We start from the raw sequence: 52,625 nt of genomic DNA, 5'->3' as shown, positions 1-52,625 counted from the left end.
GACGACACCCGCCCCCGCCTCCTGCTGCGCCCCGCGCACGACTTCCGTTGGATTCCCGCTCAGCGCGTCCGGGAAGACGAGCAGCGCACGGCGGCGCCCCGGCCGCATGGGAGGCAGCTTCTCGATGGCCCGCGCCACCGCGTCACGTCCGGCCGCTCGGGGGTCCTTGCTCACGGGCCCACCCATCCCCGTTCCGACTTGCAAGTCCATCCCGCCGAACAGCGCGACCACCAGCCCCTGGTGCAGCAGCTCGGCTCCAGCGAAAACACCCGCCGCGCAGCATCCGGCCCAGGGGAGGTCCCGGAGCTCCCGCCGGAGCGCCGACGCCAGGTCATCCGCGTCATATTGGTCCGTGCAGAGGACCAAGGCGAAGGTGGGCGCGTCCGCGCCTCGCAGCGCCTCAGCGCCCGCCTCCCGGGCGGCGACTTCGCAATCGGGCGAGCAGCTCTTTCCAATCTGCATCCGCATCCCACTGGAATCGATATTCACGCGCGTACTGGCGTGCAGGTGGCGCTGGCTTCGTTTGGCCGAAGCATGCGCCTTTCGGGCCTGCCTCGGTTGACACCTCCCACGTGCGCTCGGTTGTATCTCCGTGCTCATCGAGTGAGCGCAGCGTGCGCTCGAAAGGGGGACTTTGTGAGACGCGGAACCATTCTCTTCGTCCTGGCCGTCGTGACTTCCGTGGGGTGTGGCGATGCCTCGGACCCGGACCCGGGCGGGTGTCCCGAGACAGGCACGGGGACGTTGGAGTTGGCCATCGAGGGACTTCCTGCCTCCGCCAACCCTCACGTCATCATCCGCCGGGGCAGTGAGTCCCGGGAGGTGCGCGCGGGCGGCCGGCTGGCGGGGCTCGCGGCGGGCATGTGGACGCTCTCCCCCGAGCCGGTGGCGGGGAGCGGCGGACGGGTTCGCGCCGCCTATGATGCGCCGGCCCGTCAGGTCTGCGTCCTGGATGGCGAAGCAGCAGCGGCGGCCATCCAATACGCGCTCATCCCCAGCAGCCAGCGGCTGTGGCTGTCCACCAGCAACGGGGCGGCCGAAGTGGAGGCCTTCGCCACCGAGGAACTGGAGGTCACGGGCGCGCCGCCGGCCACGGTTCGGCTCGGTTCGAGCCCGGGCATTCCCCGGGCTTCAGGGCTCGCGTTCGACAGGCGTGGCAACCTCTGGGTGGCGCTGGGGTCGGGGGAGCTGCGGCGCTACCCCGAAGGTGACCTGGGCGCCTCTGGAGTGAAGAGCCCCGACGTCATCATGAGCGGCGGCGTGTTGAGCGCCGGGAGCCCGGGCCCCATCGCCATCGCATTCGATGCCGCTGGCGACCTGTGGACCTCCATCGGGTTCAGCAACACCGTCATCCGGTTTGGCGCGGCCCAGCTTGTCTCCGGCACTGCTCCGGCGCCGCAGGTCGTGTTGAGCGGGCTGGGAGACCCCTCCACGCTCGCGTTCGACGCCATGGGCAACCTCTGGGTGGGAGACGTGACGGCCGGGGCCTCCCGCGTCCACAAGGTGGCCGCATCGAGCCTCCAGGCGTCCGGCGCGGTGACGCCTGTCACGAGCATCGAGGTGCTGGAAGCCGCTCCGGGTAGGAGCTTCGCGGGCCCCGCGGGGCTCGCCTTCGACGGGGAGCGAAGCCTGTGGGTTTCCTATGGCGCGAGCGGCGTCGTCGTGCGGCTCACGCCCGAAGACCAGGGCGGCTCCGGCGCGGTGAGCGTCGTCCCGGGTATCCAGATTGACGCGGGCGGTCCCAAGGAGCTCGCCTTCGACGAAGGCGGAGGGCTCTGGATGGCCTACAACTCCGGGAGCATTTCCCGGCTGAGCCCGAGCCAGCTCAGCGTCTCTGGCGCGCCCACGCCCGACGTCGTCATCTCCAGTCCCGACCTCGGGGCCACACATGGCGTCGCGGTGTATCCCGCCCCCGCGAACCTGCCGCTGTTCCACCGGCTGCCGTGACACGGACCGGTGGGCGCGGGGCGCTGGCCGCTCGACACTTCCAGCGTGCAACGAACCGTTGAATGGCCGGGCGGGGGACTTCCGTCCCCCGTTGCCGAGACAGTAGCGTTGCTCGCATGGCATCGGGCACCGGCTTGCTGCGACTCGGCGTGTTGGGAGGGCTGCTCGCGGGTTCCGCCTCGCTGGCGGCGGACACGGCGGATGTGCCCCGGGCGGAAGCTGCTCCGGTGGTCCCGGAGTCCTCGTCCGTGCAGTGGCAGCTCCTGGCGGGCGGCCTCGCCTCGCTCGATGGCTACGCCTCAACGGGTTACCAGGGATGGTTGCTCGGGGCCGGCTGGGAGTTCCCCCGGCTGCGCTTCCGCTTCCAGTTCCTGGCGGGCCTCCCTTCGAGCATGGTGGAGACCCGCACCGAGGTGAAGCTGGAGCAGTACGTCTTCGGCTTCTGGCTGGACACGCCCGTGCTCCGCTCGGGTGCGTGGCGTTGGAGCGTGGGCGCGGGCGCGGGCTTCCTCCTCTTCGGCCGGACCGTTTTTGCGCGCGTGGGCGGACTGGACACCGCGGGCCCCCGCTTCGTCCCCGCGCTCCTCACCGGGCCGGATACCTCCCTGCGCTGGCGCTTCTCGAAGTACTTCGCCGTGGAGGGCTCGCTGGCGATGGACGTCGTCTTCGGCCGCCCCCTCATCGGCTTCCAGAGCGCGCAGGGGTTCGAACCGCTCCATGAGGGCTGGGCCGTCCGGCCGCGACTGAGCGTCGCGATGATGGTCTTCCCGTGAAAGGTGGCCGCCCGATGAACCGCACTGACTTCGCATCGCACGCGCCTCGCGGGACGTTCCGGCACCTGCTCGTCCTGGCACTGCTGGCCTGGAGCGGAGGTTGCGCCGTGGAGGACCCCATCGCGCGGCTGCGTGTCGCGGACGGTGGGACGGGCACCTTCTCCACCGATGACGACGAGGCCCTGCTCCTCGGTGAGGAGGGCCTGGAGCTGGCGCTTCCGGATTGCGCGGAGGTCGAGCCGGATGCCGGCTCGGGCGTGGCTTGCGAGGACGCGGGGACGCCGGACGTCCCGTAGTCGCCTGGTGGCAGGCGTGGGTGGACATCCCACGCGGTGGGACCCGGCGGTGAATCGCACGTCCCGAGGCTCCAGGAACTGGCGCCGCCGGAGTCTCGTGTCCATGTTGCACGCGTCCATCCGGTGAACAGGAAGGTGCGCGTGTTCCAGCCAGCTCCTCGCGATGCGCGAGCCCATGATGGGAGCTGGCCCGTGTTGCTGTGGGAGCCTGCTGCCACGCGGCCTCGCGGTGGAGCGTCCCGGTCATTGGAGAGGGCATCGACGCCCTGCGCCATGGCGCCCGTGGTGCTGGAGGTGCGCCCACGGTTCCGCACGGCGGACGCCGAGGTGACGGTGGGCAGCGGCGCCGAGTGCGACATCGTCCTCGCCGAGCCCACGGTGTCCCGTCTGCATGCGCGCCTTCGTCGTGAGCCGCACACCGGGCTGTGGTGCGTGACGGACCTGGAGAGCGAGCGGGGGACGTACCAGGATGGGGTGCTCATCCTGCCGGGCCGGCCCGCGCCGCTGCTGTGCCGCTGCCGGCTCACGCTGGGGAACGTGGAGCTCCTGTTCCTCCAGACGTATGCCTTCGAGCAGTCCGTGCGCGTGTCCTCGCTGACGCCCCCGGTGAGCTTGACCCGCCGGAGGTGACCTCCTACAAAGGGCGCGCCCTTGGGTGCCCATGTCGGGCTTTCAAGAGGGAAGCCGGTGAGAGTCCGGCGCGGTCCCGCCACTGTGAACGGGCAGCCCTGAGGTCAGGGCCGGGGGCTTCGGTTTGTCGCCACTCCATCCGCGGCCGAGCGCCGTTCTGGGGGAAGGCGGAAGTCCTCTTCTGGCATGACGCAGCGTGCGTCCGTCGCCAGAGCCCGTCAGCCAGGAGACCTGCCCAGGGGTGCGGCCGAGCCTTTCGCGGGCCCGGGCGGTTGGCCTTCTCTCTTCGTCGGAGGGAGCGGAAGGCGGAGCATGCGGTGGACCTTCCTCGCTGGGCCTGCCGTGTGCCTGGTGCTCAGCCTTCCATGTCCCGTCAGGGCGCAGCCTTCCGAGGCCGAGCCCGCCCCCGCGCGCACCACGGTGGTTCGCGGTAGGACACCCCCTCCGCCTGAGTCTCCGGAGCGGAGGGACCCGACGGGCGCCATCACCGTCATTGATGCGCGAGAGCGAGCGGGCGAGGCGCGCGACACAGCGGAGCTGCTCGTGGGCTCGGTGGGGCTCGCGGTGCAGGACTCCGGCGGCTACGGACAGAGCAAGAGCCTGGTGGTGCGGGGCGCGTCGTCCAACGGCGTGCTCGTGTTCCTGGATGGCATTCCGCTCAACGGCGCGGGCGGCCTGTCGGACCTGTCACTCATTCCCGCCGCGCTGGTCGAGCGCTTCGAGGTGCTGCGAGGTGGCGCGGGCGCGCGCTATGGCTCCGGCGGCCTGGGCGGCGCCATCAACATCATCACCCGCGCACCAGGGCCGAACCTGCGCACGAGTGGTGAGGTGACTTACGGGAGCTGGAACACGGCGCTGGGCCACGTCGCCGCCACGGGGCCGATGCTGGGCGGGCAGGCGCTGCTGCTGGTGCATGCGGGCCGCTCGGACGGTGACTTCGCCTACGACGTGGACGAACTCCCGGCCGTGGACGGCAATCCCCAGGTCTCCGAGCGGCGCGCCCGCAACAACGCGCAGGGTGGTGGCGCGCTCCTGCGCTACCGGCGACGGCTCGTGGGGGGCTCGCGGCTGGATGCGCTCGCGGAGCTGTCCCTGGAGAACCGCGCCATTCCGGGCACCGTGCAGAATCCCCAGTCCACCGGAGACCAGGAGCTGGGGCGGCTGGCGCTGGGCCTCCGCTGGTCGGGTGTGCTCGGCGGGTTGGGGCAGGGGAGCGCGCGAGGCTTCTTCCGGCGTGATGGGCTGGAGGTGACGGGGCACATTCCCGGCGCGGGCGGCGCGCAGCGGCACTCGGTGGGCGGCGTGGAGCTGGAGGGCCGCAGGCCGCTGGGAGAGCGCCAGTCGCTGACGGTCACGGTGGCGACCTCGGGTGAGACGGTGACGCAGGAGGAGGGCGCACAGGCTTCCTCGTGGTGGCGCGCCAGCGTCATGGCCATGGATGAGGTGCGGCTCTTCGGAGGCACGCTGGACGTGGTGCCTTCGATGCGACTGGAGCGGGTGGGGCCGTACTGGCTGCTGTCGCCGAAGCTGGGTGCATCCGTCGAACTGGGAAGCGGCTTCGGGCTGCGCGCCAACGCCGGGCAGTCCCACCGCGCGCCGTCCTTCCTGGAGCTGTACATCCGGCAGGGGACGCTGTTGCCCAACCCCGGGCTGAAGCCTGAGCGCGCCTTGTACGCGGACGCGGCGGTGATGTGGCGCTCCGGTCCGGAAGACTCCGAGGACGCGGCGCCACGCTGGGGCCTCACGCTGGGCGGCTTCGCGGCGCTGTACGAGAACCTCATCGCCTATGAGCTGTACCCGCCACTGATGGCGCGCCCGTACAACTTCGACACCGCGCGCGTGTGGGGCCTGGAGCTGGAGGGCGAGGCGCGGCCCTTCTCCTGGCTCCTGGCCAGCACGGGCTACACGTACCTGCGCACGGAGAACCGCTATGGGGACCCGCGCTTCTTCGGCAAGGACCTGCCGTACCGTCCCAGGCACAAGTGGGTGGGGCGGGTGCGCGCGGGGCCGGATTGGCTCAACGCCCGTGCGGAGGTGCTCTACCAGTCCGCGCAGCTCATCAACCGCACCGGCTCGCTGGACCTGCCCTCACGCACGTTGGTGAGCGCGGGCGCGTCCAGCACCTTCCTCCATGGCCCGAACCTCACCCTGTCCGTCGAGCTGAAGAACCTCCTCGACGTCCGGACCTTCGACTTCACGGGCTTCCCGCTGCCGGGACGCGCCGTCTACGTGACGCTCGCGGTGGCGCTCGAGCCCGGCGCGTCACCGTCATCCTCATCCACTCGGGAGCCCCATGACTCGCCCGCGTCCCCTGTTCCCTGAGCCGTTCCTTCCGACCTTGTTGCTGGCGGCCGTGGCGGCGCTGCTCCTCACCGGGTGCCCCGAAGAGGGCGCGGTGTGCACCTCCGGTCTGTCCGTCTGCGGTGACGCCTGCGTGGACCTGAGCGGCGACGTCGCGAACTGCGGCGCCTGTGGCAACGCGTGCGGCGATGGGCAGACGTGTCAGGCCGGCGTCTGTGGCTGTCGCCCGGGGACGGAGTCCTGCGGTGGCGCGTGCGTGGCCACGGCGAGCGATGTCGCGAACTGCGGCGCCTGTGGCAACGCGTGCGCCGCCGGGCTCGTGTGTGAATCCGGCGTGTGCCGCGAAGGCTGCTCCGAAGGCAGCTTGCGGTGCGGAGACTCGTGCGTGGACGTTCGCGCGGACGTGCTCAACTGCGGCGCCTGCGGCAACGTGTGTCCGGACGTGCAGACGTGTCACGAGGGGCGCTGCGGCTACGACGTGGTGGCGGCCTGCTACACCCACGGGCAGCTCGTGGGCATCCAGGCGGGGACGGATCAGCTCGGACCGCGGCGTCAGTTCGGCTCAGGCGTGCAGACGCTCGCGTCCTGGGACGGCCATGTGCTGGCCGCGGACGCCACGGCTTCGAAGCTGCTCCAGGCGGCGGGTGGCGCGCTGGGGACGGTGGTGGAGGAGGACTCGCTGGGCGGGGTGGCGGGCTCGCCCAACGACATCCTGGTGGACCCGCCTTATGTCTACGTCGTGGACTCGGTGAACAACACCTTGCAGGTGCTCAAGCGGGAGGGCCCTTCCCAGGGGGCGGGGCTGGGCCTGCGCACCGTGACGCAGGTGAACCTGGGGGCCAACACCAGCCCGCAGGCGCTGGCGAAGTGGGGCACCACGCTGTACGTCCCCTTGTTCGGCACGGGCGGCTCCATGTTCCAGTTCGGCAATGCCGTCGCGCGCGTGGACATCTCCAACCCCGAGCAGCCGCGCAAGGTGGACACGATTTCGCTCACCGGGCTGGACCTGAAGCCCTTCGACGGTGGCACGGTGCTGCCGCTGCCTTACTCCGTCGCGGCGACGGAGTCGGGTGTGTACGTGAGCCTCACCAACCTGAATCCCTACAACGGCTACAAGCCCAATGGCCCGGGCATGCTCGCGAAAATCGACCCCGCGAGCGGCAGCGTGAGCGCCATCGACCTGGGCGCGGCGGATTGCCTCAACGCGGGCTACGTGGAGGCGGTGGGTGACCAGCTCGTGGTGGCCTGCCTGGGCGAGGCCGAGTACGACGAGGCCAACGGGCACAGCGCCAGCGCCGTGCGCGCCTCCGGGCTGGTGCTGGTGAAGAACGACGCGCCCGTGGCGGCGTACGCGCTCAAGGCGGGGTGTGAGCCCGGAACGCCGGGCTGCAACCTCTCCGTGGCCAGCCGCTTCGCGGTGGCGGAGGGCGCGGTGTACCTGGCGGACACGAACGCGGGCCGCGTCTTCGTGGTGGCGGTGGAGGACGGGCGGTTGGTGGAGCGCCGCGGCTTCTCTTCACCCCAGGCGCTGGGGCCCGCGCTGGAGGCGTGTCCCACGGACCCGCGCCGGCCTGTGTCCAATGCCATTGACGTCACCGCCCTGCACTGAGGAAGCGCACGCCATGCCGATGAACACGACTTCCACTTCGCGTCTCTGCTCGGGCATGTCCGTCCTGCTCGCCACGGTGCTGTGCCTGCTCGCCGGTACGGTGAGCGCGGCGGAGAGCTCGAGCCTGAGGACGCTGGGACCGCCAGCGCCTTCCAAGGTGCGGCGCGTGGTGACGCTGGCGCCCTCGCTGTCGGAGATGGTGCTGTCCCTGGGCGCGGGGAGCACGCTGGTGGGGGTGTCCCGCTTCGACGAGGCGAAGGAGGTGGCGAAACTGCCGCGTGTGGGCGGCTTCACGGACCCTTCCGTGGAGGCGGTGATTGCGCTCAAGCCAGACCTGCTCCTGGTACAGCCCGGGCCGGGCAACCAGCGTCCGGTGGAGAAGATGGCGGAGCTGGGCGTGCCCGTGCTGCTGCTGCCGCTGCACTCCGTGGCGGACGTGCTCGCGGCCATGCGCGCGGTGGGGAAGGCGCTCGGACGGGAGAAGGAGGCGGAGGCGGTGGTGGTGAGCATCGAGGCCACGCGCACGCGCATCCGGGAGGCGGCGAAGAAGCTGCCCGCGCCGCGGGTGCTGTTCGTCTATGGCTTCGAGCCGCTCGTGGTGGCGGGGCCCGGCTCCTTCGCGGACGAGCTGCTCCGGGACGCGGGCGGCATCAACGTGGCGGCGGACGCGAGCTCCGCGTACCCGGTGTACTCGGTGGAGCGCGTGGTGCGTGCCCGGGCCACCGTGGTGGTGGATGCCGCGGACGTGGACGTGGGCAAGGACAAGTTGCGGGCCCTGCCCGGTCTGTCCAGCGCGCGCTGGGTGGACCTGCCCTCCATGTCGCTGTTGCAGCCGGGACCTTCGCTGGGGCGGGGACTGGAGGAACTCTTCCGTTTGCTGCATCCGAAGGGAACAGGTAAGGCCGCGCCGTGAGCGAGCCGGCGACATCCCAGCGTGCACATGGCGGAGCGGGCGGTTTTCGCGCCTCGCGCGCGGTGATGTTGTTCGGGGGCTTTCTCGTGTTGGCGGTGGGCTGCCTGGCCGTGGCGGTGCGCTTCGGTGAGCAGTCCATCTCCCTCACCGCCGCGCTGACGGAGCCCACGTCCACGGACGCCGTCATCTTCTGGTCGCTGCGGCTGCCGCGCGCGCTGCTGGGGGCCATCGTGGGCGCGGGGCTGGCGGCCTCGGGCGCCACGCTCCAGGGGCTCTTGCGCAATCCGCTGGCGGATCCGTTCGTGCTCGGTGTGTCCGGCGGGGCGGCGATGGGGGCGACGCTGGCGCTCGCGGTGGGGCTCGCCACCGTGGGGGACGTGGCACCGGGCCTGGGCGGCGCCATGGCGCGCCTGTCCGCGCCCGCGCTCTTCTCCTTCCTGGGCGCGGGGGCCGCCATCCTCTTCGTCCTCTCCGCCAGCCGGGGCTCCGCGTCGCGCGCGCCCTATGCCGCGCTGCTCACCGGCGTGGTGTTCAACGCGTTCGCCTCCGCGGCCATCACCCTGGTGAAGACACTGTCCGCCCCTGACCGGCTGGGGGAAATCCTCTACTGGCTCGCCGGAGCGCTGGGGTACGAGCGTGGCGGCACGCTGCTGCTCTCCGCGCTGCTTCAGGCCGGCGCGATTGGCGTCATGTGGGTGCTCTCCGCACGGTTGAACCTGTTGTCGCTGGGTGACGATGACGCGGCGTCCCTGGGGGTTCCTGTGGCGGCGACGCGCCGCTGGTTGCTGCTGGCCGCCAGCGCGAGCGTCGCGGGCGCGGTGGCGCTCACGGGGTTGATTGGCTTCGTGGGCCTCATCGTGCCGCACCTGCTGCGGCTGGCCTTCGGGCCGGACCAGCGGCTGCTGGTGCCACTGTCGGCGCTGGGAGGCGCGGCCTTCCTCGTCCTGTCGGATTTGCTGGCGCGGCTGGCCTTCCCCTTGTTCGGGGCCGAGCCCCCCGTGGGCGTCGTCACCGCGCTGCTGGGAGGCCCGTTGTTCCTCGCGCTGCTGCGGCGGCGGGTGCGCCTGGGGACCAGTCATTGACAATGGCTTGCACCCGCCATATCCCCGCCCGCGTCCTCGGTGTCGCCGTGGAGCCACGGTGACTCAAGGGAACCCGGTGTGAATCCGGGACTGCCCCGCAGCGGTGAGCAGGAACGAACGCCGTCACGTGAAGCACTGGCCCGAAGCGGGCTGGGAAGCGACGGCAAGTAGGTGGGTGCTCCGTGCACCCGCGCCTGCGAGTCCGAAAACCTGCCGAAGACCCGTGCCCTTGGCACGGACATCACCGAGGCCTCCGAGGGGAGGCGGCGGGGGCGGTGCTGTCCGGCGCGAAAGGTCCGCCGGGGCTTTGCCTTCGGCCGTGTCCTCCTGGAAGCCCATTCGCCCGTGGGGGCGGAAGAGGGAGCGAGGACACCGATGAAGTACGCCGATGTGAAACGCGCAGGAGCCCGCACGAAGTCCCTGATGTTCGCCACGGCCAGTCTGGTGCTGGCGGTTGCCACCACGGGCTGTGGCTCCGAATGCGTGGATGTCTACGACTGCCGCAACGAGAACGGCCCCGCTCCCGCGGGCCAGGAGTGGACGTGCGCCTCGGAGAAGTGTGAGACGCGGCCCATCCAGCAGCTCCCCGGGGAAGACGCGGGCACCGACCCGGAGACCGATGCTGGCACCCATCCGGAGCCGGACGCGGGCACGGAGCCCGACGCGGGCACGGAGCCGGACGCGGGCACGGAGACGGATGCGGGCACGGAGTACACGTGTGAGACGGCGCCGTACGACCCGGTGCTCGGCACGCTTCAGCTCCAGGCGGGCTTCGAGACCGCGGGCTCCGCGCCCATGCCGGACGACGTGCTGGCGGTGGCCGTCACGCCGGGCCCCACGTACGCGGTCTATGCCGTGCAGGGGGATACGAGCGCGGACGTCCATTCGCTGGGAATCTGGCCGGACCTGACGCCTTCCGCGTCGCCGCTGTTCAACGTCCTGGCGCCCGAGGACCGTGGGGCCACGTCGGGCATCTTCCCCAACCGCTTCCTCGTGCATGGCGCCGAGCGGCTGCTGGCCGGCTACACGAAGTCGGGTGGCGCGGGCACGGTCTCGCTCTATGACATTGTCACCCCTGACAACTCGAGCTACGTCAACTCGCCGGGCAACATGAGCGCCGCCGCGTTCACGTCGGGCACGACGTCCGCCTTCCTCATCAACAGCATGGGGCTGTCCGCCATCGACGGCTTCGGAATCTATGCGCTGGTGACCTCCGCGGAGCCCATGGCCTCCGTGAAGGTGGCCGACTTCCCGCAGACCGCAGGCGGAAATGGCTTCAGCGCCGTGGCGACCAACGGCGTCTCCGTGCTCGGGTTCGTCGTTCCGCCGGACTACGCCAACGTGGTCTACGCGGTGGCGCCCTCCGTCGTGAGCGCGGCGCTCTCCTCCACCACGCCGTTCGCATTGGATGCGCAGCCCCAGATTGACGTGGGCAGCGACTTCAACGCGGCCTCCGCTTTCGGTGACGGCGTCGTCGTCAAGCGGGGTGCCTACGATGACACCTGGCAGTTCATCACCACCGACGTGTCCCGCTACAGCCTGTCCGCGGACGCGACCCCGGGTGAGGTCGTCATTGGCGAGCGCACGCCGGTGCTGACGCTCGTGGACCAGTGCACCCAGGTGACGCAGCTGACCCACCTGGGCTCGGACCTGCTGGTGGGTGTCGAGGACGTGAACGGTGAGCGGCTGGTCCGCATCCGGGCCGTGCCATGAGCCATTACCGCCTCCACCACTTCGTCTGGGGCACGGCGCTCGCCGTGCTCCTGGGCACCGCCGCATGTGGTGACGATTCCTCCGGCGTCAGCGAAGACGCCGGAACCGACCCCGTGCGGGACGACGCGGGACAGCCGGATGGCTCCACACCGCTGGAGCCCGATGCCGGACTTCCGCCCGAGAATCCATACGCGGACGAAGTCGTCCTCTTCGAGCCCGGCGACTTCGCGGGCTTCGGGCAGGACCGCTTCCCGGGCGTCGTGCTCGGGCCTCCGTCGGGGCTGGGGCCGGACAACGGCTCGCTGGACGTGCTCTCGCTGGGCCGGGGCGGCAAAATCGAGCTGCGTTTCACCGACATCGCCGTGGTGGATGGGCCGGGCGTGGACCTGCTCGTGTTCGAGAACGCCTTCCTCGTCGCGGGAGGAGCGGCCACGCACTCCGAGCGGGGCATCGTCTCCGTCAGTGACGACGGTGTCACCTGGTACGAATTCCCCTGTGCCACCACGGACGCCGAGGGCGGCTACCCGGGATGCGCGGGCGTCGCCACCGTCCAGGCCAATCCGGCCAACGGCGTCAGCGCCACGGACCCCGCGGTTGCGGGTGGAGACGGGTTCGACCTGGCGACGGTGGGCCTGAGCCGCGCGCGGTATGTGCGCATCGTCGACGCAGGCAACAACCGCTACGGAGGCACCTCCGGAGGCTTCGACCTGGATGCCGTCGCGGTGGTGAACGGTGTGTCGCTTCGGAGCGGCACCCCGTGAAGCGGCTCCCGCCACGGCCATGTCCCCTGTCCATGAAGGGGGAGGTGGACCGCCGCGCCGCGCTCGGCACGCTGCTCAAGGGCACCTGTGCCCTGGCGGCGTTCGGGGCGGGGTGTGGTGACGGGTGGCGGGAAGCCGTGGTGCTCGACCCTCCCGATGCGGGAGGGCCGGGCCCGTCTTGTGCGCCGCCGGTGCCGTCGGGCCCGCCCGGCGAGGACTGGGTGGAGGTCTCCCTGGCGGAGCATCCCGCGCTGGAAGTCCCCGGCGGCGCCGCGGAGGTCCGCATTCCCCAGGCGCTGCTGGACGTGGTGGTCGTCCACACCTCACCTGGCTGTTACGCGGCGCTCTGGCGCATCTGCACGCACGGTGATTGCGCCGTGGACTGGGTGCCGGCCGACGGCGTCATGGAATGCCCCTGTCATGGCTCCCGCTTCACCCAGGAGGGGCAGGTGCTGAATGGCCCGGCGACTCGACCGCTCGCGGCCTTCCCCGTGGTGAGACAGGGCGCGTCCCTGTTCATCCACCGGCCCCGCTGAGCAATCGTTCGGACATTCGCACCACAGGTGAAATGACGCGGTGCGGAGAGACGGGTCGTGGCGCCGGGTTACGGGATACCCGCACTGAGTCCGAGTCTCCTTCTCTCAACAGGCGGGAGAGTCGTGTAATGTCGGGCATTCGATGTGGCAGATCATCATCAACGGGCCCGGCTACTTCGACACGTCGTACGATCTGCCTGAGGGCGTGACGAGCCTCGGCCGCGCGGACGAGAACGATATCGTCCTGGGCGGCGATCTCGTCTCACGCCGGCATGCGCGGCTGTACGTCGACGGTGACGTGCTGCGAATCGAAGATTTGGGCAGTCGCAACGGCAGCCGCATCAACGGCGCGCCCTTGCAGGGCTCTCGGCAGCTCGTCGCCGGAGACTCGGTGGCGCTGGGCGAGAACGTCCTCTCCGTGCGCCAGCCCAACACCGTGGAGAACGCGGCCACGGAGATGGTGGACCTGGGCGCGGGCGGCGTCGTGCGCTTCGGCCACGGCCAGGACGTGGGCCCCTCCGTCCTGCTGGCGAAGAACGTGCGCGACGCGGACGTGCTGCGGCTCCTGGACAACGTGGGCCCGGTCTCCTTCGACGACAGCTTCTCCGCGTCCGCGCCGCTGCCCGCCGCGAGCCCGCGCGTGGGGCAGGAGACGCTGGTGCTGTTGTTCCGCACCGCGGAGGCGCTCTCGTCGGCCAGCACGCTGTCGTCGTTCCTGGACAGCACCATGGACCGGCTGCTGGAGGTCACGGACGCGACCACGGCGGTGGTGCTGCTCAAGCACACCACGGGCGCCCTGGTGCCCGCCGCCGTGCGCCACCGCGGCCGGCTGGCCAAGGGCGAGGTGCCCGTCTCGGATGCCATCGTGGAGGAGGCCCTGCGTCAGGGCCGCGCGCTCGCCGTGGGCGACGTGCGCGATGACCGCCGCTTCGCGGGCCGGGAGAGCGTCATCCTCTACGGCGTGGACCGGGTGCTGTGCATCCCCATCGGCACCGAGCCGCCCTATGCGGGGGTGCTCTACGTCAACCTGTCGGCCAAGGGTGACGCCAGCGTGGAGTCGATGCTGGATACCTGCACCGCGGTGGCGCATCTGGTGGCCACCGGCGTGCAGAAGTTCTCCCCGCGCGAGGGCAGTCCCGCGGCGGACAGGCTGCGGCGCGACCTGGAGCGCTTCCACCCGCCGGAGGTGGCCGAGCGCCGCGCCGCCGAGGCCCAGAAGCAGGGCGGCAAGCTGCCCGGCCTGGAGGAGCGCAACCTCACCATCCTGCACGCGGAGCTCGTGGGCTTCTCCGTGTTGTGCATGCGCATCGGCGCCGCGCGCGCCACGCAGATGCTCAACGACTTTCACGCGCGGATGAGCGGCATCGTCTTCAGCTTCGAGGCCACCGTGGAGGGCTTCCGGGGCGAATCCCTGCGCGCCCTCTTCGGCGTCCCCTACGTGAAGGGCGAGGACTCGATCCGGGCCGTCCGGGCCGCCCTGGCGCTGCGCTCCGAGTGGGAGCGGTCCATGTCTCGCAGGCCCCTGGACGAGCGCTGCGAGCTGCGAATCGCCCTGCACAGCACCCGGGCCCTGGTGGGGATGATCGGCACCGAGGTGCGCCCGGACTACACCGTGGTGGGGGATGGCGTCGGGATTGCGGGGTGGCTCGCCGGTACCGCCAGCCCGGGCCAGGTGCTCATTACCGGCAAGGTCCTGGCCACCGTGGGGGCACGCTTCGACGTCCAGCCGCTGGGCGAGCGCCTCATCCGCCCCCCGAAGGACAAGGTAGCGGCCTTCGAGGTGCTGGAAGAGGATGTAGGCCAGTTGACCAATCCCGGCTTCCGCTGAGGGGGCCGCGTCCGGTTGACGGGTTGCTGGGACGTACCGGGAAAGGGTTCAATGCGGACCCCGTCGTGGTGAACCCCCGCACCGCATGAACTCGTCAACCCAACCCGCCCGGTTGAGACCCTTCCGGCCCCAGCCCTTTGGCCGGTACACGCTCCTGTCCCAACTGGCGACGGGGGGCATGGGAGAGATCTACCTCGCGCGGTTGGAGGGGGCGCAGGGGTTCGAGAAGCTCTGCGTCATCAAGAAAATCCTCCCGCAGCTGGCCGCGGACTCGGACTTCGTCGAGCGCTTCGTGGGCGAGGCCCGCACCCTGGTCCGCCTGAGCCACGGCTCCATTGCCCAGGTGCTGGACATGGGCCTCCACGAGGACGAGGCCTACATGGCGCTCGAGCACGTGGACGGCAAGGACCTGCGCAAGGTGGCCGCGCGCGTGCGGGACCGGCAGATGCCGCTGCCGGTCACGTTCATCCTCTACACCATGGGCCGGGTGCTGGACGCGCTGGCCTATGCGCACCGCAAGAAGGACGACGACGGGGAGGACCTGAAGCTCGTCCACCGGGACATCTCGCCGCAGAACATCCTCATCTCCTACGAAGGGGAGGTGAAGGTCATCGACTTCGGGCTCGCCAAGAGCCGGCTGTCGGCCGCGAAGACGAACCCCAGCATCATCCTGGGCAAGTTCCTCTACATGTCGCCGGAGCAGGCGCGGCACCAGCCGGTGGACCGCCGCAGCGACCTTTATGCGGTGGGGCTCTGCCTCTACGAGCTCATCTGCGGGAAGAACCCGTTCGACGGGGTCCACCCGGGCGAGCTCATGTCCCTGGTGGCGAACCCGCGAATCGCGCCGCTGGACCAGGTGGAGCCGCTCACGCCGCCCGCGGTGACGGCGCTGGTGGCCAAGGCGCTGGCGGTGGACCCGTCGCAGCGCTTCCAGACGGCGGAGGAGTTCCGCGGGCGGCTCCAGGCCTGCCTGATGGAGATTGACGCGAGCGCGGGCCCGGAGAGCGTCAGCCGCTTCATGCGCGAGCTGTTCTCGGCGGACTTCCAGTCCGAGCGGCGTCTCCTGGCGAGCCTCAAGGAGGTGCCGCGCCTGTCCACGGCAGAGGTCCGTGCGCTGGCCTCGATGCCGGATGATCCGCTGGCGCCGAAGACGGCGCACGCGATGCTGCCGGCGAAGACCATCCGCCTGGACGGCCCGGTGGAGCCGCTGTCGTTCTTCCCCACGCCCCGCAGCCGCGAGGGAGGTGGTCCGGTGACGGACGGTGAGACGCGCCCGGGTATCCCGATGGACGAGTCCACCCGGCCCGCGTTCCCCATCGAGGCGCTGGAGGAAGAGGCTCGGGCGCGGGGCGTGCGCCAGGACACGGCGCCCTCGGTGGAGGTGGGCCCCGAGGCCTTCGTTCGCGGTGGCGGGGTGAGTCCTTCGTCTGCGCCGATTCCTCGCGCGCCCGCGCTGACGCGCGAAGTCCAGATGACATCGATGCCGCCCGAGGCGGTGCCGCCGGGTGTGGCCGCCGCGCGTGCGCTGCTTCCGACGCACATGCGGCCGACCGAGCTGGCGATGCCGAGCCTGGGTGGGCCGCCTTCTCCCGAGGAGGCGTCCGTTCAGGTGGAGTCGACGGCCGCGAAGGCCGAGTCGCTTCGGGGCAGGGCGTTCGAGGCGAGCCCGAGCGTGATTGCCTCGGTGGGCGCGCCCACGCCCGCGGTGCCGCCGCGTGGGTCGCAGGGCACGGTGAACTCGCGACCTCCGCCGCCAGGGGCAGAGCCGCGTGCGCCCGGAGCTGTGCTGCCACGCAGTGGCGTGGTGGTGATGCCCGCGGTCAACGTGACTGCTCCCGCGCCGTTGCCTCGCACGTCGGCGCTGGAGTCGATGCCGGCCGTTGAGGTCTCGGAGGGGGCTGCCGGAGACGAAGACGCCGCCTCGGAACGCGAGGGCGCGTTTGGGAGTGCGACGCCGGACGAGGCGGCATTCAGCGAGCCGCATCCTTCTGCCCCGATGCCTCGAACGGCGTCGATGGTGATGGCGGCCGTCCAGCCGCCTCCGCCGGGCTCGACGCCGTCTCGCGCGACGTCCGCGGTGGGCTCGCCGGATGAGGTCGCGGCTCCACGCTCCATGTCGTCGGCGGGCATGTCCGCGGTGGGCTCGCTGGATGAGGCCGCGGCTTCACGCTCCATGTCGTCGGCGGGCATGCGCGCTGTGGGCGCGCAGGCGGGGGTTTCGACTCGCGCCATCTCCTCTGTGGAAGTCGCTGCGTTGGATGCGCGGGACGAGGCCACTTCGGACCCGGTGTCCTCCGTGGACAGGTCCACGGAGGACGGGACGCCACCGCGCAGGGTGTCCTCGGCGGGGATGGCCGCGGTGTCGCCAGCCCAGGCTGGCATGACGCCCTCGCGGGGCATGTCTTCGCTGGCGGCACCCCCACCTCCGAAGGGGGCAACGCCCTCGCGAGCCATCCCCAGCGCACCTGCATCGGGAGCGACGGCTTCCCGCTCCGCGCCCGTGGTGGACGAGCCCGTCGTGGACGCCACACCCGCTGATGGCGGGCAGGCCCTCTCTCCGGAGGACGAAGCGGAGTCCGCGCACGAGTCCGAGGCGGGCGTGTCCGAGGACGAAGCCGGCTTTTCTTCGGCCGACGCGCAGTCACAGGAAGGCGCCTCGTCGGAGCTGCCCGTGCTCTCCACCGAGGATGTGGGGCACGAGGAAGCCGCGCCGAGCATCGCCGACGTCGACACGCATCCGCGCATCCACCGCCCGTCGCGAACCGAGCGCCACGACGACACCCAGCCCCGCGTCGCACATAACGCCGACACGGACCCTCGCGTCACCCGTCCTGACGACACGCATCCGCGCGTGGTGCTGGATGCGGGCCTCTTCAAGGATGTGGATGGCTCCGAGGACGAGGAGCGGTCCGGCGTCTCCCGGCCCAGGTCTCGGCGGGCCCGGTCGTCTTCGCCGGGGATGGCACTGGCCAGCACCGCGCGCAGGACAGGTTCCGTCTCCGCCGTGCGTCCCACCGCGCCCGCCCCCATCGTGACGGATGAAGAGGAGGACGAGAGCGACGACGATGTCCGCGTCTCCCTCACGCCCAACGAGGAGACACGGCGCACGACGATGCCCGTCCGCCCGGAGACGCGCTCGGCCGAGCGAATCGCGAAGGAGGACACCCGCCGCACGACGATGCCCGAGCGCCCCGAGCGCCCCGAGCGTCGCCGCAAGGGTCCGCTGGTGCTCGTGCTGGTGTTGCTGTTCTTCATCCTGGCCGTGGTCGGAGCCTTCTTCCTGGGTCCCCCGGCGCTCCGCGCCCAGGTGCTGAGCCAGTTCATGCCGGAGAAAACCGAAGGGCCGCCGCCCGCGCAGCCCCTGCGTCCCTCCGCTCCTGACGAAGCGCAGGCGGGCAAGGCCGCCAACGAGAATGGCCCGCCTCCCGAGGGGAACGCGGCGCAGGCTCCGGGAACCCCCGCGTCCGACGTCTCGCCGCCAACCGGTGCCACGCCGGGAACCCCCACGCCCAACGCCGCGCCGCCCGCCGGTGCCACGGAAGGCCGAGGCTCGCTCGACGACTCCTTCCTCGCGCCGCTGGACGCGCAGCAGAAGAACACCGAGGTTCCCGAGAAGCGCTCGGCGCCGGTCCGCAAGATTCGCTCCGCGCGCTCCCGTCAGCTCACCGTGCTGGAGAGGGAGTGGCGTGAGACGAACGCGCTCTTCAACCAGCTCAACGCGGAGCACTCGTGCGTGGTGCTCGGCCTCTGGTGCACGCGGTACGCCGAGGTGAAGAGCGAGGTGGAGGCCGCGGGCAGCAGCGACAACCCGGAAGCGCTGCGCAAGGTCCGGGCGATGAAGCGCTACCTGCTGCAGAAGCAGAAGGAGCTGTACTAGTCCCGTGGAGCCTCTGCTCGTCACCCGGGCGCTGGTCGCGGGCTACGGTCCTCGTCCCATCTTGCATGGGGTGGCGTGCGAGGTCCGGCCCGGTGAGCTGTGGGCGGTGCTCGGCCCCAATGGGACGGGCAAGAGCACGCTGCTGCGCGCGGTGCTGGGCCTGGGGCTCTGGACGCGCGGAGAAGTCCGCCTGCTGGGGCGCGAGCGCGCCGCCTGGGAGCCGCGAGCGCTCGCCCGCAAGGTGGCGTGGGTGCCGCAGACCATCGAATCCACGGAGGGCTTCAGCGGCCTGGAGCTGGTGTTGATGGGCCGCAGCCCGCACCTGGGCCTCTGGGGCCTGCCTTCCGCGGGAGACGTGGCGCTGGCGCAGGAGGTGATGACGGAGCTCGGCATCGCGCACCTGTCCGAGCGGCCCGCGGAGGCCCTCTCTGGAGGCGAGCGCCGGATGTTGATGCTGGCGCGAGGACTGGTGCAGCAGCCCGAGTTGTTGCTGCTGGATGAGCCCACCGCCTTCCTGGACGTGGCCCATCAAGTGGGCTCGCTCGACCGCGTGCGCGCGCGCGTGGACGCGGGGCTGGGCGCGGTGGCGGTGCTGCATGACGTGAACCTCGCCGCCGCCTTCGCCACCCATGTGCTGCTCCTCCGGGATGGCCAGGTGCTCGCGCAGGGGCCGGCGAACGAGGTGCTGGAGCGCGGCTCCCTGGAAACGCTCTACGGGCTGCCCATGGAAACCGCGCTGGCTCCGTCCGGCGCCCGGCTCTTCGCGCCCCGAGCTCCCTCGCGCTGAACCTTCTTCGTCCCTCGGGCGCCGGACAGTTGACCGGACGTGCCGGGCGGGAAAGCCTGGACCGCCAACATGTCCCGCTACGCCATCGCCATCTTCGCCAGTGCGTTCCTCTTGTTTGGCGTGCAACCCCTGGTGGGGCGCTATTCGCTGCCGTGGTACGGCGGAACGCCCGGCGTGTGGACGGCGTGCATGTTGTTCTTCCAGGCGGTGCTGCTGGGGGGCTACGCGTACGCGCACGGACTCGCCTCGCGGCTGGCGCCTCGCACGCAAGCCCGCGTCCACCTGGGACTGCTGACGGTGGCGGTGCTGCTGCTGGGCGCTCGCGCGTTGCTTGCGGGCTCGCCGGTGGCGCCCGGGCCTGAATGGCGTCCGGAGGGCACCGCGCTGGCCGTGCCCCGGCTGCTGGCGATGCTGGCGGTCACCATCGGCCTGCCATTCTTCGTGCTGAGCACCACCGGTCCGCTGCTCCAGTCGTGGTTCGCCCGCGCGCGGCCGGGTCGCTCGCCCTATCCGCTGTATGCGCTGTCCAACGCGGGCTCGCTGCTGGCGCTGCTCGGCTATCCCTTCCTGGTGGAGCCGTGGGTGGGGCGCGGCGCCCAGGCGTGGGGCTGGGGCGTGGGCTTCGTCTTCTTCGCCGTGGCCTGCGCGGTGTGCGCGCTGGACGTGATGAAGCAGCCGGACTCGGCACCCATCGCCACGGCCGCGCCCGTGACGGCCACGCCGCTGACGGAGGGCGCCGGGGGAGAGGCCGGCGCCGAGGTGGCACGCCCCACGGTGCGCGCCACGATGAAGTGGCTGGGGCTGAGCACCTGCGCGTCGGTGCTGCTGCTGGCGACGACGAATCAGCTCTCCCAGGACGTGGCGGCCGGCCCCTTCCTCTGGGTGCTGCCCCTGGCCGTCTACCTGCTGACCTTCATCCTCGCCTTCTCCCGCGAGTCCTTCTACTCGCGGACCGTCTACGCGGTGCTGCTCATCGCCTCGGGCGCGGGCGTGGCGCACGCGCAGACGCAGGGGCCGCAGTCGTCGCTCGCGCTCCAACTCGTCGCGTACTCCGTGGCCCTCTTCGCTGGCAGCATGGTGTGCCACGGCGAGCTGTACCGGCTGCGTCCACCGCCGCGCCACCTCAGCGCCTTCTACCTGTGGGTGTCCGCGGGCGGCGTGCTGGGCGGGCTGCTCATCAGCGTGCTGGCCCCCGCCGTCTTCAGCGCCTACTGGGAGTACCCTCTGTCGCTGGGCGCGTGCTGCGTCGTCGCGCTGGTGGGCATGGCGAAACAGGCGGGCGAAGCGACGCGGACGCAGCAGATGCAGCGTGTCCTGCGCGGCGCCATGCTGCTCCTGGTGGCCGGACACCTGACGTACACCATGGCCCGCGAGCAGGGCCGCGCGCGCTTCGCCTCACGCAACTTCTTCGGCGTGGTGCGGGTGATGGAGCAGGGCGTGGGCTCGCCGGAAGACCACCGCTTCACGCTGCTGCACGGCGCCATCACCCACGGGCTCCAGTACGTGACGCCCGAGCGCAGGGGCGTGCCCACGACGTATTACACGCCGGAGGCGGGCCTGGGACTGGCCATCGCCGAGCAGCGCCGGCTGCGCGAAGCCGTGGGGCTGCCCGCGGGGCTTCGCGTGGGCGTGTTGGGGCTGGGCGTGGGCACCAGCGCCGCGTTGCTCGAAGCGGAGGACACCGGGCGCTTCTACGAAATCGACCCCGCGGTCATCGCGCTGGCGCAGGGCGAGGGCGGCTACTTCTCCTTCCTGGGAGACACGCCGGCGAAGGTGGAGCTGGTGGAGGGGGACGCGCGCATCTCCCTGGAGCGGGAGCTGGAGGCGGGCGGCGCGCAGGGCTTCGACGTGCTCGCGCTGGATACCTTCTCCTCGGACGCGGTGCCGGTGCACCTGCTCACCCAGGAGGCGGTGGCGCTCTACCGCGCGCACCTGGCGCCCCATGGCGTGCTGGCGCTGCACATCAGCAACGTCCACCTGGACCTGGTGCCGCTGACGCTGGCGCACGCGCGGGCCCTGGGGCTGCACGCGGCGCTGGTGGTCAACGAGACGCAAGGGGACGCGCTGCGCAGCAACTGGATGGTGCTGAGCCCGGACCGCGAGTTCTCCTGGGGACCCACCTTCACCCGGGCCTCCGCGCGCGTGCGCCGGCTGGGCCTGCGGGAGGACCCCGACTTCACGTGGACGGACGAGAAGAGCAGCGTGCTGCACGTGCTCCGCCGCGGCAGGCCCTCGGCGAGCGTCAAGGACGTGGAGGCGTCCTCCGGCCCGCCCGGCCCCGCGTCCGCCCAGCCCGGGACGGAGTGACTCAGGCGCGCGGCATCGCCTGGGGACCGGAGGCGGCGACGGCGCTCAGGTCGAGCGCCACCAGCAGCACCAGCGCGCCGCAGGGAATCGCCAGGGTGGCCGCGCCGAGCCGGGCGAAGAGCAGCGGCCCCAGCGTGCAGCCGCCCAGGAAGGCGGAGCCGAGCCCCAGGTGCAGCCGGGTCCGCTCGAATTCAACAGCGGTGGGCAGCGCCCAGAGACGGCGACGCAGGCCTGGCAGGCCCTGGCCCCGCGTTCCCTCGCGCAGCCAGGAACCCAGCCGCACCACCTGGATGCCGATGTCGGTGAGGATGCCGGTGATGTGCGTGGTGCGCACCACGGCGCCGGAGACGCGGGTGACGAGCGCGTTCTGGAGCCCCATGGCATAGGCCAGGCCCCACATGAGCGTCGGCTCGTGTGTACTGGGGTGGTACGACAGCCAGGCGCCGATGCCGCCCAGCGTGAGCGCCTCCAGCAGCAGCGCGGAGGAGTGGCGGCCCCGGGGGCGCCGTTGGGAGAGCTCCAGCAGCACCGACGCGGACACGGCGCCCACCACGAAGGCCAGCAGGAGCTGCGCGGCCAGCCAGGCCAGGGCCACGTTGCCAGAGGCCAGGGACTCTCCCAGCGTGGCCATGGTTCCGGACATGTGCGACGTGTGCAGGCCCAGCGCCACGAAGCCCGTGGTGTTCACCAGGCCCGCCACGCCCGCGAGCAGCAGTGACAGCAGTGTGTAGGCTCGCCGGTTCCCGGGAGACGATTCCGATGAGAAGGGCATCGCAGTGCCCGAGGCTAACACCGGCCTCGGGCAGGGGCTCGCGGAACTAGCCCGGCGGCCAGCCCAGCGGGCGTCCGGCCAGCAGGTGCAGGTGGATGTGGAAGACCGTCTGGCCGGCGTGCACATGGGTGTTCATCACCACCCGGTAGCCGTCGCTCGGGTCCGCGTGCCCGCGCTCCTGGGCCACCTTGGCGGCCGCGGTGAAGAGGTGGCCCACCAGCTCGCGGTCCTCCGCCGTGATGTCGTTCACGGTGGGGATGTGCTTGCGGGGGATGAAGAGGACGTGGGTGGGGGCCTGGGGATTGATGTCCTCGAAGGCCACGCACACGTCGTCGCGGTAGACCACCTTGGCGGGGATGAGCCCGTCGCGAATCTTGCAGAAGAGACAGTCGGACATGTTTTCCGGCTTACCAGCGGCCGGAGCCCCACGGAATGGCTTCCGTGGCCTTCCGTTACCTGCCGGAACCCGCATTTTGCCTCCCGGTGGGGCGGCCGGGCCCCGGGTCTCCTACCCGGGCCCCCTCTCGTTGAGGGCCCAAGGAAGGCTGTCCCCCTCAAAGGGCCCCACCGGTGATATCCACGCCCTGACGATGAAATCCATCCGCATCTCCCAGCTCCTCGAGGACCGCGACTACGACATGCGGCTCAGTCTCGTCGCCGGCGGCGGCGGGCTGTCGCGCATCGTGGTGTCCTCGCGCATCCAGAAGCCGGGGCTGGCGCTTGCGGGCTTCACCGAGCACCTGCATCCGCACCGCGTCCAGGTGTTCGGCAACACGGAGATTTCATACCTGGCCACGCTGCCGGAAGCGCGGCAGCGCGAGTCGCTGGCACAGCTCTTCGGTGAGGAGGAGCTGGCGTGCGTGGTGGTGACCAAGGACCTGGACATTCCCCAGGCCCTCATCTCCGCGTGTGAAGGCGCGGGGCTGGCGTTGATGAAGACGCCGCTGCTCTCCAGTGAGTTCATCATGCGGGTGCAGACGTTCCTGGAAGAGGCCCTCACGGAGTCCAGCAGCCTGCACGGCGTGTTGATGGACGTGTTCGGCGTGGGCATCTTGCTGCTGGGCAAGAGCGGCATCGGCAAGAGCGAGATTGCCCTGGACCTGGTGATGCGGGCCCACCGCCTGGTCGCGGACGACATCGTGGACGTCACCCGCCGCAAGGGGGCCGTCTACGGCGCTGGCAACCCGGTCATCAAGCACCACATGGAGATTCGCGGCCTGGGCATCATCAACATCAAGGACCTGTTCGGAGTGGCCGCCATCCGCGAACAGAAGAAAATCGAGCTGGTCATCGAGCTCCAGGAGTGGGACCCCCACCAGGAGTATGATCGGCTGGGCGTGGAGGACAGGCATCTGCAGATTGTGGGGGTGGACATCCCCTTGTCGGTGGTGCCCGTTCGTCCGGGCCGCAACATGGCGACCATCATCGAGGTCGCCGCGCGTAATCAGTTGCTAAAGCTACAGGGCCACCACTCGGCGAGAGAGTTCGCCGAGCGACTCAACCGGGCCATCGCCGAAGGGGCGATGCGCCGCACCCTGGGAGAAGAGGTCGAGTGACCGCCCCCGCGAAACAAATCGTCATCATCACCGGCATGTCCGGGTCCGGTAAGTCCACCGCCATCCGCGCGTTGGAGGACTCGGGCTTCTTCTGTATCGACAACCTGCCGGTGTTGCTCTTGCCCAAGCTCACGGAGCTGGCGGGCGGCGGTCACTTCGAGCGCATGGCGCTGGTGGTGGACGTCCGCGAAGGCGTCTTCCTCAAGGACGCGCCCCGCATCCTCGCCGAGGTCCGCCGCGCCGGGCACCAGGTGGAAGTGCTCTTCCTGGACGCCAGCGACGACAGCCTCATCCGCCGCTTCAGCGAGACGCGCCGCCGCCACCCGCTGGCGCCCAACGGCACTGTCGCCGAGGGCATCAAGGCGGAGCGCCAGGCGCTGCGTGACTTGCGCGAGCTGGCCGACCAGGTCATCGACTCGTCCACGCTGAACGTGCATGACCTGAAGCGCATGGTGCAGGCGCGCTTCAGTCCGGAGCCCGCCGCGGGCCCCAGCCTGTCCATCATGTCGTTCGGCTACCGCTACGGCGTGCCACCCCAGGCGGACCTCGTCCTGGACGTGCGCTTCCTGCCCAATCCGTACTTCGTTCCGGAGATGAAGGGGCTCACGGGCAAGGTGCCGAAGGTGGCGGCCTACGTGCTGGAGCGTGAGGAGACGCAGCAGTTCCTCGAGAAGGTCGTGGACCTCTGCCGCTTCCTCTTCCCTCGCTACCAGAAGGAGGGGAAGGCGTACCTCACCGTGGCCCTGGGCTGCACCGGTGGCAAGCACCGCTCCGTCGCCATCGCCGCCGAGCTCACCCAGCGCCTGACGGACGACGACACCCGCGTCCAGCTCTGGGACCGGGACATCGAGAAGGAATAGCGCCGCCAAATTGCAATGTAATTGTGTTGCAGTTTGCTCCAGTTGAATGCTGGACAAGGACTCTGTCAGCTTTTGGAGAGGTGGGGATGCGTCCCCATCCTCTCCGTCCTGGAGTCCCGACATGCGAGTCTTCAAGTCCGCCGTCTGGTGTTGTGCCGCCGTGTCCCTGGCCGCTTGTGGCGCCCCCGAAGAGGCCCCCGAGCAGGAGGCGCTGGCGCAGCAGGAGGCCGCGCTGGTGACCGGCACCACGCAGGGCTGCACGTACACCATCTCCTCCGTGCCGGTGCCCGGCTCCATGCCTCCGAGCCTGGACATCGTCGTGACGCGCGCGGCGTCCGGCACGTGCGCCCATGGCGCGGGCAGCATGACGCTGGGACGGTCCTACAACACCCCGTACCTCGCGCTCCTGGCCAACAGCTACGGCGTGGCCACGGCCTTCTCGTACAAGCCCACGCCCAGTGGCAGCTCGATGAATCGCTGTCAGGTGAATCACATCGACCCGGCGACGCTCAGCATGGTCCGCTCGCATGACATCGTCGTCATGTACGGGACGAACCATGTGAACTCCTGCGCGCTGGACCAGACGGACGGCGGCGCGACGCTGGTCGTCTACGGGACGAAGGGTGGCCCGCTGCCGGGTGAGGTCGGCAACCACGCCAACTACGTGGCCACGTATTACGACTTCTTCACCAGCACCACGCCGCCTGTCTATTACACCTACTGAGACAGGTTCTGGGCGCGCGCCTCAGCTCGACTCGCCCAGGCTGAGGCGCTTGCTGCCCACGCCGTTCCCGTCCGCGAAGGACGCCGTGCGCTCGCGGTTGAGGTGGGCCAGGGCGTCACGCTCCTTCTGTCCACCCACGTCCGTGCGGTTCTCCAGCGCGAAGATGCCGCCGCTGCCGTGGTGCTCCTTGCCGGCCTGGACCGCGCTCTCCAAGTCCCTGGCGGACACCCAGTACTCGCCATTGACGGGGTCCTTCACGCGGAACAGGTCGTCCGACGTGTCGGCCGTCCCGTTGCTGTTGACGCCGTCGATGGTGACCCAGTGGAGCTGGCCCGGCCCGTTGCGCCGTTGCTCGGGCGCGAGCGCGCCATTGAGGATGGCATTGGCGTCCACGAGCGCCAGGCCGAACTGACCGGCCTTCATCACCTGGCTCATCGCCGCCGCGTCGAAGTCGGCGAAGCCGTCCGTGACTTCGATGCCCAGGCCCCCCAGCGCGGTCGCCATCTCCGTGGGCGTGGCGCCATCATCCAGGTTGACGTCCACCGGGGCGTGGACGGACCGGGCGCCGCTGACCTGCGACGCGCGCTCGCGGACCGTCTCTCGCTCCTGCTTCTCGCACAGCGTGCCCTTCGTCACGCTGCGGCTCGCCCGGTTCAGGAAGGCCAGCGTCGCCTCGCCGCAGCCCGTGTCCGAGTTCTGCGCGATGACCGACGCGGTGGGCGCCCAGCCCTTGTCGGCCTGCGTCTGCGCCGCTTCATTCTCGGGTGCCAGGTCTCGCAGGAAGGGAAGCTCGCTGGTCCCCGTGGCGTCCGGCACCGACAGCCGTGGCACGCCCTTGGCCGCGGGCTTCGTGTCCTGGAAGGTGTCCCGCTCCGGACGGGGCGTCGCCAGGGCGGAGCTGTTCACCGGCCTGGCGAGCGACGTCTCCATGGGCATCCTGGCGTCCTTCAACACAGCCGGCTGGATGGGCTTGGACAGGGCCTGCGGCGCTGAGTTGAACACGGTGGTGACAATCCTGGTCACGGCGGACCCTCCCGGACTTCCTTCGCCTGTTCGTATTATCGGCGGCATGTGTGTGTTGTTGCGCGTGAATCCTTCATGGGCGCAGAGAGTCGCTCGCTTCCCGGTACACTTGCGCCATGGCCAACACCGATGACCGGGGCTCGGGTGCTGATGATTCGCCAGAGCTGTCCACGCAGGTCGTGTCAGCGGATGCGCAGGGGGCGCCGCATGCGGCGGAGCCTTCCTCCGCGCGCGGCGCGTCTGGGGATTGGCGTTCGCGGAGCCCGCTGGGCCAGAGGGTGGGGCGCTTCATCCCGTTGAAGCTGCTGGGGCAGGGCGGCATGGGCGCGGTGTTCGCGGCCTATGACCCGGACCTGGACCGCAAGGTGGCGCTCAAGTTGTTGAGCGTGGAGGCCCGCTCTGCGGACGAGGAGGGCGGGCGTGCGCGGCTGCTGCGCGAGGCGCAGGCCATGGCGCGTGTCTCCCATCCCAATGTCATTCCCATCTACGAGGTGGGCACCTGGGACGCGCAGGTCTTCTTCACCATGGAGTGGGTGGCCGGTGGCACGCTGGCGGACTGGCGGCGGGAGAAGCCTCGGTCCTGGCGCGAGGTGCTGGAGAAGTACCTGCAAGCGGGACGCGGGTTGGAGGCCGCGCACGCGGCGGGGTTGGTGCACCGCGACTTCAAGCCCGCCAACGTGCTGGTGGGGCGTGACGGGCGCGTCTGCGTCACCGACTTCGGCCTGGCGCGTCCCGTGGACAACCTGCCTCTGGACGAACAGCCCACGCTGGCGCGCGTGCGCGACGCCTCGGAGACGTCGCGCCCGCTGCATGACCCGCTCACCGAAACGGGCGTCGTCCTGGGCACGCCGCCGTTCATGTCCCCCGAACAGTTCCGCGGCGAGTCCCTGGACGCGCGCTCGGACCAGTTCAGCTTCTGCGCGGCGCTGTACCGGGCGCTCTACAACCAGCGTCCCTTCGACCCCGACGAGCTCTCGCGGGCCGCGAAGGCGCTGAGGTCCGCACCCGCGAAGGTGACGGCGCCGTTGGAGCGCGCCGGGCGGGAGCCCTCGCCCATCCACGAGCCGCCGAGCGACGCCCGCGTCCCCGCCTGGGTGCGGCGCGCGGTGATGCGGGGGTTGTCACTGGAGCCAGCGGCGCGCTTCGACTCCATGGGGGCGTTGCTGGAGGCGCTGTCCCAGGAGCAGCAGCGCGCACGGGCGCGCAAGGCGGGAGGCATGGCCGCGGCCACGGTGGCACTGGTGGGGGCGGTGGGAGGCGCGCTGTGGTTTCAGTCCAGCGTCTGCGCGGGCGCGGAGGGGCTGCTGGCGGACAGTTGGGGGGCCGAGGCGAAGCAGCGACTGTCCTCGGCCTTCGCGGCCACGGGAAGCCCCCTGGCGGGGGACATGGCGGGCCGGGTGGGGCAGGTGTTGGATGCCTATGCCAGCAGTTGGGCGCGGCAGCACACCGACGCGTGTGAGGCCACGCGCCTGCACGAGGTGCAGCCGGAGGCGCTGTTCACCCAGCGCGTGGTGTGTCTGGAGCGGCGGCACAAGGATTTGCGTGCGCTGGTGGGCGCCCTGTCCCAGGTGGACAAGGCGGGCGTGGAGAAGGCGCTGGACGCAGCGTACGCGCTGCCTTCGCCCGAGGACTGCGCGGACGTGGAGGCCCTGGCGAGCCAGCAGCCCCGGCCCGCGGACCCGGCGATGCGCGCGGAGCTGGAGTCATTGGAAGGCGCGCTGTCGGAGGTGAAGGCGCTGGTGGACACCAGCCGCTATCCCCAGGCGCTGGCGGCGGCGAACGCGGTGGAGTCGCGGGTGTTGGCCGCGCGGTACGCGCCGCTGACGGCGGAGCTGCGCTTCCACCAGGGATGGCTCCAGGCCGTGCTGGGGGAGAAGGAGAAGGGCGCGGGGCTGCTGGAGCAGGCCGTCTATGACGCCACGTCGGGCCGGGCGGACCGGCTGGAGGTCTCCATTCTCAACAAGTTGCTCTACGTGGAAGGGGAGCGCGAGCGCTTCGAGCACGCCTCTCAATGGGCACGCCTGGGCAAGGCGACCCTCCAGCGGCTGGGCGGGGACGCGGTGCTGCGGGGCGACCTGCTGGTGAACGAGGCCAACCTCGCGTTGATGCGCGGTCAGACGGACGACGCCCGGGCCTTGCTGGAGGAAGCCAACACCGTGCTGGCGGACGCGCTGGTGCCGGGCCATCCGAAGCGCGCGCGGGTGACGTTCTCACTGGGGCGGGTGCTGCTGGAGGTGGGGGCCTTCCCGGAGGCCGTGCGGGTGATGGAGGAGGCGCTGCGCCAGACGGAGGCGGCGGTGGGGCCTCGGCACCTGGACGTGGCTCGGCGCCACCAGGGCCTGTCCATGGCGCTGCGCGAGCAGCGGGAGTTCGCGCGGGCCTTGGCGCATGCCCGGGCCTCCGTGGCGCTGCACCGCGAGCTGCTGGGCGACAGTCACCTGAAGCTGGCGGAGGCGCTCGACGAGGAGGGCATGAGCCTGCTCGCGCTGGGCCGCCACGAAGAGGCGCTGAAAGTCTATGAGGCGGCGCTGGCGGTGAAGCACGCCCAACTGGGGCCCGACGATGAGGACCTCCAGTACTCCTACGACGGCGTGGGGCAGGCCCTGCTGGGACTGGGGCGCACGCGCGAGGCGCTGGCGCCGCTGCGAAAGGCGGTGGCCTTCACGGGCGCGCAGGAGGACTCGCTGGGGGAGTCGGGCTTCGCGCTCGCGCGGGCGCTGTGGAAGGAAGGGCAGGGTGTGGAGGCGCGGACCGAGGCGGCGAAGGCGCGTGAGCGCTTCACGGCCTCGGGCCGGGCGCCCCAGGCCGAGGCGGTGCGGGCGTGGTTGGACGCGCTGCCTCCGGAGACGAAGGCGAAGCCCGCCCGTCCCCAGCAGCGGAGGCGCCGCTAGAGACGGGAGGTGCCGTGGCTCACGGCGTGGTGAAGAGGGAGCTGATGGTGTCCGCCGTGTGGAGGGGCAGCTTCTCGTAGATGGTGAAGGGCTCTCGCGTCACCTCCTGATGCGGGCTGTCCAGGGCCGTGACCCTCACCGAGTAGATGGCGTTGGGCGCCAGCGTTCCCACGGGCAGCCGGACCTCGGTGGCCGTGCCCGGCAGGTAGAGGGCCGTCTGGGTCGCCGCGCTGGTGTTGACGTAGCGAATCAGGCTCACCCGATAGGCGGTAGGCGCGCCGTTCGCGGGTGGCTTCCAGGTGATGATGGGGCTGGTGTTGCCCACCACGCGCTGGGACGTCGCCGGAATGCCGTCGATGGACAGCGCGCGCGGAGGCGTCAGCGCGGGCGTGATGGGGCTCGCCACCAGGTTCTCCACATAGTCCGACGTCAGGAGCGAGCCCGTCACGCTTCGCGTGATGGTGGTGTCGCCCGGCAGGGGCTCCAGGATGCGGTACTGATAGGTGGCGGTGCCCACGGGGCGCCACGACGAAGGGTAGGGGTTTCCATACGGCAACCGGTCAGCGATCGTGTGAGAGGTGCCAGGCGGGAGCAGGAGGCTGAAGAGCTCCCCCGAGTAGCCGACCCAGCCCTCCTGGGGGCCGTGGGCCGAGGGCTCGATGTAGAAGGTCGGCATGCGCGCCGTCGCGGCGGGGTGGATTTCGGTGGCGACGGAGGCGTAGTTGCCCAGGCGCCACTCAAAGGAGACGTCCGTCATGGGGACGTCCTGCATGGCGCCGATGATGACGAGTGGCGTCACCCCATCCGCGGTGAAGTTGAAGGCAGGCAGTTGCGCGCTGCGGACGAGGGCCGAGGCGACCAGGGGTTCACCGTTCGGAAGCGGCTTTCCGAAGACGTTCGTGAGTTGATTCACGTACAGCCGGTCCCCCTTCGCCGCCTCGAAGACGGGGAAGTTGCCCGACAGGCCGTAGGCCTGCGCGTCCTGCGCGTCCAGTTGCGTCTGGCCCGCGGCGACGTAGTCGTTGGTGTACACCTCCGCCGAGAGGTCGACCTGCCCGGAGACAATCTGCAGCCGGCTGCCGCCGCTGTACCCGACGGAATCCTGCCAGGGGGCGAGGTTCGTGAGGTTCAGGTACGCGGGCGTCATGGAGTGAGACGTCGCGACGGCGTCCTGACGTCCCAGATAATGACGGCCAATCTCCACATGCCGCTCGTCGGTGACGACATAGGCGCTCCCCGTCTTCAGGTAGTACTCCCCCTGGGGCACGCTGGGAAAGCGGTAGCCCTCCGATGAGGGCGCGCCGGTGTAGCGCGTGAAACCGGTCCGGGTGCGGACGAGCAGCTCGGGAGGATTGGAGGACAGGTCCTTGCTCCGGACCGCGACGCCTACGGAGGTGTAGAAGCGCTCGGTGTGGGTGATGATGACGTCGGTCGAGTCAACATCATCCATTTCGCCGGGGGCATGGTCTCCGCCAGTGGGCTGACCCGTCCAGGTCCCGTCCTCCCCTGGGATGCCGTTGGGTGACGCTGGTGGTGGATTGTCTTTGGGTTCGTTGGTGACATCCGGTCCATTGTCGGCACAGCCCGACAAGACAAGGCACATCGAGACACACGCCACTCCTAGGCGATACATGCGCATGAGTTCCCACGCTGAAAGGTGATGAGGGACAACTGGCGCGGGAGTCTCGGGGAAGTCAGGCGATGTCTGCAACTCAACGCAAGGAAGGTCCATCTTTCCGCCGGGGCTTCAATTCGAAGCCTTGGCGAAAAGCGGACGTGCTCCGCAGGAGTCGCAGCCGTGGTTGCCCTTGAAGACGAGCACCTTGCCGCTGTCTGGATAGAACAGCACTGCCCAGGCCGCGTTGTCGTGGCAGTTGTAGCAGGGCACTTCGTACGTTGAAATCGAGGCCTGCACTTCGCCGCCGCCGGCAAAGGCATCCACCGCGGCCAGCAGTGGGGCTCCGTTCCGCCAGGGATTGAAGAACAGCACCTGCGACAAGCCGCTGCGGTGTTGAACGCCTGCTGCTCGTTCCCCCGGATGGCGGCGGGTCACAGGCGAGGCCCGTCAGGACCAGGGCCACGGGGGAGGGGGCCCTGGAGCGTCATGCAGGTTTGCCGATGTGTTGGAGGGGGAAGAGGGTTCGGTCACGCAGCGCCGCCTGGAGCACCAGGGTGGCCGCGCCCACGGCGATGGCGCGGTCTCCCAGCGCGGAGGTGACGATGCGCGTCTCCGCCATGGAGGTGGACAGCGCCCGCTGGCGCACCGACGCGCGGAGCGGGTCCAGCAGCAGGTCTCCCACTGACGAGATTTCACCGCCGAGCACGACGATGGCGGGGTTGAGCAGGTTCAGCAGACCGGCCACGGCGATGCCCAGGTAGTGCCCGAGCCCGTCGATGACCTGACGTGCGGCCGGCTCACCCGCCCGCGCGCCTTCCACCAGCTCGCGCACCGTGAGGGCGCGCTTGTCCTTGCGGCCCATCAGCTCCCGCGCGCGCTCCAGCAGGGCCGCCGACCCGATGAGCGTGACGAGGCAACCGCGCAGGCCGCACACGCACTGCGGTCCGGAGGAGTCCACCGCCATGTGGCTGATTTCGCCCGCGGTGCCACCCGCGCCACGGTAGACGTCGCCATGGATGATGTGGCCGGAGCCGATGCCCGTGGCCAGCTTGATGTACGCCAGGTCCTCGCCGTTGACGCCCGCGCCCCAGTAGCACTCCGACAGCGCGCCCAGGTTCGCGTCGTTGTCCACGAACACTGGCAGGCCGAACGCGCTCCGCAGCGACTCCTGCACGTCGTAGTCGCGCCAGGCCGGCACCAGCAGCGGGGACAGCTTTCCGGGCGCGGACGGGTGGACGGGGCTGGGCACGGCGATGCCCATGCCCGCCACGGAGCGGCGCGGTACGCGTTCGGCGTCCAAGACCTCCTGGACCAGCTCGCGCACCTTCTGGAGCGTGCCCTTGGGGTCCTCACGGACGGCATGGCTGGCGTGCCGGTACGCGCGCACTCGGCCGCGCAGGTCGGTGAGCGCGGCCGTCACGTGGGTGGCGCCCATCTCCACGCCGATGAGGCTGAACGCGTCATCGCAGAAGCCGATGAGGGTGGGGCGACGGCCGCCCCGGGAGACCCCGGCGCCAATGCTGCGCACCAGGCCGGAGCGCTCCAGGTCCGCCACGATGGCGGAGACGGTCGACGGACTGAGCTCCGTCCGCCGGGCGATCTCCGCCCGGGAAATCTGACGCTCGCGCCAGATCATGTTGAGCAGCAGGCTGCTGTTCTGCGCGCGCATGCCCGCCGCATCGACCGTCGTCACCGCCGTTCCCACTCGCATCGTCCTCTCGCTCCGTTCCGCCGCGAGGAGGGGGTGGGGGGCAGTGCCTGTGGAGGTCGTCGATGAAGAAGACGAGCGGAGTCGTTCTTCCATCGGCGGTCCATCCGCAGCCACCCACCACCTGTCCATCCCGGACGCGGCTGATGTCGATTGTGTACTGGGTCGGGGTGGTGGTGAGCGCCACGTTCGCTTCTTTCACCCCGAAACCGCCAGCGGCGTTCATTCCCACCACGAAGGAGACGATTTCGCCGCCCTCCGTGCCCCTGGCGTAGAAGGACACGGTGTGGGCGCCGTCCGGGTACTGCCAGTACACGCCCGCCCAACCGTCGTTGCCAGGCGTCCAGGGGCAGGCGCCCCGCCGCGAACCCGCCCGCCGCCACCCACGCCCACGCGAAACGCTTGTTCGGACGCATGCGCTGCCCTCCACGGCTGGAGGACTTCATTCCCACTGCGAAGAAACAAGGATGCTTCGAGAGTGGTCGCCTACGGGGGCGGCGCGTCGGAAAAGTGTGGAGCAGCCGCGAAGGAATACGAGTTGTTTCGAGTGGCGAATAAAGTAACAGCGAGAGTCTGGTGATTGCAAGTCTGTGGCAGTCCATTCCCTGTGCTGCATTGCTGCAAAGGCAGACGGCCCGGTGGCAGGCATCGTCAGCGCAGGTACGCAGTGCCTTGAAAAGATGCGAGCAGCCGCTCTTCGGCGTCGAGGACACGCACTTCATACGTGGCGAGCTTGCGTCCGCGAGAGAGCTCCGTGGCCCGTGCCTCAATGGGGCCGTCTCCGGCCGGGGCCAGGTACGCGATGTTGGCCTGGACTCCGATCGCCGTCTGTCCGTGCGAGTTGCAGGCGGTGGCGAAGGCGATGTCCGCCAGCGCGAAGATCACCGCACCGTGCACGGTGCCCAGCCCGTTTTTCCGGCCACTGGGTGTGGGAAGACGGACACGTGCCCTGCCCGGACCGACCTCCAACAGCTCGACTCCGAGTTCACGCGCGAAGGCATCCTTCTCGAAGTACTCCACTCCTGCCGTGTTTTCGTTCATGTTCCGAACATGGCGTGAGGCGGCCTCTGGCGACAGAGGCGCAGCGGACAAGGAATATGGCAAAACGGACAAGCAGCAGCCGGAACACGCGCGTCGGCATCTGCCTTTTTCCGGGAGTCTGGGCGTCGAGCGCGAGCCTCGCGAAGGACCTGGTCCACATCGCTGCGGTGATCGCGCGGGCGAGGCCGGGTAACGGCACCATCGAGGCCCGGTTCCTCGGCGCGCAGCCGGGAGACGTGCCGACCGCAACTGGTGCGCCGATGCGCGCCGTGGAGTCCTGGTCCACCACCGACGTCGACGTGCTCATCCTTCCGTCGCTGGCCATCCCATTCTTGGAGCCCTCCCTACGTCTACCGGGACTGGTGGGATGGATCATCGAACAGCATCACCGCGGATGCAGGGTGCTCGCGATGGCCACGGGGAGCTGGTTGCTCGCGGAGACGGGCTTGCTCGACGGCCACACGGCGACCACCCACTGGGCCTGCGTGGACCGTTTTCGCCGCCAGTACCCGGCGGTCAACTGGGCAAGCGAGCAACGCATCGCGGTCACAGGGCGGCTCGTGACCGCGCGCGACATGGGCGCGTCAGCAATGGCGCTCTGCCATGTGATTGGCCGCATGTTGAGTGTGCCGATCGCCGAGCGCACATATCAATACTCGCTCATCCATGAGCCCAGCGCCGAGGCGTTGCCCTTGTTGCACACAATACCGCTCCGCGACCACGGAGACCCGCAGGTCCTCAAGGTCCAGGACTGGCTCGAAGCGCACCATGGCGAGCCCATCTCGGCGACGGACGCCGCCCGGTTGGTGCACATGAGCCCGCGAAACCTGCGGCGTCGATTCCTCGCAGCGACCGGCCAGACGCTGTCCGCGTATCTCACCGAGGTGCGTCTCGCGCGTGCGCGGGCGCTGCTGCTCTCCACCGACGAGCCTGTCTCTCAAATCGCATGCCGTGTCGGCTACGAAGACGCCTCCACCTTCACCGCGCTCTTCAGTCGGCGCCACGGGCTGACGCCGAGCGCCTATCGGAAGACCTCGGCGAATACGGTGGCATGAGTGGGCCTGCTCCGGATGGAAGGTGGGCCGTGGCGGACGTCAGCCTTGGACGTGCTGTTATTCGTCGCTGACAGGGTCCAGCAGGTAGCTGATGCGCACCATGAACTCGCGGGAGAAGACAGGCATGGGCGCGTGGCCGCCGTTGTAGGGCTGGGCGATGCGGAAGTTCGTGCCGGTCAGGTTGTAGACGCCCGCGCCAATCTCCAGACCGCGCGTGCCCACATCCTGCGCGCGCACGAAGAGGTTGAGCAGTAGCTGCGTGGGGAGCTCCTCTACCGCCGCGTTGCCCTCGTCATCCGGCACGTCCACGGCGTAGCGCTTGCCCACGAGGACGGCGGTGGGGCTGACGGTGAGCCAGGGCAGCACCTTGATGCTGCCGGTGAGCGCGGCCTTGTGAGTGGGCATGCCCGTGAAGGCGTTGGGCTGTCCGGGGACCTGGTAGTCCTCCACGTCATTGCGGCCTGACGGCGTGTAGAACGAATAGTTGAGGGCGGCGCGGCCCCAGCTTCCGCGCACGTGGTAGTCCAGCTCGACGCCGCGGCTGCCCAGGCGTCCGAGGTTCCGGTAGGCCTCCGTGTTCGTCACCGCGTCGTATGAATAGATGATGGGGTCCGCCACGCCCATGTCGAAGGCGTTGGCGCTCAGTGCGTGGCCTTCTCCCATGCGCAGCGTGCCCTCCAACTCGAGCACGGTGGTGCGCTCGGGCCGGACGTCGGCGCCCAGGCTGATGTTCTCGATGCTCGGCGCGCGGAAGGCGCGGCTGAACAAGGCCTTGCCGCTGAACGGCCCGAAGCTGCGCAGCAGCACCAGCCGCGGCACGAAGGACTCACCGAAGGCGCTGTGGTTCTCCACGCGCGCGCCAGCCACCACGTTGACGAACGGATTGACGGAGAAGGCCTCCACGAAGCCCGCCAGATTCACGTAGGAGACGCTGTCGGCCTCCTCGGGGCCGAAGCCCGTCTGGAGGCCCACGCCCACCGGGCCGTTGACCCACCCCTGGTCGGACGTCACATCAAAGCCGCCGGTGAGCTGCAGCCAGTCCAGCGCCGCCCAGCGCGCCAGCGTCCGCCCTCGCAGGCGCAGCACCTGCTTGTCGTAGAAGAAGGGCGAATCCTGGTCCGAGTCACTGAAGGGCTTGGAGAATGTGAGGTTGAGGCGAGGGATGATTTCCACCCGCTCGTCCGGGCGGAACCTGTCACTCAGCTCCGCGTGGAGGGACTCGAAGTCGGTGGGCGCGGGCGCCTCCAACACTTCGTCGAAGGCGACAATGGCGGAGGTGCCATAGCGTTGGTACAGCACGCTGAGCTGCAGGTCCTTGTAGCCCACGCCCGCCTGCACCATCGTCGGGTCCAGCCGCGAGTTGCCACCCAACTGCGCGGAGTTGCCGAAGAAGTCCTGGAAGACGCCGCTGCTGCGCTGCGCCTGCGACAGTCCGGCGGACGCGAAGATGCTCAGGCCCGGCGCGGACTCGAAGACCTTGCGGCCGGAGACGGTGAGCCCCCGCCGGCCGTTCACACTGCCCATCTGTCCGTACATGCCGGACACCATCAGGTCCGTGCTGCCCTGGACGCCGCGCGTGACGACGTTGATGACGGCGAGCTCCGCGTTGCCGCCGTAGATGACGGAGCCGGGGCCGCGCACCACTTCGATGCGCTCGATGAGCTCGATGGGGAACTCGTTGCCCAACTGCATCGTGGAGTAGAGCTGCTCGTTCATCTCCTTGCCGTCCACGACGAGCAGCACCTTGCCCTCGTAGCCCCACAGGCCGCGGAAGCCGGGGCCGACCGCGCCCTGGGTGTCCACGCCGAAGAAGAAGCCCGGAATCTGCAGCAGCAGGTCCATCAAGTCGCGGGCGCCGGAGTTGCGAATCTCCTCCGCGTTCATCGCCGTGACGACGGCGGGGGATTCCTGGAGCCGGGTGACGGCGAAGGAGGCCACCTGGCTGTGAACCTCTGGCTCCTCGTCACCCAGGCTCCCCGCGTCGGTGTCCTGGGCGAGCGCGGGACTGGCGCACAGGAGGAGCAGGGCTCCGATGGAAGGTTCGGACCACCTACGGCAGCGGCGCATATCGACCTCGATGCGGAAAGGGAGCGCGGCTCGCCGCGCGAACGGCCTTCAGGTCAGCGGATGCGGACGGCGGTGCTCTGGTCCGCCACGACGTCGACGGTCAGCTTCCGCTTCACCACGCCATTGACGCGGACCTCCACGCGCGCGGGCCCCGCGGGAAGTCCCTGGGCGACGAGCGGCGGGAAGCCATACGGCCGGTTGTTGATCCACACCTCGCCGTAGAGGCCGGGAGACGTCACATCCAGGCGGCCCTTGCCCGTCGCCGTGGGAGCGGCGGTGGCCACGGACGGCTCGGCGGTGGGAGGCGACTCGGCGCGCGCCGCGGTGGCAGCGGGGCTGGTGGGCGCGGGCGTGGCGGCGGGAGGCGGCGCCTCCACGGAGGCCGGTGCGGTCGCCGTGGGCCTTGGGGCGGGAGCGAGCTCGGCGGTGAGGTCGCGGTTGAGGGAGCGCACGTCGTCCTCGCCCAACTGCACCGTCTCCTCGGCCAGCGTGCGCTCACCCTGCGCGAGCGCCACGCGGTACGTCCCCGCGCGCAGCGGCAGCCGCGCCGGCGTGAGGTCCATGGGCTTGCCGTCCACCCGCACCATCAGCCCGGGGGGCGTGGACGTCACCAGCAGCAACCCGCCGCGTGCCTCGTCCGTGGAAGCGGACTCCTGGCGTGGCTGAGCCCGGGCTGTGCCGCGCGCCGGACGCGTGCGCTGGACGGAGCGCGTGGGAGCCGGCGTGGGCTCACGTTGGGCGCGGGCCTGCTCGCCTTGCTGACGCGCCTGCTCTCGCGTTCGCAACTCGGCCGCGATGCGCAGCAGCTCCACGAGGTCGCCCTGGTCGTCCTTGCGCAGCCGCAGCGCCTCTGTGAAGTCGGAGACGGCCGCGTCGTAGTCGCGGTCCTCCAGCGCGGCCAGTCCCGCGGCGCGACGGGCCCGGGCCAGGCCGTCGTTCGGGTCCTCTCGCGGAGGTGCCTCGGGCGCGGTGGGCGGCGCGGCGGGCGGCGTGTGGGTGATGGCGCCCGGCGTGGCCTGGGGGGCGCTGTCGCGCCGGCTTCGCACCACGCGGTAGGCCACCGCGTTGGCGGCGAGCGTGCCCAGGATGATGACGGCAATCCACGTCTTCTGTTTCATCAGGGTCTCGTTGCCGCGCCGTCTGCGCCGGGCGGCAGCCGCTCAAGGGGCCAGTAACCAGAACAGCGCTGTGCCCAGGGCCGCGCAGCCCGCGGCCAGGGCGATTCCCCACGGAAAGCCTTGGGGGCCTGTGTCGAGCGGCACCTCCACGGCGCCATGCGCCCGCGTTGCGGCGGAGGTGCTGCTCAGCTCTCGCTTGGGCTCGGCGCTGGGGGCGGGCGTCCGGCCCGTGGCGGAGTTGCTGCCATGAGAGGTGCTGGAGGCGGGCAGCGCGGTGGGCGGCTGGCCCGTGATGCTGGGGGGAAACAGCTCGGCGACGAGCGCCGCCATCTCATGCGTTCCCGACGCCCACTGCTGGGCGGCGCGGAAGCGCTCCAGGTCGTCACGCAGCTCCCGGGCGCTCTGGTATCGCGCGGAGGGGTCCTTCTGCAGCAGCCGGAGGATGATGCGCTCCAGCTCCTCGGGGAAGTCGGGCGTCCCCTCCGACGGCGGCGGCACGTTCGCCTGGGACGCGGCCATGATGGTGGCCTCCAGCGTGTCGCGCTTGAACAGGCGGCGCCCGGTGGCGGCCTCGTAGAGGACGATGCCCAGCGAATACAGGTCGGAGCGGTGGTCCAGCTCCTGGCTGGTGATCTGCTCCGGGGACATGTACGGGTACTTGCCCTTCACCACCCCGGCGACGGTGCGCTCCGCGTTGACGGCGCTCTTCACGATGCCGAAGTCCGCCAGCTTGATGATGCCGTCGCGCGACACCAGCACGTTGCCCGGCGTGACGTCACGGTGCACCAGCATGAGGGGCGTTCCATCCGGCAGCGTCTTCGCGTGCGCGTACGCGAGCGCGTCCGCCACCGCGAGCCCCACGTCCACCGCCACGCGAGTCCCCACCACCCGGCCGCTCCGGAGGGCCTGCCGCAGCAGCCGGTCCAACGAGTGGCCCTGAATCCACTCCATGGCCAGGTAGTACTGGCCGTCCACCCGCCCGAAGTCGAAGACCTGCACGATGTTCGGGTGCGTCAGCAGCGCGGCGACCTTCGCCTCGTCCGCGAACATGCGGCTGAACGACTCCAGGCTGGCGTACTCCGGCAGGACGCGCTTGATGACGCAGGACTTGGAGAACCCGTCGGGGCCGTCGATGGAGGCCAGATAGAGCTGGGCCATCCCGCCGGTCGCCAGCTGCTGGACAAGCCTGTACTTGCCGAAAGAGCTGTCCTCGTTGTCCAACGTCGTCCCCAGGTATTTGCTGGAAAACGAGGAAGATATTGTTAGTGCCCCTACCCCACAAGTTTCCAGCCAGGTGGCAACTCTGTTGCAACCGTGGGGCTGGAGGCGGTGTGGGCTCAGCGGCGCTTGGGCCGGGACTTCTTGGCGGCTGTCTTCTTCCGGCGGGGCTTGCGCGGCGGCTTCGTCACCTCGGCGAAGCGCGCGCCCGCGATGCCGGCATGCTCCAGGGCCTCCTTGATGCCCTCGGACACGATGAGGCTCACCGGCCAGCCCCAGGTGCGGAACACCCGGGCGCCGTTCGTCTTCGTGGGATCGACCCGGAGTCCGCGGACGTTGCGGTAGTGCCCTACGCGCTCGGGGAGTCCATCCTCGGCGGTGTAGTGGATGACCTCCTCGCAGGCCCGGTCGTCGATGCAGCGCACCAGCCGGGTGGCGACGAGGATGAAGTGGGGCTCGTCGCGGTCCTCCACCTCCACAGGCAGCAATTGCACGTCATCGGGGGCCAGCTCCCGGAAGACAGAGGCCACCCGCGCGGAGACGACGGGGGTGAGCCCCGCGCCCGCGAGCGAGAAGTCCAGCGGCAGTCCGGGTGGCGTCACCGCCAGGCGCAGCTTGCCCACGCTCCGCACCCGGGCGCCGGAGGTGAAGAGCCAGACGGAGTCCAGCTTCCGGCGGACATCCACCGCCACCGGGTCGCTCAGCTCGGGCCGGCCGGGAATGCGGAAGTCGTCGTGGAGGTCGAAGTAGCGCGTCAGCCGGGAGGTGCGTGGCGGTGAGCGGCGCGCGGCCGGCTTCTTCGTCCGGGGCCGCCCGTCAGCGGCCACGTCTGAGAGGAGCATCTGCCGGGGGGCACCCGGCGTGGGGCCGGGGCCTCTTATCGGGGAGCGTCGCGTCAGGACGCGGAGCGCCTCGGTGAGCCGCCTGAACATTCGCCAATGTTACTTCCCCTGCCCGCGTCATGGGGGAGGAAGAAGCGGCGGACCGGGCTCCTGCCGCCTTCCTGCCCGCCCGCGGTCCTGCGGCTACCAGGTGGTGTGCAGCGAGTAGCTCGCGGCCCGGGTGTCCAGGCTGAGGAAGGAGAACTGCCCCTCCGAGCACGTGCCGCTGTTGAGGAACAGCTTGCTGCCGTGCTCCACCCGCAGGCCCAGGTGGGTGTGGCCGGTGACGACGACGTCCGCGTGATGTGCGTTGGCCCGCTCCATGGCCCAGCGCTGGAAGGTGCACCGCGCCGGGTCCGGCAGCGCGTTGGTGATTTTCAAGTCCAGCGCCTGGAACCAGCGGAACATCGCCCGCATCCGCATCCGCCGCAGCCACGCCCCGGCCCACACCGCCGCCTCCGACAGCAGGCGCGCCTTGCGAATCATCCAGTCGTGGTGGTGTCCGTGGGTGAACAGCATTCGCACGCCGTCCGCCTCCAGAATCATCTGGTCGGGCGCCCCCAGCACGGTGCCCGCCACCAGGTCGTGGTTGCCGTGGATGTAGTGGTAGCGCGGCAGCTCGAAGCGCCGGACGATTTCCGGGTGCGCCGCGCGGGCCGCTAGCAGCTCGGCCACCTTCCGCCCCGGCGTGCGCGGGGTGAGCGTTTCGAAGATGTCCCCGAGCAGCACGATGCGCTCGAAGTTGCCTTCCAAGAAACGGAGGAACCGCAGGAAGCCGGAGTCGTCGTGCCCGAAGTGGTCGGCGGCATCACGCCGCCCGAGATGTAGGTCCGAAATCACCGCGATCCGCATGCGCTCTCCCAAAGTGCCCTGGAAAGGTAGGGACTGCGTGCGGCAGCGGAATGGTCGGCGCGCGAAAATCTCGCTGCAACCGGATGCCATTCGTGTGTCGCCACGATGCACCTTTCCTCTTGGCCCGGCATCACTGGAGCCAGATCCGGGGCTCCCGCCACCCTGCGCACGACCGGCGCATTCGTCCATGAGACCTGTGTGCTTTGTGTCGCGACGCGGATGAACCGCGTTTCGGCACCGGACATCCGCAGGCCCGCATCTCGCGCTTCCGCACATTGACTTGAATTCGTGTCCATTTGACACTAACTAGGTGTCCTGAAGACACGAAGCGGGGCGGAGGGCCCATGGTCATCGGCTACATGAAGGCGGCACCGACGACGTACGTGATGCAGTTCAAGGCGGGAAAGGTGGTCCGGGAGGGGGCGGGGCTCTCGTTCTTCTACTGGAAGCCGTCGGCGACGCTGGTGTCGGTGCCGCTGTCCAGCGCGGACGTGCCCTTCGTCTTCAACGAAGTCACACGGGACTTCCAGGCGGTGACGCTGCAAGGGCAGCTCACGTGGCGCGTCACCGACCCGCGCCGGCTTGCATCGTTGCTGGACTACTCCTTGGCCCCCACGGGGCGCTACCACTCGGACGACCCGGAGAAGCTCGAGGAGCGGCTGGTGCAGGTGGCGCAGGTGCGGGCGCGCTCGGTGGTGCAGGGGCTGACGCTGCGCGAGGTGCTGGTGCGCTCGGACGCCATCGAGCAGCAGGTGCTCGCGGCCCTGGCCGTGGCGGAGCCGGTGAAGGCGCTGGGCGTGGAGGTCATGGCCTTCTCGCTGCTGTCGGTGAAGCCGGCGCCGGAGATGGCGCGGGCGCTGGAGGCCGAGGCGCGCGAGGCGCTGCAACGCAACGCGGATGAAGCCATCTACGCGCGCCGCAACGCCGCGGTGGAGCAGGAGCGGCGCATCAAGGAGAGCGAGCTGGCCACGGAGTTGGCGGTGGAGGCGCGGCAGCGGCAGATTCGCGAGGCGAAGATGGCCGCGGACATCGCCGTGGAGGAGCAGCGCGCCGCGCTGATGACGCGCTGGAGCGACAACGAGCGACAGGCTGCGGACGCCCGCGCGTACGCGCTGGAGAAGACGCTGGCCCCCGTGCGTGGGGTGGATTGGAAGACGCTGATGGCCACGTCGGCCAGTGGCGGGGACCCGGCGCTCAACATCGCCCTGGCCTTCCGGGAGATGGCGGAGAACGCGCAGCGCATCGGCGAGCTGAACGTGTCGCCGGACCTCCTGCAGTCGCTGGTGGGCGCGGCGGGCCGCGAGCGCTGAGGCGAAGGAGGGGACCATGTACGAGAAAATCGTGCTCGTCACCCGCCGCACGCGCATGGCGGGCCTGGTGGAGCGCTTCAACACCAAGAAGCAGGCGAAGTTCTACGTGGAGCACGCGGGGCAGGACTTCGATGAGTTCACCCGCGAGGACGAAACCTACCGGTGCAACGTGGACGCGCTGCGGGAGTCGCTGTCCTTCGGGCTGCCGGTGCAGCAGGTGGACCGGAGCCTGGTGCCCACCTTCCTCTTCACCGGCAAGGAGGTGGTGGTCGTCGCGGGGCAGGACGGGCTGGTGGCGAACGTGGCGAAGTACGTGGGGGAGCAGCCGCTGGTGGGCGTGAATCCGGACCCGGAGCGCTTCGACGGCGTGCTGTTGCCCCATTCGGTTTCGGGGGCGCGCGGGGCGGTGCGGCGCGTGTTGGAGGGCAAGGCGGCCTTCAAGCGCGTGACGTTGGCGGAGGCGCGGCTGGATGACGGGCAGCGGCTGCTGGCCTTCAATGACTTGTTCATCGGGGCGCGCTCCCACGTGTCCGCGCGCTACCGGCTGCGCACCGGGGACCAGGAGGAGTCCCAGTCCTCCAGCGGCGTGGTGGTGTCCACGGGCGCGGGCGCCACCGGGTGGTTGTCCTCCATCTTCAACCTGGCGCGAGGCGTGACGGCCCACGCGGGTGGCGTACCGTGCGCGCCCGTGCGCCTGGGCTGGGAGGACCCGCAGTTGATTTTCGTGGTGCGCGAACCCTTCGCCAGCCGTCACTCGGGCGCCAGTCTGGTGATGGGCGACGTGACGGAGGAGCGCGAGCTGGTGCTGGAGTCGCGAATGGCGTCGGAGGGCGTCATCTTCAGCGACGGCGTGGAGGAGGACTTCCTCCGCTTCGGCGCGGGTGCCACCGCGCGCATCCGCCCCGCGCGGCAGCGAGCCATGTTGGTGGCGGGCTGACGGCGCGCCACCCCGCGCGGAAGCACGGTCCGCGCGAGGCTCGCGTCCTGGCCATCAGGGCGTGACGGTGACCTCCACCACGGGGCATGGCACTTCCGCCGGGCGGAATCCGCCATTCGGAGCGGGCACCGGTTCGCCTTCCCGGGCGACGTCCATCAGCGGGCCTCGGAACGCGATGCGGTACGTTCCCGGCGCCTGCAAGTCATAGAAGCGAGCGATGTCCACCTTGCCTTCCACCGAGGTGCCAGGGGAGAGGGCGACGTAGCTGTCGGCCGTGGGCGGCCCGCGCTTCGCCATGGGCCCCCGGTACTCGAGCGAGTCACCGTCACGGGACACGTCGAAGATGTTGTTGCGTACGCCCTCCAGCGGCGTGTGCCAGCCGAGCACGCGCAGGGATTGCGCCGTGGGATTGCTGAGCTCGAACACCAGCTCCACGGGTTCGCCCGCGCTCACCCGCGCCGGGCCGCTCAGCGTGCACGTCAAGGTCGTTGCCATGGCTTGGGTCTCCTGAGCCGCTTCAGCGGATGGCGCGACGTCCTGTCGCGCCGCGCACGCGCTGCCCAGCATTCCCAGGGACAGCGCCGCGATGCCCCACCGCCTACCGGAAGAGTTGAACATGGGCCCACGATAACGCGCCCGGAACGCGCGCAGCCCGGTGTTCTGCGTGACGAAGCCGTGGCCGTCCTTCGCGGCGCAATCCCTGCGCACGGAAGCGGTGTGCCGCCACGTCACGCTGGGTGGGCATAGGTGACGAGCAGCATCACCACGCCCACCACCTTCAGGGCTATCAACAGGCCCATGTTGAGCACCACTTCGTCGAAAAAGTTCTCATCGGGGAACATCATGACGGCGCTCCTTCCGCCTCGCGTGTATCGCGAGACAGAAAGACATTGAGCAAGGCCTGGGCCAACGCGCGTCCTCGCACGGCGGAGACGTGCTTCCTGCGTCCATCCCTCTGGGAGCGCCGGCGTTTTCGCCCAAGTGAAATGACGTGGTGACCCACGCGGTCAGCCGCGTCCGTCCGCGCATGGGATTCACGCGTGCGGTGCTGGCACCCGTACGAAGCGTATCGGAACGCCGTGCGGGCCCCCTAGGATGCGGGCCATGCGAACGCTCATCTCCTCCCTTGTCTGCCTGCTGATGGCGGCGTGTGCCCATGCGCCGGCCTCCGCTCCCGAATCCGCGCCGCCCGCCGAGGCCCCCGCGGCCACGCCGTCCGCTGAAGCCCTGGCGACCCCCACGCCCGTCGCGGGGCTGCCCCACATGGAGCCGCCCGCCGCGCCGATGCCCGGCTGGGTGCAGGTGCGCAAGGCGCATGCGTTGTCGCGGGAAGAGAAGTTCGCGGAGGCGCTGGCGCTCTATGAAGAGGCCCTGGACGCGGGGAATCGGGACCCGTACGCCGCGTACTCCGCGGCGTGTTCGGCGGCCCGGCTCGGACGGAAGGACGTCGCGCTGCGCAGGTTGGCCCAGTCCGTGGACCTGGGCTTCCGGGACGTGGGGTGGTTGTTGCAGGACTCGGACCTGGAGCCGCTGCGCGAGGAGCTGGTGTACCTCGCGCAGGTGGAGCGCATCACCACGCTCCCGGACCCCCATCCCACCTCGAGTTCAGAGCTGAAGACGCTCTTCGTGGAGGACCAGATGGACCGTCAGAGGCCGCTCGAAGGGGCGGACGCGTGGAAGCGGGTCGCCGAGCGGGATGCGCAGCGGCGCGAGCGCGTGAAGGCCATGCTGGCCGAAGGCGCGTTGAAGGAAGGCGCGGACTTCCTGTCCGCGGGGTTCATCTTCCAGCACGGCAACACGCCGGAGGACTACGCCATGGCAAGGCAGATGGGCGCGGAGGCCGCGAAGCGAGGCCACCCGCGCGGCCTGTGGCTGGCCGCGGCGGCCTGGGACCGCTGGCTGATGAACGCCAACCTTCCGCAGCGCTTCGGCACCCAGTACCGCATCAACCCGGAATCGAAGGAGATGACGCTCCACCCGGTGGACCCCAACGTCACGGACGAGGAGCGCGCGCGCTGGGGCTTCCCGCCGCTCGCGGAGATTCCGACCGTCCTGCGGCGCTAGCCGCAGTGGTGCTCCGGGACGCTGGGGCCCGGAGCCACCTTGCGTGCCCCTCCGCTCGCTACTTCGCGGCGGAGGCCGGCGCGCCACCTTCCTGCGCCAGCGCGCGCACCAGCTCGAGCGCGCGCCGTACGTGCTCGCTGACGCGAATCTGCGACTCGAAGCTGTCGCGGACGATGCCCGACCGGTCCACCACGAAGGTCACCCGTCCGGGCAAGAGGCCCAGGAACGACGAGGACACGCCGAAGGCCTCACGCGCCTCGCCGCGCGCGTCGCTGAGCAGCTTGAAGGGCAGCCGGTGCTTCGCCGCGAAGCCCTCATGCGAGCCCACCGAATCACCGCTGATGCCCACCACCTCCGCGCCCGCGGCGACGAAGTCCTCGTACTGGTCCCTCAGTCCACAGGCCTGCGCCGTGCAACCGGGCGAGTCGTCCTTCGGATAGAAGTAGACGACCAATACCTTCTGACCCACCAGGTCTCGCAGCCGCACCGACTGCCCACCCGCGCCGGTGAGGGTGATGTCCGGTACCGCATCGCCTTGCTTCAGCAGCTTCGTCTTGGCCATGACGTCCTCGCGTCGCCCCGGAGTCTGGCCGGTGCGTTCAACGCCGGCCTCATCCCATCTGGCCCGCCGCATCCCCACAAGTAATCCGCCGTGCCGAAAACGGGCGTCAAAGACGACCTCTGGATGCCTGCTTGCCTCTCGGGCGGTTGATACGGCGCCTAATGATGGGCGTCCTTCTCGACGCACCCTGGAAGTCGCCAGCGCATCTCATAGAGTGTGGGGAAGCGGTGTCGCTCCCCCGTCCGGCAGGCGACAGCCCTGTGCGCGGCCGGACCCGAAATTTCGGGCACCATCGCTGTGGTCGTCTTAGCTTTCGAGGCGGGAAGAGACAGCTTAGGTCAGAGGTCAGGGCGGAAACTTTCGCCGGAGTTGCGCGCCGCACGGTTCAGGCGTAGGACGCAGCTTCGGGGGGTTGGTCAGGAGCGGACATGGTCGGCCTCGTCGTCGCAGCGCACGGACGTCTGGCGGAGGAGCTGGTCTCCACCGCGGAGCAGATCGTGGGAGAGCTTCCCGCGGTGGCAGCCTGTAACATCGAGCCTGGAACTCCTGTCGAGGACATCCGGGCGAAGATGAAGCAAGCGATCGCCCGCGTGGATGAGGGTGCGGGTGTCATCATCCTGGCCGACCTCTTCGGAGGTACGCCCTGTAAGGAGTCGCTGATGATGTGTCAGCGAATGAATGTGGAGGTCCTTGCTGGCGTCAACCTGCCCATGCTGCTGAAGGCGAACTCGCTCCGTTCGGAGCAGTTGTCGCTACCGGAGATGGCCAACCAGCTGGCTTCGCACGGCCAGCGCAACATCACCTGCGCATCCGCCCTGCTTCGCGAGGCACAGCAGCCGCGAACTTGACGGACCCGCGCGGGTCGGCGATTCGAGACTGCCGTGATCACCCTGGTCCGCGTCGACAACCGCCTCATCCATGGTCAGGTCGTCGAGGCCTGGCTCCCGTTCCTCAAAGTCTCCCGGGTGGTCGTGGCGGATGACGAGGCGGCTTCCAGTCCTCTCATCCGCGCCGCCATGGCCCTGGCCGTCCAGAGCGCCATCGAGGTGCAGATTCTGCCCCTGTCCCAGGTGGACTTCGCCGCCCTGTCCAAGGACGGTGTGCGCACCCTGGTGTTGCTGAGGGATGTCGCCTCGGTGCCCTTCGCGCATGCGCACGGGCTGGCCATGGATGAGCTGAATCTGGGCAACGTACACTTCGGCACCGGCCGCAGGCAGGTCTCCCCGTCCGTCTTCCTGGCGGAGGCCGAGCTGACGACGCTCCAGCAGCTGGCCGACCAGGGCGTCCGGGTGACAGCCCGCGCGGTGCCCGCCGAGAAGCCCGTGGACCTGCCGGACCTCCGCGAGCGGTGGGCGAAGGCCGGGTGAGCGCGTGAGCGTCGTCTGGACCCAGGTGGCGCTTGCGGGACTGTGGGGCGGACTGGTGGCATTGGAACGCAAGGCGTTCCTCCAGGCCATGATGTCCCGGCCCCTGGTCGCAGCCACGGTCATGGGCGCACTGCTCGATGACGTCGCATCGGGTCTGGCCATCGGCATGCTCCTGGAGCTGTTCTTCCTGGGCACCGCCAACCTGGGCGCCGCGCTGCCGGAGAACGACACCCTGGCGGCCACTGGCACTAGCGCCGCCGCGGCCACGTTGTCCGCGGCCACGGGCGCGGGCTCCACGCCGGCCATCTGGTCGCTCGCCGTGCTGCTCTTCATCGGCCTGGGACGCGTGGGCCGCAAGGGTGACCGGCTGCTGGAGGGCTACACGGCGCGGCTGGCCCGGGTGGCGCTGGCCTCCGCGGAGGCGGGGAACATCACCCGCGCCATGCGGCAGAACCTGTGGGGGATGTGGCCCCACTTCGCCGTGTACGGCACGCTCACCGCGCTCTGCGCGCTGCTGGGCTTCTTCATCGAACCGTTGCTCCAGGCGCTGCCCCCCGTGGTGGTGCGCGGGTTGGCGTGGGCCTGGCCGGCCATGGCGTCCGTGGCGGCGGCCATCGCGGCGCAGGGCAGCCACGCGCGGCGCGCGCCGCTCTTCGCGGGGCTGGGCGCGGCGGTGGTGACGGCGTCCGTCGTGTGCGTCATCCTCCTGGAGGGCCGATGAGCGCGCCCCCGGCCGCGCTGCCCTTCGGCGTGCTGCTGCGCGTCTTCCTTCGCTCGCTCTTCCTCCAGGCGTCGTGGAACCCCAAGGGCATGCAGAACCTGGGGCTGGCCTACGCCGTCTATCCCGCGCTGGAGGCGCTGTACCCACAGGGGCCCGCGCGCGAGGAGGCGGTGCGCCGGCATCTCGTCTTCTTCAACACGCACCCCTACGTCGCGGCGGCGATTGTCGGTGGCGTCATCAACCACGAGGAGCGCATTGCCCGGGGGGAGGAGACGCCGGACAAGGTGGTGGCCTTCAAGGCCGCGCTCATGGGGCCCCTGGCCGCGCTGGGGGACGGCTTCTTCTGGCTGTCCCTCAAGCCCGCGACGGGGGCGGTGAGCGCCGCGCTGGTGCCGCTGCTGGGCGTGTGGGCGGTGCCCCTGTTCCTGGCGCTCTACAATCTGGTGCACCTGCTGCTGCGGGTGCGCCTGTACTGGCTGGGCCTGACGCTGGGCGACAGGCTGGTGGAAGCAGTGGCTCGCGCCAACCTCCCCGCGCGGGGGGCCCGGCTGCGGGCGGTGGCGGCGGCGAGCGCGGGCGGTGTGGCCGCCTGGCTCGCGGTGTCATTCGGGGCCAACGCGGGTGGGCTGTATGCGCCCCTGCTGGCGGCCGGATGCCTGGCCCTGGGGGTGGCGTCCTACGTGCTGGTCAGCCGTCGGGTGCCGAACTACGTGGTGCTCTATGTCGCGGCGGGCCTGGCCTGCGTGGCGGGAGCATTCCTCTAAGGAGAGTGGGAGTCGCGATGGCAAGCGTGGTCGAAGGGACATACGAGATCATCAACGCGCTGGGGCTGCACGCCCGGGCCGCGGCGCAGATGGTCAAGGTGGCCAACCGGTTCAAGAGCGAGGTCACCATCGAAGCCCAGGGACAGCGGGCCAATGCCAAATCCATCATGGGCGTGCTGATGCTCGCCGCCGCCCAGGGCACCCAGGTGAAGCTCACCTGCAAGGGCGACGACGCGGATGCCTGTCTCCAGGAGCTGGCGAAGCTCATTGGTGACCGTTTCGGCGAGGCGCAGTGAAGGGTTGGTCGGAAAACGCGGTAGACGAACAGGATTGGAAGGAACCGTGAGCAGCCAGGCCACCCCCACTCTGAGGTTGTTGGGCATCGGCGCCTCTCCCGGCGTGGCGGTGGGGCACGCCTTCATCCTGGACCGCAAACGCATCCGCACGCCCAAGCTGCGGCTGGCGGAGGCGGAGGTCGAGCCCGAGCGGATGCGGATGAAGACAGCCATTGACCTGTCCGACCGCCAGCTCGCCGAGCTGAAGGAACAGATTACGCGCACCGAGGGCAGCGACCACGCCCTCATCCTCGAGGCGCACCGGTTGATGCTCCACGACCCCATGCTCGTGGACGAGGTGAACCGGCTCATCATCGAGGACCGCATCAACGCCGAGTGGGCCGTCCGGCGCGTGGCGCGCAAAATCAAGCACCTGTTCGACAACATCCCCGACGAGTACTTCCGCGAGCGCCGCTCGGACGTGGACTACGTCGCCGACCGAATCATCCGCAACCTGATGGGGCAGGTGGTGGATGAGGAAGTGGAGGTCCCCGCGGAGGCCATTGTCGTCGCGCACGACTTGTCTCCGGCGGACGCGGCGCTGATGGCGCGCAGCGGCCGGGTGGGTGGCTTCGTGACGGACCTGGGCGGCCAGACGAGCCACACCGCCATTGTCGCCCGCGCGCGGGAGACGCCCGCGGTGGTGGGCGCCGGCCGGGCCAGCGAACAGATTTCGCCGGGCGACCTGGTGGCCATGGATGGCATCCGGGGCGTGGTGCTGGTGAACCCCTCGGACGAGCAGCTCGCCGGCTTCCGCGAGGAGCAGCGCCGCTACCAGGAGAGCGAGCGGCTGGCCCTGGCGACCAAGGACCTGCCCGCCGTCAGCACCGACGGCTTCCAGATTCGCCTCAACGGCAACATCGAATTCCTGGAGGAAATCCCCTCGCTGCTGGCGCACGGCGCGGAGGGCATTGGCCTGTACCGCACCGAGTTCATGTTCCTGGACCGGAAGACGGCGCCCACCGAGGAGGAGCACTACCGCGCCTACCGCCAGGTGCTGGAGGCCATGGGCGGGCGCCCCGTCACCATCCGCACGTTGGATTTGGGCGGCGACAAGGTGCCGGGCAAGACGAAGCACGAGAAGGAACCCAACCCGGCCATGGGCCTGCGAGCCATCCGGTACTGCCTGTCCAACCGGGAGCTGTTCCGCACCCAGCTGCGCGCCCTGCTGCGCGCCAGCGTGCACGGCAACTTGCGGCTGATGTTCCCCCTCATCTGCGGGGTGAGTGAGCTGCGTGAGGCCCGCAGCGAGCTGGAGGCCTGCCGCACGGAGCTGGGCCGCGCGGGTGTCCCCGTGGGCAAGCGCTTCCCCGTGGGCATCATGGTGGAGACGCCCAGCGCGGCCACCATCGCCGACCGGCTGGCCCAGGAGGCGGACTTCTTCTCGGTGGGGACCAACGACCTCATCCAGTACTCGCTGGCCATCGACCGCCAGAATCGCGAGGTCGCCTACCTCTACCGGCCCCTCCACCTGTCCGTGCTCCGGCAACTGCGCGGCATCATCGACGCGGGCCGGGCGGCCAACATCCCCGTGTCCATGTGTGGGGAAATGGCGGGGGATCCGCTCTACACGCTGGTGCTGCTGGCGCTGGGCTTCGACGAGCTGTCCATGACGTCGGGGCAGATTCCGGTGGTGAAGCGCTTCCTGCGCCGGGTGAGCCGCGTGGACGCCATGGAGCTGCTTCAGAACGCCATGGAGCTGACCACGGCGGAGGAAATCGAGCGCTACGTGCGCACGGAGATGGACCGCCGCTTCAGTGAGACGATGGAGCCGGGCGCGCCGGGCGTCGGGAACGCGGAGCCGGCGGACCACGAGCCCTCCGAGCACGGGGCTTCGCCCTCGGGGCGGAACACGGCCTGACCCCGCGCCCGTGAGGGCGGGGCAGACGGCGGTGGCTTGCCAACATGCCTACCGGACCCGGAGGGGATTCCGGACGCGAGCCGTCGTGTGCAACTTGCCGGGACGACCACACGGGCTCGCCCCAGGAGCAAGCATGTTCAACCCCGCCAACATCCAGATGGGTATGACCGCGAGAGACCGGGACGGTGAGAAGGTGGGCACCATCATCGCCGCGGACGCGGCGGGTTTCTTCATCGGCAGGGGGCACCTCTTCACGCGCGACTGCCGGCTGTCCTTCTCGGATGTGGCGGACATCGATGGGGAGGACGTCTACCTGCGTGAGGAGTTGTCGCACCTGCCGGACCTCAAGCCGGAGGCCCTGGCGCCCGCGCGGCGGACCTCCACCACGGCGGGCCTGCCGCTCCAGCACGATTTGACGGGCGGATTGGGCTGGGCGGACGACGAGACCGACGAAGAGTCCCAGGTATCGTCTCCGGCGCGGGAGCCCTCCGGCATGCAGCAGTGGGCCAGCGGGGAGGGCGAAGCGGCGCCTCGTCGCGAGGCGCCTTCCGCGGATGCGCGGCGGTACACGCGCCACTGAGCGCCCCCGCCGCGGCGTTGCTCACCAGCTCGACTTGATGACGCCGGGAATCTCTCCCCGGAGCGCCTTCTCACGGAACGCGATGCGAGACAGGCCGAAGCGCCTCAGGTTGCCCCGGGGCCTTCCCGTCAGCGCGCAGCGATTCGTCACGCGGTTGGGGTTCGAGTCGCGGGGCAGTGACGCCAGCGCGTCCTGCGCCGCGCGCCTTTCTTCATGGGGCAGGGTGAGGTCACGGATGCGCGCCTTCAGCGCCGCGCGGCGCTTCGCGTACTTCGCGACCAGGGCCTTGCGCTGCGCGTTGCGCGCGACCTTGCTCTTCTTCGCCATGGCTGTGTCTTTCTTTCTCAGGGGGCGGGGGAGGGACGACGTTCAGGTGGGACGGCGGCGCCGGGGATTCGTCCGCGTCGTCCGCCCCGACGTCGACGAGCAGCGGGGGCGCGAACTCACGGCCATGAAGCCGGTGCCGCGCGGCGGCCCGGAGGCGGGGCGGCCGGGTGGGGCGTCCATCGCGCCGACGCATCAGAGCTTCACTCCCTCCGCGAGCAGCTCCCGCACCACGCGGTCGATGCCGCGCTGGTTGATGATGCGGATGCCGTGCGTGCTCACCCGCAGCTTCACGAAGCGGTTCATGCTGGGCACCCAGAAGCGGTGCCACTGGAGGTTCGGCAGCGAGCGCCGCTTGTGCCGGTTGTTGGCGTGGGAGACGGTGTTGCCGACGAGCGGCCGCTTCCCGGTGACCTGACAGACCTTCGACATGGTGGGGTCCTCTAGAGTGCTTCGATGGAGAGAAAGAGCCGCCGCCGGCCACTGCTGGCGATGGCGGGGGAGCGGTGCACGGCGCCGTTGCCCTGATTGCCGGGCCAGGACTCGCCCTTGAGGAGCGCCACGTCGAAGCGCTCCAGCGCGTGGACGGGCGCGCCGGGCCGCGTGACGTCACCCGAGGCACCCAGCGCGCCGCGCGCGACGTGCGCGTTCTCCAGCCATTCGGTGGCCGGCCCCGCGTAGGTGCAGAGCAGCCGGACGCCTACGCGGTCCACGTGGAAGCGCGGGCACATGTCGCTGGCCAGGATGTGAAGGCGTACGCCCAGCTCCGCCGCGCCGAACAGGTCCGTGTAGAGGCGCAGCAGGAAGTGCACGTCCGTGAGCCAGGCCTCGAAATGGGGCCCCTGGGGCAGCCCCTCCACCCGGCGCCGCAAATCCGGCGCGTCGCCTCGTACGCGGGCGATGAGGTCCAGCTCGCGGGTGGCCGCCACGTCGCTGAGCCAGTGCGCCAGCGGCGCGTCCAGGCCCCGGCGCCACACGCAGAGGTTGAGGTCCTCGCGGTAGATGCCCGCGAGCTCCTCGGGCGTCCACACGAAGGCATGGGCGGGCGGAGCGGCG

49 protein-coding genes and 2 riboswitches are annotated in these 52,625 nt (G+C 70.2%); of the genes, 31 read left to right on the top strand and 18 right to left on the bottom strand.

The features are described 5' to 3' along the window. Nucleotides 1-489: FIST N-terminal domain-containing protein (locus FMP39_RS24960; protein WP_305021771.1), on the bottom strand; the 489-nt coding region annotated here is incomplete at its 3' end. 147 nt (nucleotides 490-636) lie between these two features. Here FMP39_RS24960 and FMP39_RS24955 point away from each other — a divergent pair. From FMP39_RS24955 to FMP39_RS24885, 15 genes are all read left to right on the top strand, one after another. After that, nucleotides 637-1,947: a hypothetical protein gene (locus tag FMP39_RS24955; RefSeq protein WP_141592715.1), complete on the top strand. Its 1,311-nt coding sequence runs from the start codon at nucleotides 637-639 to the stop codon at nucleotides 1,945-1,947. Nucleotides 1,948-2,063: 116 nt separating this feature from the next. Next, the gene (locus tag FMP39_RS24950) at nucleotides 2,064-2,720 is read left to right on the top strand and encodes a hypothetical protein (RefSeq protein WP_228558307.1); all 657 of its coding nucleotides are present in this window, start codon (nucleotides 2,064-2,066) and stop codon (nucleotides 2,718-2,720) included. A gap of 14 nt (nucleotides 2,721-2,734) precedes the next feature. Beyond that, entirely contained in the window at nucleotides 2,735-3,016 is a 282-nt protein-coding gene (locus FMP39_RS24945) for a hypothetical protein (RefSeq protein WP_141592713.1), read from the top strand. 246 nt (nucleotides 3,017-3,262) lie between these two features. Next, a complete protein-coding gene (locus FMP39_RS24940) occupies nucleotides 3,263-3,646 on the top strand; it encodes an FHA domain-containing protein (RefSeq protein WP_228558306.1) in 384 nt (127 codons plus the stop codon). A 6-nt stretch (nucleotides 3,647-3,652) separates the two neighbouring features. Beyond that, a riboswitch (cobalamin riboswitch) is annotated at nucleotides 3,653-3,900 on the top strand. 58 nt (nucleotides 3,901-3,958) lie between these two features. Next, on the top strand, nucleotides 3,959-5,968 hold the full coding sequence (locus FMP39_RS24935; RefSeq protein WP_141592711.1) for a TonB-dependent siderophore receptor: 2,010 nt from the start codon (nucleotides 3,959-3,961) through the stop codon (nucleotides 5,966-5,968). Continuing rightward, nucleotides 5,940-7,556, top strand: coding sequence for an MXAN_6577-like cysteine-rich protein (locus FMP39_RS24930; protein ID WP_141592710.1), 1,617 nt, complete (start codon nucleotides 5,940-5,942; stop codon nucleotides 7,554-7,556). Before FMP39_RS24935 ends, FMP39_RS24930 begins: the two co-directional genes overlap by 29 nt. A 19-nt stretch (nucleotides 7,557-7,575) precedes the next feature. Continuing rightward, nucleotides 7,576-8,469 carry an ABC transporter substrate-binding protein gene (locus FMP39_RS24925; RefSeq protein ID WP_228558305.1) on the top strand — a complete coding sequence of 298 codons (894 nt, stop codon included), beginning with the start codon at nucleotides 7,576-7,578 and terminating at the stop codon, nucleotides 8,467-8,469. Further along, nucleotides 8,466-9,551, top strand: coding sequence for an iron ABC transporter permease (locus FMP39_RS24920; protein WP_141592708.1), 1,086 nt, complete (start codon nucleotides 8,466-8,468; stop codon nucleotides 9,549-9,551). The genes FMP39_RS24925 and FMP39_RS24920 overlap by 4 nt, the downstream gene beginning before the upstream one ends. 20 nt (nucleotides 9,552-9,571) lie before the next feature. Continuing rightward, nucleotides 9,572-9,784, top strand: a riboswitch (cobalamin riboswitch). 142 nt (nucleotides 9,785-9,926) lie between these two features. Beyond that, nucleotides 9,927-11,264 (top strand): hypothetical protein, encoded by a 1,338-nt coding sequence (locus FMP39_RS24915; protein WP_141592707.1) that lies wholly within the window; start codon nucleotides 9,927-9,929, stop codon nucleotides 11,262-11,264. Beyond that, on the top strand, nucleotides 11,261-12,025 hold the full coding sequence (locus FMP39_RS24910; RefSeq protein ID WP_141592706.1) for a cell surface protein: 765 nt from the start codon (nucleotides 11,261-11,263) through the stop codon (nucleotides 12,023-12,025). The genes FMP39_RS24915 and FMP39_RS24910 overlap by 4 nt, the downstream gene beginning before the upstream one ends. A 32-nt stretch (nucleotides 12,026-12,057) precedes the next feature. After that, nucleotides 12,058-12,561, top strand: coding sequence for a ubiquinol-cytochrome c reductase iron-sulfur subunit (locus FMP39_RS24905; protein ID WP_141592705.1), 504 nt, complete (start codon nucleotides 12,058-12,060; stop codon nucleotides 12,559-12,561). Nucleotides 12,562-12,703: 142 nt separating this feature from the next. Further along, nucleotides 12,704-14,389 carry an FHA domain-containing protein gene (locus tag FMP39_RS24900; protein WP_141592704.1) on the top strand — a complete coding sequence of 562 codons (1,686 nt, stop codon included), beginning with the start codon at nucleotides 12,704-12,706 and terminating at the stop codon, nucleotides 14,387-14,389. Between the two features lie 85 nt (nucleotides 14,390-14,474). After that, nucleotides 14,475-18,266 carry a protein kinase gene (locus tag FMP39_RS24895; RefSeq protein WP_141592703.1) on the top strand — a complete coding sequence of 1,264 codons (3,792 nt, stop codon included), beginning with the start codon at nucleotides 14,475-14,477 and terminating at the stop codon, nucleotides 18,264-18,266. Nucleotides 18,267-18,270: 4 nt separating this feature from the next. Then, on the top strand, nucleotides 18,271-19,053 hold the full coding sequence (locus tag FMP39_RS24890) for an ABC transporter ATP-binding protein (protein WP_141592702.1): 783 nt from the start codon (nucleotides 18,271-18,273) through the stop codon (nucleotides 19,051-19,053). Nucleotides 19,054-19,122: 69 nt separating this feature from the next. Further along, the gene (locus tag FMP39_RS24885; RefSeq protein WP_141592701.1) at nucleotides 19,123-21,360 is read left to right on the top strand and encodes a fused MFS/spermidine synthase; all 2,238 of its coding nucleotides are present in this window, start codon (nucleotides 19,123-19,125) and stop codon (nucleotides 21,358-21,360) included. Between the two features lies 1 nt (nucleotide 21,361). Here the strand turns inward: FMP39_RS24885 and FMP39_RS24880 are convergent, their stop codons facing one another. Continuing rightward, nucleotides 21,362-22,132: a YoaK family protein gene (locus tag FMP39_RS24880; protein WP_228558304.1), complete on the bottom strand. Its 771-nt coding sequence runs from the start codon at nucleotides 22,130-22,132 to the stop codon at nucleotides 21,362-21,364. 46 nt (nucleotides 22,133-22,178) lie between these two features. Further along, complete coding sequence (locus FMP39_RS24875) at nucleotides 22,179-22,529, bottom strand: histidine triad nucleotide-binding protein (RefSeq protein WP_141592699.1); 351 nt, start codon at nucleotides 22,527-22,529, stop codon at nucleotides 22,179-22,181. A gap of 193 nt (nucleotides 22,530-22,722) precedes the next feature. On the opposite strand from FMP39_RS24875, the gene hprK reads away from it, so the two are divergent. Genes hprK through FMP39_RS24860 form a run of 3 tightly spaced genes read left to right on the top strand, consistent with a single transcriptional unit; the run spans nucleotide 22,723 to nucleotide 25,272 of the window. Further along, nucleotides 22,723-23,688 carry an HPr(Ser) kinase/phosphatase gene (gene hprK, locus FMP39_RS24870; protein WP_141592698.1) on the top strand — a complete coding sequence of 322 codons (966 nt, stop codon included), beginning with the start codon at nucleotides 22,723-22,725 and terminating at the stop codon, nucleotides 23,686-23,688. Next, nucleotides 23,685-24,548 carry an RNase adapter RapZ gene (gene rapZ, locus FMP39_RS24865; protein WP_141592697.1) on the top strand — a complete coding sequence of 288 codons (864 nt, stop codon included), beginning with the start codon at nucleotides 23,685-23,687 and terminating at the stop codon, nucleotides 24,546-24,548. The genes hprK and rapZ overlap by 4 nt, the downstream gene beginning before the upstream one ends. Nucleotides 24,549-24,594: 46 nt before the next feature. Beyond that, a complete protein-coding gene (locus tag FMP39_RS24860; protein WP_141592696.1) occupies nucleotides 24,595-25,272 on the top strand; it encodes a hypothetical protein in 678 nt (225 codons plus the stop codon). A gap of 21 nt (nucleotides 25,273-25,293) precedes the next feature. On the opposite strand, the gene FMP39_RS24855 is transcribed toward FMP39_RS24860, so the two are convergent. After that, nucleotides 25,294-26,295 (bottom strand): hypothetical protein, encoded by a 1,002-nt coding sequence (locus FMP39_RS24855; protein ID WP_141592695.1) that lies wholly within the window; start codon nucleotides 26,293-26,295, stop codon nucleotides 25,294-25,296. 116 nt (nucleotides 26,296-26,411) lie between these two features. Here FMP39_RS24855 and FMP39_RS24850 point away from each other — a divergent pair, with 116 nt between their 5' ends. Next, nucleotides 26,412-29,186 carry a serine/threonine-protein kinase gene (locus tag FMP39_RS24850; RefSeq protein WP_228558302.1) on the top strand — a complete coding sequence of 925 codons (2,775 nt, stop codon included), beginning with the start codon at nucleotides 26,412-26,414 and terminating at the stop codon, nucleotides 29,184-29,186. Between the two features lie 19 nt (nucleotides 29,187-29,205). Here the strand turns inward: FMP39_RS24850 and FMP39_RS24845 are convergent, their stop codons facing one another. The 3 genes from FMP39_RS24845 to FMP39_RS24835 all read right to left on the bottom strand — a co-directional run bounded on the left by FMP39_RS24845 (nucleotide 29,206) and on the right by FMP39_RS24835 (nucleotide 32,515). Beyond that, nucleotides 29,206-30,636, bottom strand: coding sequence for a fibronectin type III domain-containing protein (locus FMP39_RS24845; RefSeq protein ID WP_141592694.1), 1,431 nt, complete (start codon nucleotides 30,634-30,636; stop codon nucleotides 29,206-29,208). 297 nt (nucleotides 30,637-30,933) lie between these two features. Then, nucleotides 30,934-31,185 (bottom strand): hypothetical protein, encoded by a 252-nt coding sequence (locus FMP39_RS24840; protein ID WP_141592693.1) that lies wholly within the window; start codon nucleotides 31,183-31,185, stop codon nucleotides 30,934-30,936. A gap of 103 nt (nucleotides 31,186-31,288) precedes the next feature. Then, complete coding sequence (locus FMP39_RS24835; protein ID WP_141592692.1) at nucleotides 31,289-32,515, bottom strand: ROK family transcriptional regulator; 1,227 nt, start codon at nucleotides 32,513-32,515, stop codon at nucleotides 31,289-31,291. Nucleotides 32,516-32,577: 62 nt separating this feature from the next. Between FMP39_RS24835 and FMP39_RS24830 the strand changes: the two genes are divergently transcribed. Further along, entirely contained in the window at nucleotides 32,578-32,787 is a 210-nt protein-coding gene (locus tag FMP39_RS24830; RefSeq protein ID WP_153904242.1) for a hypothetical protein, read from the top strand. Nucleotides 32,788-33,163: 376 nt separating this feature from the next. Here the strand turns inward: FMP39_RS24830 and FMP39_RS24825 are convergent, their stop codons facing one another. Continuing rightward, the gene (locus FMP39_RS24825; protein ID WP_141592691.1) at nucleotides 33,164-33,553 is read right to left on the bottom strand and encodes a PaaI family thioesterase; all 390 of its coding nucleotides are present in this window, start codon (nucleotides 33,551-33,553) and stop codon (nucleotides 33,164-33,166) included. Between the two features lie 56 nt (nucleotides 33,554-33,609). On the opposite strand from FMP39_RS24825, the gene FMP39_RS24820 reads away from it, so the two are divergent. Continuing rightward, a complete protein-coding gene (locus tag FMP39_RS24820) occupies nucleotides 33,610-34,608 on the top strand; it encodes a GlxA family transcriptional regulator (protein WP_141592690.1) in 999 nt (332 codons plus the stop codon). Nucleotides 34,609-34,665: 57 nt separating this feature from the next. Here the strand turns inward: FMP39_RS24820 and FMP39_RS24815 are convergent, their stop codons facing one another. From FMP39_RS24815 to FMP39_RS24795, 5 genes are all read right to left on the bottom strand, one after another. Then, nucleotides 34,666-36,675, bottom strand: a complete 2,010-nt coding sequence (locus FMP39_RS24815; RefSeq protein ID WP_141592689.1) for a TonB-dependent siderophore receptor — start codon at nucleotides 36,673-36,675, stop codon at nucleotides 34,666-34,668. Between the two features lie 53 nt (nucleotides 36,676-36,728). After that, nucleotides 36,729-37,793, bottom strand: a complete 1,065-nt coding sequence (locus FMP39_RS24810) for a PEGA domain-containing protein (protein ID WP_141592688.1) — start codon at nucleotides 37,791-37,793, stop codon at nucleotides 36,729-36,731. Between the two features lie 42 nt (nucleotides 37,794-37,835). After that, nucleotides 37,836-38,951: a serine/threonine-protein kinase gene (locus tag FMP39_RS24805; RefSeq protein WP_255508538.1), complete on the bottom strand. Its 1,116-nt coding sequence runs from the start codon at nucleotides 38,949-38,951 to the stop codon at nucleotides 37,836-37,838. A gap of 179 nt (nucleotides 38,952-39,130) precedes the next feature. Further along, nucleotides 39,131-39,853, bottom strand: a complete 723-nt coding sequence (locus FMP39_RS24800) for a DUF1629 domain-containing protein (protein ID WP_141592686.1) — start codon at nucleotides 39,851-39,853, stop codon at nucleotides 39,131-39,133. Nucleotides 39,854-40,036: 183 nt separating this feature from the next. After that, a complete protein-coding gene (locus tag FMP39_RS24795; protein WP_141592685.1) occupies nucleotides 40,037-40,744 on the bottom strand; it encodes a UDP-2,3-diacylglucosamine diphosphatase in 708 nt (235 codons plus the stop codon). A 344-nt stretch (nucleotides 40,745-41,088) separates the two neighbouring features. On the opposite strand from FMP39_RS24795, the gene FMP39_RS24790 reads away from it, so the two are divergent. Further along, complete coding sequence (locus FMP39_RS24790; RefSeq protein ID WP_141592684.1) at nucleotides 41,089-42,054, top strand: SPFH domain-containing protein; 966 nt, start codon at nucleotides 41,089-41,091, stop codon at nucleotides 42,052-42,054. 16 nt (nucleotides 42,055-42,070) lie between these two features. Further along, on the top strand, nucleotides 42,071-42,991 hold the full coding sequence (locus tag FMP39_RS24785) for an NAD+ kinase (protein ID WP_141592683.1): 921 nt from the start codon (nucleotides 42,071-42,073) through the stop codon (nucleotides 42,989-42,991). 54 nt (nucleotides 42,992-43,045) lie between these two features. On the opposite strand, the gene FMP39_RS24780 is transcribed toward FMP39_RS24785, so the two are convergent. Beyond that, the gene (locus tag FMP39_RS24780) at nucleotides 43,046-43,486 is read right to left on the bottom strand and encodes a protease (RefSeq protein ID WP_228558301.1); all 441 of its coding nucleotides are present in this window, start codon (nucleotides 43,484-43,486) and stop codon (nucleotides 43,046-43,048) included. A gap of 609 nt (nucleotides 43,487-44,095) precedes the next feature. Between FMP39_RS24780 and FMP39_RS24775 the strand changes: the two genes are divergently transcribed. Next, nucleotides 44,096-45,055, top strand: coding sequence for a hypothetical protein (locus FMP39_RS24775; protein WP_228558300.1), 960 nt, complete (start codon nucleotides 44,096-44,098; stop codon nucleotides 45,053-45,055). Nucleotides 45,056-45,113: 58 nt separating this feature from the next. On the opposite strand, the gene FMP39_RS24770 is transcribed toward FMP39_RS24775, so the two are convergent. Continuing rightward, a complete protein-coding gene (locus tag FMP39_RS24770; RefSeq protein WP_090488292.1) occupies nucleotides 45,114-45,617 on the bottom strand; it encodes a peroxiredoxin in 504 nt (167 codons plus the stop codon). 428 nt (nucleotides 45,618-46,045) lie between these two features. Between FMP39_RS24770 and FMP39_RS24765 the strand changes: the two genes are divergently transcribed. From FMP39_RS24765 to FMP39_RS24735, 7 genes are all read left to right on the top strand, one after another. Further along, entirely contained in the window at nucleotides 46,046-46,465 is a 420-nt protein-coding gene (locus FMP39_RS24765; RefSeq protein ID WP_011556465.1) for a PTS sugar transporter subunit IIA, read from the top strand. 33 nt (nucleotides 46,466-46,498) lie between these two features. After that, nucleotides 46,499-46,984: a PTS sugar transporter subunit IIB gene (locus FMP39_RS24760; protein WP_141257940.1), complete on the top strand. Its 486-nt coding sequence runs from the start codon at nucleotides 46,499-46,501 to the stop codon at nucleotides 46,982-46,984. 4 nt (nucleotides 46,985-46,988) lie between these two features. Then, a complete protein-coding gene (locus FMP39_RS24755; RefSeq protein WP_141592680.1) occupies nucleotides 46,989-47,705 on the top strand; it encodes a PTS sugar transporter subunit IIC in 717 nt (238 codons plus the stop codon). Next, a complete protein-coding gene (locus FMP39_RS24750; protein WP_141592679.1) occupies nucleotides 47,702-48,469 on the top strand; it encodes a PTS system mannose/fructose/sorbose family transporter subunit IID in 768 nt (255 codons plus the stop codon). Before FMP39_RS24755 ends, FMP39_RS24750 begins: the two co-directional genes overlap by 4 nt. A gap of 17 nt (nucleotides 48,470-48,486) precedes the next feature. Beyond that, nucleotides 48,487-48,765 (top strand): HPr family phosphocarrier protein, encoded by a 279-nt coding sequence (locus FMP39_RS24745; protein WP_002633201.1) that lies wholly within the window; start codon nucleotides 48,487-48,489, stop codon nucleotides 48,763-48,765. Nucleotides 48,766-48,811: 46 nt separating this feature from the next. After that, a complete protein-coding gene (ptsP, locus tag FMP39_RS24740) occupies nucleotides 48,812-50,665 on the top strand; it encodes a phosphoenolpyruvate--protein phosphotransferase (RefSeq protein WP_141592678.1) in 1,854 nt (617 codons plus the stop codon). A 133-nt stretch (nucleotides 50,666-50,798) separates the two neighbouring features. Next, nucleotides 50,799-51,245 (top strand): hypothetical protein, encoded by a 447-nt coding sequence (locus tag FMP39_RS24735; RefSeq protein ID WP_194858551.1) that lies wholly within the window; start codon nucleotides 50,799-50,801, stop codon nucleotides 51,243-51,245. A gap of 21 nt (nucleotides 51,246-51,266) precedes the next feature. Here the strand turns inward: FMP39_RS24735 and rpsN are convergent, their stop codons facing one another. The 3 genes from rpsN to FMP39_RS24720 form a co-directional block, all read right to left on the bottom strand. After that, nucleotides 51,267-51,572 carry a 30S ribosomal protein S14 gene (gene rpsN, locus FMP39_RS24730; RefSeq protein ID WP_141592676.1) on the bottom strand — a complete coding sequence of 102 codons (306 nt, stop codon included), beginning with the start codon at nucleotides 51,570-51,572 and terminating at the stop codon, nucleotides 51,267-51,269. A 192-nt stretch (nucleotides 51,573-51,764) separates the two neighbouring features. After that, complete coding sequence (gene rpmB, locus FMP39_RS24725; protein WP_011556457.1) at nucleotides 51,765-52,001, bottom strand: 50S ribosomal protein L28; 237 nt, start codon at nucleotides 51,999-52,001, stop codon at nucleotides 51,765-51,767. An 11-nt stretch (nucleotides 52,002-52,012) separates the two neighbouring features. Then, nucleotides 52,013-52,625 (bottom strand): DUF1826 domain-containing protein (locus FMP39_RS24720; RefSeq protein WP_141592674.1); only part of this gene is annotated, 613 nt, incomplete at its 5' end.

It is taken from the genome of Myxococcus sp. AB056, assembly GCF_006547365.1.
In the GTDB taxonomy this organism is placed as follows: Bacteria; Myxococcota; Myxococcia; order Myxococcales; family Myxococcaceae; genus Myxococcus; species Myxococcus virescens.
Note: the sequence above shows the minus strand (reverse complement) of the source record. Positions and strands in the feature narration are given on the sequence as shown.

Bases quoted from the DNA above. Each gene is read 5' to 3' on its own strand.
- rpmB (WP_011556457.1), bottom strand. From the start codon at position 52,001: ATGTCGAAGGTCTGTCAGGTCACCGGGAAGCGGCCGCTCGTCGGCAAC.
- FMP39_RS24875 (WP_141592699.1), bottom strand. From the start codon at position 22,529: ATGTCCGACTGTCTCTTCTGCAAGATTCGCGACGGGCTCATCCCCGCC.
- FMP39_RS24950 (WP_228558307.1), top strand. From the start codon at position 2,064: ATGGCATCGGGCACCGGCTTGCTGCGACTCGGCGTGTTGGGAGGGCTG.
- FMP39_RS24785 (WP_141592683.1), top strand. From the start codon at position 42,071: ATGTACGAGAAAATCGTGCTCGTCACCCGCCGCACGCGCATGGCGGGC.
- FMP39_RS24845 (WP_141592694.1), bottom strand. From the start codon at position 30,636: ATGGATGATGTTGACTCGACCGACGTCATCATCACCCACACCGAGCGC.
- FMP39_RS24905 (WP_141592705.1), top strand. From the start codon at position 12,058: ATGAAGGGGGAGGTGGACCGCCGCGCCGCGCTCGGCACGCTGCTCAAG.
- FMP39_RS24780 (WP_228558301.1), bottom strand. From the start codon at position 43,486: ATGGCAACGACCTTGACGTGCACGCTGAGCGGCCCGGCGCGGGTGAGC.
- FMP39_RS24800 (WP_141592686.1), bottom strand. From the start codon at position 39,853: ATGCTCCTCTCAGACGTGGCCGCTGACGGGCGGCCCCGGACGAAGAAG.
- rpsN (WP_141592676.1), bottom strand. From the start codon at position 51,572: ATGGCGAAGAAGAGCAAGGTCGCGCGCAACGCGCAGCGCAAGGCCCTG.
- FMP39_RS24815 (WP_141592689.1), bottom strand. From the start codon at position 36,675: ATGCGCCGCTGCCGTAGGTGGTCCGAACCTTCCATCGGAGCCCTGCTC.
- FMP39_RS24935 (WP_141592711.1), top strand. From the start codon at position 3,959: ATGCGGTGGACCTTCCTCGCTGGGCCTGCCGTGTGCCTGGTGCTCAGC.
- FMP39_RS24930 (WP_141592710.1), top strand. From the start codon at position 5,940: ATGACTCGCCCGCGTCCCCTGTTCCCTGAGCCGTTCCTTCCGACCTTG.
- FMP39_RS24900 (WP_141592704.1), top strand. From the start codon at position 12,704: ATGTGGCAGATCATCATCAACGGGCCCGGCTACTTCGACACGTCGTAC.
- FMP39_RS24915 (WP_141592707.1), top strand. From the start codon at position 9,927: ATGAAGTACGCCGATGTGAAACGCGCAGGAGCCCGCACGAAGTCCCTG.
- hprK (WP_141592698.1), top strand. From the start codon at position 22,723: ATGAAATCCATCCGCATCTCCCAGCTCCTCGAGGACCGCGACTACGAC.
- FMP39_RS24805 (WP_255508538.1), bottom strand. From the start codon at position 38,951: ATGGCCCAGCTCTATCTGGCCTCCATCGACGGCCCCGACGGGTTCTCC.
- FMP39_RS24850 (WP_228558302.1), top strand. From the start codon at position 26,412: ATGGCCAACACCGATGACCGGGGCTCGGGTGCTGATGATTCGCCAGAG.
- FMP39_RS24790 (WP_141592684.1), top strand. From the start codon at position 41,089: ATGGTCATCGGCTACATGAAGGCGGCACCGACGACGTACGTGATGCAG.
- FMP39_RS24895 (WP_141592703.1), top strand. From the start codon at position 14,475: ATGAACTCGTCAACCCAACCCGCCCGGTTGAGACCCTTCCGGCCCCAG.
- FMP39_RS24775 (WP_228558300.1), top strand. From the start codon at position 44,096: ATGCGAACGCTCATCTCCTCCCTTGTCTGCCTGCTGATGGCGGCGTGT.
- FMP39_RS24830 (WP_153904242.1), top strand. From the start codon at position 32,578: ATGAAGAAGACGAGCGGAGTCGTTCTTCCATCGGCGGTCCATCCGCAG.
- FMP39_RS24770 (WP_090488292.1), bottom strand. From the start codon at position 45,617: ATGGCCAAGACGAAGCTGCTGAAGCAAGGCGATGCGGTACCGGACATC.
- FMP39_RS24885 (WP_141592701.1), top strand. From the start codon at position 19,123: ATGTCCCGCTACGCCATCGCCATCTTCGCCAGTGCGTTCCTCTTGTTT.
- FMP39_RS24795 (WP_141592685.1), bottom strand. From the start codon at position 40,744: ATGCGGATCGCGGTGATTTCGGACCTACATCTCGGGCGGCGTGATGCC.
- FMP39_RS24925 (WP_228558305.1), top strand. From the start codon at position 7,576: ATGAACACGACTTCCACTTCGCGTCTCTGCTCGGGCATGTCCGTCCTG.
- FMP39_RS24910 (WP_141592706.1), top strand. From the start codon at position 11,261: ATGAGCCATTACCGCCTCCACCACTTCGTCTGGGGCACGGCGCTCGCC.
- FMP39_RS24750 (WP_141592679.1), top strand. From the start codon at position 47,702: ATGAGCGCGCCCCCGGCCGCGCTGCCCTTCGGCGTGCTGCTGCGCGTC.
- FMP39_RS24735 (WP_194858551.1), top strand. From the start codon at position 50,799: ATGTTCAACCCCGCCAACATCCAGATGGGTATGACCGCGAGAGACCGG.
- FMP39_RS24825 (WP_141592691.1), bottom strand. From the start codon at position 33,553: ATGAACGAAAACACGGCAGGAGTGGAGTACTTCGAGAAGGATGCCTTC.
- FMP39_RS24880 (WP_228558304.1), bottom strand. From the start codon at position 22,132: ATGCCCTTCTCATCGGAATCGTCTCCCGGGAACCGGCGAGCCTACACA.
- FMP39_RS24945 (WP_141592713.1), top strand. From the start codon at position 2,735: ATGAACCGCACTGACTTCGCATCGCACGCGCCTCGCGGGACGTTCCGG.
- FMP39_RS24860 (WP_141592696.1), top strand. From the start codon at position 24,595: ATGCTGGACAAGGACTCTGTCAGCTTTTGGAGAGGTGGGGATGCGTCC.
- FMP39_RS24810 (WP_141592688.1), bottom strand. From the start codon at position 37,793: ATGAAACAGAAGACGTGGATTGCCGTCATCATCCTGGGCACGCTCGCC.
- FMP39_RS24820 (WP_141592690.1), top strand. From the start codon at position 33,610: ATGGCAAAACGGACAAGCAGCAGCCGGAACACGCGCGTCGGCATCTGC.
- FMP39_RS24835 (WP_141592692.1), bottom strand. From the start codon at position 32,515: ATGCGAGTGGGAACGGCGGTGACGACGGTCGATGCGGCGGGCATGCGC.
- FMP39_RS24745 (WP_002633201.1), top strand. From the start codon at position 48,487: ATGGCAAGCGTGGTCGAAGGGACATACGAGATCATCAACGCGCTGGGG.
- FMP39_RS24765 (WP_011556465.1), top strand. From the start codon at position 46,046: ATGGTCGGCCTCGTCGTCGCAGCGCACGGACGTCTGGCGGAGGAGCTG.